Origin of the sequence: Serratia odorifera, assembly GCF_041448735.1 — a bacterium.
Classification (GTDB): domain Bacteria; phylum Pseudomonadota; class Gammaproteobacteria; order Enterobacterales; family Enterobacteriaceae; genus Serratia_F; species Serratia_F odorifera.
The window spans coordinates 173,015-218,737 of sequence record NZ_JBGMUT010000007.1 but is presented as its reverse complement, the minus strand read 5'-3'; the positions used below and the strand labels follow the sequence as shown (position 1 = coordinate 218,737).

Below are 45,723 nucleotides of genomic sequence, written 5' to 3'. Positions count from 1 at the left end.
GGCATTGCCGATTACTGGTACAAATACGTCGGGCTGAACGGCGCGGTGGTGGGCATGACCAGCTTCGGCGAATCGGCACCGGCCGAGCAGCTGTTCAAGACGTTCGGTTTCACCGTCGACAACGTGGTGGCGAAGGCCAGGGCGTTGTTGAAGTAACCGCCAGGCGGGCGAGCAGACTCGCCCCGCGTGATGGAAAACCCGGCTACGTGCCGGGTTTTTTTATGCCAATAGGCGATTGATCTGCAGATACTGCAACAGCATGATGGTCTTGCCGTCCTTGATGCGCCCATCGGTAATCATCGCCACCGCCTGGTCAAACGGCAACTCCACCACTTCAATATCTTCGTCTTCCACCCCACCGCCACCGGTATGGCGTTGGCTATCGTCATATTCGGCAATAAAGAAATGGATCAGCTCGGTGACGCCGCCCGGCGACATATAGGCTTCAAATATCTTCTTCACCTCGCCAACCTGAAAGCCGGTTTCTTCTATCGCTTCCCGACGTGCGCACTGTTCCGGCGCATCGCCGTCCAGCAGCCCGGCACAGGCCTCCAGCAGCATACCGCTTTGGTTGCCGTTGACGTAGGTTGGCATCCTGAATTGGTTGGTCAGTACCACCGTGCCCTTGTCCCGGTTGTACAGCAGGATGGTAGCGCCGTTGCCGCGGTCATAGACTTCGCGCATCTGACGGACAAAACCACCATTTTTACGTTCTAAATCAAAAGTATATTTATTGAGCACGTACCAGTTGTCGGACAGTAGCTCTTTGTTCACATTCTCGATTTTCGCAGACATTGACCCTTTTCCGTTTCGTGATGCATCTGACCTGTTGCTCAATAGCAAAACGCAGCCGCAGTCAATTTGCAATAAAAAACCCGCCGGCCTGGCGGCACGGCGGGATCATCAGACGCCGATGGGATTCAGAAACCGTTGGCTACGTCGCGCATATCCGGCAGCTTGTGGGCAATGCCTTTATGGCAGTCAATGCAGGTCTTGCCTTCGGTAATCGCCTTGTCATGCATTTTTGCCGCCACGGTTTTCTGTGCGGTGAAATCCATATAGTCGAAGTTATGACAGTTACGACATTCCTGCGAATCGTTGGCCTTCATGCGCGCCCATTCGTTGGTGGCCATCGCCAGACGGTGGTTTTCAAACTTCTGCGGCGTGTCGATCAAACCAAACGCCTTGGCGTACAACTCCTTGCTGGCCTTGAGCTTACGCAGCATTTTAGGCCCCCACTCGTGCGGTACATGGCAATCAGGACAGGTGGCACGCACCCCGCTACGATTGTTGTAGTGCACCGTCTCCATATATTCCTCGTAGACGTTTTCACGCATTTCATGGCAGCTGATGCAAAACTGTTCGGTATTTGCCGCTTCCATGCCGGTGTTGAAACCGCCCCAGAAGATAATCCCGGCGACAAAGCCCAGCAGCAGTAAGGTACCGAGCGCCAAGCGGCTCGGACGACGCCACCAGCGCCACAAACGGCGAATCGGCCCCGGTTTTTTCTCTGTGTGTTGTTCAGCCATCGTTTCCCCGCTTACTTGCCGAAGCCCGGCATAGGCTCAAAGGTGTTACCGACAATCGGTGCCGCATCGGTTTGCGGAACATGGCATTGCAGGCAGAAATAACGACGTGGCGCGACGTTGCCGCGCACCTTGCCGTCGCTGTCCATAAAGTGCGTCGGGCTGATGCGCGGCGCGCCGGTGGTACGATAATGCTCAACGCCGTGGCATTGCAGACAACGGTTGGTATTCTTGCTGACCTGGTAACCGTCGATGCTGTGCGGGATCATTGGCGGCTGATTGACGTAGTTCAGCGCCATCCGTTCCTGCTGCTTCGGCATGTTGATTTGGCCTTCGGCGGTAGCGGCAACCTCCGGCGACTGGCTGAGATCGACATTATCGGCGGCAAACGCAACGCCGGCGATAACCAGTGACGTCAGCGCAGCCCACAAGGACAACCGCTTTCTCAGGACATTGCTTTTCATTTTTTGGCTCCCGAAGAATGGAATTGGGTGTTGATTTCAAATACGTTTTCTGCGCAGACGTCGATGCAACGCCCGCAGGCAATACAGGCGTCGCTGGCCACCTGTGGCGTGCCCTTTTGTATCAATAGCGGCTCGCGCAGGATTTGTGGCTCTGGGCAAACGTGGAAGCAGTCCATACAGCGAGTACAGTTTTCACGCCCGCTGGCGCTGACGCGCAGCACACCCTGGCTGCCGATGACGCCGTACAGCGCGCCCATCGGACAGAGGTGGCCGCACCAGCCGTGCTCAACCACCAGCAGGTCAAACAGGAACAGCGCCAACAGCAGCCAAATGCCGGCGCCGAACGCCGCCGACAGCCCGGCGAGCCAACCGGCTGCCTGGGGTGATGCGCCCTGGATCAGTCCGCGCCCCATCAGCGCTACCGGGTTGATCCATTCCCACAGCAGCGTGCCGCTGACTGCGCTGCCCGCCAACACCGCCAGCAAAATGCCGTAGCGCAGATTACGCGGCAGGTTGGCCGATTGACGCAGCCCCAGACGCCGTCGCAACCAGGCGGCCAGATCGGTTAGCGGATTGACTGGACAGACCCAGCCGCAAAACACCCGGTTACCGATCAGGCCATAGACCAGCACCACCGCCGCCCCCACCCAGGCCAGCCAGGCGGGCCAGTTGCCGGCCAACAGGCTTTGCAGCAGCATCAGCGGATCGGTCAACGGCACGGTGTCCAGCAGCAGACTGGCGCTGTAATTGCCGCGCAGGATCCAGACGCCCCACAGCGGGCCGGATAGAAACATCAGCAGAATCAGCAGTTGGCTGCTGCGGCGCAGTAGCAAAAACCGCTGACTGCGCCACCAGCCATGGCGTCGACGCGCTTCGCGCCCGGCCTCTGCCACAGGGTTGGCCATTATTGCGCCTCCTTGATGCCACGCGCCGGCAACTGCCCGTCGGTCGGCACCAACGCCTGACCGGCACGCTGTTTTTCACGCCAGCCCCAGCGATAGTGCTCACCCAACTGACCGCGCGCCAACGACAGGGGCAGTACCTTGATAGCCGCCTGCTCCAACACGCATGCCTGTTCGCACTTGCCGCAGCCGGTACAGGCGTCGCTGTGCACCGTGGGTAAAAACAGCGCGTGCTTGCCGGTGCGCGGGTTGCGCTGCATCTCCAGCGTTATCGCCTGGTCGATTTGCGGACAAACCCGATAGCACACTTCACAGCGCAAACCCTGCCAGTTCAGGCAGTTTTCGTGGTCGAGCAACACCGCCAGCCCCATACGGGCGTGGTCGATATCCGTCAGCGCCGGATCGAGCGCGCCGCTCGGGCATGCCAACACGCAGGGAATGTCCTCGCACATTTCGCACGGCACGTCGCGCGCGACAAAATACGGCGTACCGGCCGCCCGTGGCGACAACAGCGTCGCCAGTTTCAGCGTGTGATACGGACAGGCCTGCACGCATTGGCCGCAGCGAATGCAGGCGCTGTCGAATGCCCCATCGGCCAGCGCCCCCGGCGGACGCAAGGCCAAACCGTCCCGTGCCTGCGACTGTTTCTGCTGCAACCCCAGCACCAGCGCAATCCCGGCCAAGCCGGCTGCGCTGCGGGCGGCATCGCGCAGAAAGCGCCGCCGCGCCGGGGTTTTGTCTCGTTGCTGGCTCATCGCCGGCTCCTACACCTTCACCAGCTTGACCGCGCATTTTTTAAAGTCGGTCTCCTTCGACAGCGGATCGGTAGCGTCGAGAGTCAGATTGTTCACTAACTGGGCGGCGTCAAAGAACGGCATGTACACCAGCCCCTTTGGCGGACGGTTACGGCCACGCGTTTCGACGATGCTCACCACTTCGCCACGGCGCGACAGCACCTTTACCTTATCCCCACGGCGCAAATTGCGACTCTTGGCGTCCAGCGGATGAATGAACAGCACCGCTTCCGGGAATGCGCGATGCAGTTCAGGCACTCGACGCGTCATCGATCCGGTGTGCCAATGCTCCAGCACCCGGCCGGTAGACAGCCACAGATCGTATTCCCGATCCGGGCTCTCCGCCGCTGGCTCATACGGCAAGGCAAAAATCACCGCCTTACCGTCCGGCTTGCCGTAAAAACGCACCGACTCGCCGGTCTTGACGTACGGATCGGTGCCTTCACGGTAACGCCACAGGGTTTCTTTGCCGTCGACCACCGGCCAACGCAGGCCGCGCGCCTGATGGTACATATCGAAGGCCGCCAGATCGTGGCCGTGTCCGCGGCCAAAGTCGGCGTACTCTTCAAACAGGCCTTTCTGGATGTAGAAGCCGACCGCACGCGCTTCGTCGTTCAGCTGATCCTGCGAGATCTCCGCCAGTTTGAACCGGTTGACCACCCCATTGGCAAACAGCACGTCATACAAGGTTTTGCCGCGATATTGCGGTTTCTGCGCCAGTAACGCTTCCGGCCAGACTTCTTCCAGTTGGAAGCGTTTGGCAAACTCCACCATCTGCCACAGATCGGATTTTGCTTCTCCCGGCGCGGTTACCTGCTGACGCCAGAATTGCGTGCGGCGTTCGGCATTGCCGTAAGCGCCCTCTTTTTCGACCCACATGGCGGTGGGCAGGATCAAATCCGCCGCCAGTGCGCTGACCGTCGGATACGGATCGGACACCACCACAAAATTGCGCGCATCGCGCCAGCCCGGCATACGATCCTGATTGATGTTCGGCCCGGCCTGCATATTGTTGTTGCACATCACCCAGTAGGCGTTGAGCGTGCCATCTTTCAGCGCGCGATCCTGCGCTACCGCATGCAGTCCAACCTTGGCCGGGATGGTGCCGGCGGGCAATTGCCATTTTTGTTCGGCGATCTGGCGATGCTTTTCATTGGTGACCACCATATCGGCCGGCAGGCGGTGGGCAAAAGTGCCAACCTCACGCGCGGTACCGCACGCGGACGGCTGGCCGGTCAGCGAGAACGGCCCGCAACCCGGTCGGGAAATCTTGCCGGTCAGCAAGTGCAGGTTGTAACACAGGTTATTGGCCCACACGCCGCGGGTATGCTGGTTGAACCCCATGGTCCAGTAGGAAACCACCTTGATGTCAGGATCGGCGTACAGTCTGGCCAGCGCTTCCAACTGGTCTGGTGCCACGCCGCTCAGTTCCGCGGTTTTTTCCAGCGTGTACTCGGCGACAAACGCCTTGTAGTCCTCGAAGCTCATCGGCTCAGAGGCATCGCTGCCAGGGTTTTTGGCAGCTTTTTCCAGTGGATGGGTCGGGCGCAGGCCATAGCCGATGTCGGTGGCGCCCTTGCGAATGTTGACGTGCTGCTTGAGGAATGTCTGATCGACCGCATCGTGCTGGATAATATAGTTGGCGATATAGTTCATGATCGCCAGATCGGTCTGCGGCGTGAACACCATGGCGTTGTCCGCCAGTTCGAAACTGCGGTGCTCAAAGGTCGACAACACCGACACGTTGACCTTGTCATTGCTCAAACGGCGATTAGTGATGCGCGACCACAGGATCGGGTGCATCTCCGCCATATTGGATCCCCACAGCACGAAGGCGTCGGCCTGCTCGATATCGTCGTAGCAGCCCATCGGTTCATCCATGCCAAAGGTGCGCATAAAGCCCACCACCGCCGACGCCATGCAGTGACGCGCATTCGGATCGAGGTTGTTGGAGCGCAAGCCCGCCTTGAACAACTTGGCGGCGGCGTAGCCCTCCCAGATGGTCCATTGGCCGGAACCGAACATGCCGACCGCCTCCGGGCCTTTTTCCTGCAAGGCGGCCTTGAACTTTTCGGCCATGATATCGAAGGCACGATCCCAACCGATCGGCGTGAACTCGCCTTCTTTATGGTACTGACCATTTTTCATGCGCAGCATCGGTTGCGTCAGGCGATCCTTGCCGTACATGATTTTTGGCAGGAAATACCCCTTGATGCAGTTCAAACCACGGTTGACCGGCGCATCCGGATCGCCCTGCGAGGCAACGATACGGCCATTCTGCGTACCGACCAGCACGCCGCAGCCGGTACCGCAGAAGCGGCATGGTGCCTTGTCCCATTTGATCTCTTCCGTGCTGCCAACCACGGCTTGCGCTACCGTCGGTATGGTCAGCCCGGCCGCCGCTGCGGCTGCCGCTGCCGCGTTGGCCTTCATAAAGTCTCGACGACTGAGTTTCATGGCGTTACCTCACCTTGCTCATCTTGCTGGTGATACACCAGCGACACCGCCAGCACGCCGTCCAGATTGCGCACCGACTCGATTTTTTCCAGCAGCGCATTGGAGTGCGCGGCCTGCAATACCACCACCAGCTTGCCCTGTGCCCGGTCCTGCGCCGGAATTTCGCTATCCGGGATCGCCAGCAGCCTGGGCAACAGCTGTGGGAATTTTTCCGGCCGGGCCTGTACGACCAGCCCGCTGACGTGCCATTGGTTATTCATGGTGTTCACTCCGGGTTAAGCTGATTGCGGCCGTTGGGCAGCCTGCAACGCAGGCGCCACAGCCGTTGCAGGCGATAGCGTTTAGCGTGGGATGGGCCACGCCGCCCAGGCGCGGCCGAAAGCGAATCGCCCGCGGTTCACAGCTGTCCTGACAGCTGCGGCACTCCACTCCACGCAAGGCCAGACAGCCGGCATCAACCACGGCGTGCAGCCGCCACGGGGGGGTATTGAGCGGATGAAACAGCGCGGCGTCGCACGCGCTGGCGCAATCGCCGCAGAAGGTGCATTCCGCCAGGGTGAAGTCAATTTCCGGGTACCCGCCGCTGCCGACACGCAGCACGCCGGTCTCACAGGCGTTGATGCACGCCTGGCAACGGCTGCAACCGGCGATAAAACGAGATTCAGCCAGCGACCACGGAGGACGGATCGCCGTTGAGGGGTGACGCCATTGTCCACTGAGCAGTTTGCGCCGCGACAATTCGGCCATGCTATTTATCCTTGACATTGCTGTGTGCAAATCCAATGGCGATTTAATCGCCTTTTTGTTGTTTTAATCGGTCTTTCACCGCTGTGGGCACAGCTAAAATAGGTCGTAACCTTAGGAGTAGATAATCACCCTAAAGGGGTAAATAGGTAGGTTCTTTGCGCTAGGTCAAGCAAGGACTAAATAAAAATTATCAATTACTTAGCGACCAGAAAGCAGTTAATAAACGCTTCAGGCCGCTTTGCTGTGGTCAATACGTGAACATTATTCCACTGCCGTAAGGCGCTCCCTTCCTTCGCCATCTCCCACAGTAGCGGTGATCGACATTCGTTCCGCATTGCAGGCCGTGACGCCTATACGGGTGTGTGTACCTGCTGGTTGGATCTGGAGTTTGGAAAGAAGAAAAAGGTCACCCGATCTGCGGTGTCACGGCCCGTACCCGCACCAGTCGCCGCCTCAGGGAAATGACGATACGCCAATATCATCAGTGTCAGAATTTCGAATGCAGCATCACATTTACGACGCTGAACAGCGTTGAAAAACTGGTAACGAAGCGCGGCTCGCGCGAAGAAGAGTTACCGCCCGACTTTATCCTGCAAGACGCCTTCCCAACCTCCCACTATGGACGTGACCAGCCCAACCTGCCATTGTAAAAAAGAAGCCCCATTTACTATCACGGGGCTACGAATTTCCATCAATTGCTAAGGATGTCATTTAAGCCAGCAATAAGTCCCGGGAAGTAGCTCTGATCGATGAGCATTCCCCCTTGCATAGTCCACAGAGTTAGCATGCTGGGGCAAACTTTGAAGTTGAAACCTATGGCATCAACATCTGCAGCCTGGGTAATTTCACAACTAAAATTCGGGACACGTGGAGAGTATATAATTTGCTTTGGGGTTTTCCCTTGGGATATAGATTGATAGAAATGCTCTAACCGATCGCGCAGCGTCATGATATCGAATAGTGTCAATTCGCATTCGCATTGCAAACTCATGCCAGAGCCTTGCACTTCCAGCCAGCAGATGATCAAGTCCTGATCTCTGTCTTCAATATCTTCCAATCTTTCAACGAACGTGAACCTGAATAGGGACTCGCCTGCTTTTATCTCAAACATAATCACTTTTCTCAGAGAAAGTTGTCATAATGAAAATGCGTGATGGTCCAATCCTTTTCTCTGACCAAAACATGCAGTTTATAACGCGTGCGTACATATTGAATCTGATTACCCACTGTGCGTTTTACTAATCTGCTCATTTCGGCGCGGTAAACAAACTGACCTGCAACACCTTGGGGATCGGCACTCCTCACGCCATATCGGATGGCTTTTTCCTGAATTTGCAAAGGCACATAACGTCCCGGATCCCGCATTCGTTGAGCGACCCTTTCCGTAACCTTAAGGTTACGAGCCGAAAGCCCTATTTTTAGACGCCCGCGCAGAAAACTCATCGTTGCATTGCTGAGCTTTACAGAGACCGCGGCACGTGTACCCACCTCAAACAGTGTCCGCCCCGTGCGAAGTATGCGGAACACGCCAAACGCTAGCAGTGCAAAATCGGTAGGGTCGATGAGCGGACTTTCTAAAGGAGCTTCTTCCAGGCGAACAAACGTGCCATCAGCGTCATAAATTCGCCACAAGCCGGGCGCCTGGGTAACAGAGTAGCCAATACACATACCCGTTTGGTCATCTAGAATCGGTTGGGAATTTAGCGGACGATTACGCGGTGCAAACTCAAAATAATCACCTTCGGGAAGCCGTGACTGGAAGGTGTAAAATTTGCCGATCTCGTCCGGGCTTGGAAGATAAATTCCTGCCACCGTGTTACTCCATTAGACTCCTGGGAAAGGGGTATTTATAAGTCATTCCATCCCTACTGACCAGCGTAGCAAAAAGCCCTGCATAACAGGGCATCGTGGTCGATGTGGCCAACGAGCGAACATTGACTGGATCAATTATTTTTATTTCAATGACCTATATAAATAACGTTTACCCTAAAGGGGTAAATCGGGGGGTAGCTTGCGCCAGATCAAACTCTTATCGTCTGTAGGGTCATTCGATGCCAATTTTTCCGCCGCAGCGCTATTACGTAATGTATATAACGATAGACAATCAGCGCCTGAAATCAGCCCGTCGCCACGCCGGCGTATTTGTGTTGCAAAAGCGCCGGTTTTGTCTTCGAATGGCATCGCCACATCTGCCGCTACCCTAGAAGGACGCCGTTTTGCTCGTTAAACGTTCAGTAACCAGTAGCCTGGCCAAGGCGCTGATCTGCATTGTGGTGCTGTCGGTACTCTCTACCGGCCTGGCGCTGACCACCGTTGCCGATAGCCTGCGCGACGCCGAAGCGGTCAATATCGCCGGTTCGCTACGCATGCAAAGTTACCGCCTGGCTTACGATCTGGCGCAACATAACGCCGCGCTGGAACAGCATCTGGCGGCATATCAGCACACCCTGCAGGCGCCGGCATTACAGAAACTGGACCGGTTCTACGTGCCGCAGGAGGTACGCGAGAAATACCTCACTCTGCTGCAGGCGTGGCAGCGGCTGGAACAGCAAATTCACAACGGACAAACGCAACACTATCAGGACAATGTCGCCAGCTACGTCAGCCAGATCGACCGGTTTGTGCTGGCGTTGCAGCGTTACTCGGAACTCAAGCTGGCGATCGTCGCCACCATCAGCGTGGTGGGCTATATCGCCATTATCGGCCTGGTGCTGTTCTGCATCCGCTTTATGCGCCGCCAGGTGGTGGCGCCGTTGAAACAGCTGGTCGCCGCCAGCCAGCGCGTGCAGCAGCGGGACTTCAACCATCCGCCACTTGACGTGGCATTGCCGAACGAACTGGGGGTTCTGTCGACCACCTTTACCGCCATGTCCAGCGACCTGTCCCGGCTCTACCAGTCGCTGGAGCAGAAGGTGCAGGAAAAAACCGAGCGCCTGCAACAGGCCAATAAAACGCTGGAAGTGATGTACAGCTGTTCACAGGCGCTGAGCGTCGGGCAAATCGATCAACAGGCGTTTGAAGAGGTATTGCACATCGTGCGTCACAGCGAACAGTTGCCCTGCATTGAACTCAATGTGCAAGACAACCTCAGCCAGTGGCGGCTCGGCAGCGGCGAGGCGCTGGCCGACCAGCCGTGGCAGCGGCTGACCATCATGCAGGAAGAGCGTCCGCTGGGGCAGTTGAGCTGGCAGACCCACAGGCTGACGCCAAACCCGCATCTGATGCAAAGCGTGGCCAACATGCTCGGCCGCGGCCTATACTTCAACCGTGCGCAAAAGCAGCACGTGCAATTGCTGCTGATGGAAGAGCGGGCCACCATTGCCCGAGAACTGCATGATTCACTGGCACAGGCGCTGACCTTTTTACGCATCCAGATGACGCTGCTCAAACGCACACTGGCGGACGGTTCGCCACAGGCGCAGGCGATCATCGCCGACTTCGAGCGTGCGCTGGCGGACGCCTATCGCCAGTTGCGCGAGCTGTTGGCCACTTTCCGGCTAAGCATTCAGGAAGCGGATTTAAACACCGCCTTGCAACAATTGCTGGCGCCATTAAAAATTCTGACCGGCGCCCGGATTCGGTTACACTGTCGACTTTCCTCGCAGGCGTTGAATGCCCAGCAGCAGGTTCATGCGCTGCAGATCGTGCGCGAAGCGGTGCTCAACGCCATCAAGCACGCCGACGCGCAGGAGATCGTCATTCGCTGCGGCGTGGCCGACAACGGCGACAACCATATCTGCATCAGTGATGACGGTTGCGGCATCGACAGTCTGGACGAGCCGGAAGGACACTATGGCCTGTCGATCATGAGCGAGCGCGCCACGCGCCTGGGGGGGGAGTTACACATAACACGTAGAGAACAGGGCGGTACCGACGTCTGTCTGACGTTTCCACCATAAAATAAACAACGGGTGTACCCCTTCGTTACGGCAGTTCGCGCCATCGCGCCAATTGCCACTATTTTAAAAGAGTCAGTTCCACTCGTTTAACCCGTGTTCGAGTGGCTTTACTCGCTACAGGGAGCACTTTTCATGATGAAGCACTACCAAGTGATGATCGTCGACGACCACCCGCTGATGCGGCGCGGCATCAAACAGTTGCTGGGGCTGGATCCGCTATTTACCGTGATAGCCGAAGCCAGCAATGGCAACGACGCCATCGCATTGGCCGCGCAGCACACCCCCGACGTCATTTTGCTGGATCTGAACATGAAGGGTCTTTCCGGCCTCGATACCCTGAAAGCCATGCGTCACGACGGCGTGGATGCGCGCATCATCGTGCTGACCGTGTCAGACGCACGCAACGATGTCTATGCCCTGATCGACGCCGGCGCCGACGGGTATCTGTTGAAGGACAGCGAGCCGGAACAGTTACTGACCTCGATTCGACTGGCCGCCGAGGGCGAGAACGTGATCAGTGATGCGGTGGCGGATTACCTTTCTTCCCGCAGCGAGCAGCACGATCCGTTTGCCGATCTTACCGAACGGGAACTGGATGTGTTGCAGGAAGTGGCTCGCGGCATGTCAAACAAACAGGTCGCAGTGCAATTGCACATTTCGGAAGAAACGGTAAAGGTGCATATTCGCAATATGCTGCGCAAACTGGACGTGCGCTCGCGCGTGGCCGCCACGGTGATGTATCTGGAACACAAGAGCCAATAAACCGCTCCCCGGCGCGTCGGGGAGCTTTATGCTATCGCGCCCAGCAGCGCCTGATGATGCTGATAAACCCAGCTTTTGCTGAGTGGCCCCCAACTGTCCAATTGATAATAACCGTCGTTATTGCGTACCCCCTGCTGTATGAACTGCAATTCCACCCCCAGGCCAGGCAACGCCTTCAGCACGTCCTGCAAGGTGCGACGCGGCCAGCCGGTCAGCTCCATCAGCCGTGGCACATTCGGCCGCTCGCTGTGGCTGATCAGCCAGCATAAATACAGGCGGCGGGCAAATACCGGGTTTATTTCCATTCCTTACTCCAACGTCAGATTAATGCCGGTTTAGTTAACAAACGCTGATTAGAGGTTGTCATGGCGTTTGTTTGGCAAAACTCGCCGCCGGCGCGGGCATAGGCTACCGTTATTTACATTATCTCCTTTTTTTCTCCACGCTTTATCTGCGCTTCACGAGTAAAGTGCATTAGCGTCGGAATCCTTCCCAACCGCCAATAACGCAACGTTAATGCGTAATTAAAGATAGAACAAGACACCACGAGGTTCGCGCTACATGGCCAATTTTTTTATTGATCGCCCGATTTTTGCCTGGGTGCTGGCAATTATTCTTTGCCTCACCGGCGCATTGGCGATTTTTTCGCTACCGGTTGAACAATATCCCAATCTGGCGCCGCCAAACGTGCGTATCAGCGCGAACTATCCGGGTGCTTCAGCGCAAACGCTCGAAAATACCGTTACGCAAATCATCGAACAAAACATGACCGGCCTCGACAACATGATGTATATGTCGTCGCAAAGTACCAATACCGGCCGTGCCACGGTCACGCTAACCTTTGACGCCGGCACCGATCCGAACGAAGCAATGCAACAGGTGCAGAACCAGCTGCAGGCGGCGATAAAACGCTTGCCGCAGGCGGTGCAGCAGCAAGGGGTGACGGTATCAAAATCTGGCGACACCACCCTGATGATGGTGGCATTCGTCTCCACCGACGGCAGCATGGACAAACAGGATATCGCCGATTACATCGTCTCCAACCTGCAAGATCCGCTCAGCCGTATCAACGGCGTCGGCAGCATGGACGTTTACGGTTCGCAATACGCCATGCGTATCTGGCTCGATCCCAACAAACTCAACAGTTACCAGCTGACCACCGGGGACGTGGTCAGCGCCATCCAGTCGCAAAATGCGCAGGTGGCGGTCGGCCAGCTTGGCGGAACGCCGTCGATCGACAAGCAGGCGCTGAACGCCACCATCAATGCCCAGTCGCAATTGCAAACGCCGGAACAGTTTCGCCAGATCGCCTTAAGGGTCAATCAGGACGGTTCGCTGGTGACGCTCGGCGACGTCGCCAGCGTTGAGCTGGGCGGAGAAAACTACGATTACCTCAGCCGCTATAACGGCATGCCAGCCGCGGGGATGAATATCAAACTGGCCTCCGGCGCCAATGAACTGCAGACCGATGAACTGGTTAAGGCCAAAATCAACGAGCTGTCGCAGTATTTTCCGCGTGGGCTGGAAGCCAAGGTAGCCTATGAAACCACGCCGTTTGTCAAAGCCTCGATCCAGGACGTAGTGAAAACCCTGCTGGAAGCGATTGTGCTGGTGTTCCTGGTGATGTACCTGTTCTTGCAGAACTTCCGCGCGACGCTGATCCCGACCATTGCCGTACCTGTGGTGCTGCTCGGCACCTTCGCCATTCTCTCGGCCTGCGGATTCAGCATCAACACCCTCACCATGTTCGCCATGGTACTGGCCATCGGCCTGTTGGTGGATGATGCCATCGTGGTGGTGGAAAACGTCGAACGCGTGATGAGCGAAGAAGGTCTGCCGCCGCGTGAAGCCACCCGAAAATCCATGGGCCAGATCCAGGGGGCGCTGGTGGGCATAGCCATGGTGCTGTCGGCGGTGTTTATTCCAATGGCGTTCTTTGGCGGCACCACCGGCGCCATCTACCGCCAGTTTTCCATCACCATCGTCTCTTCCATGGTGCTGTCGGTACTGGTGGCGATGATCCTCACCCCTGCCCTGTGCGCCACGCTGCTCAAGCCGGTTGCCAAAGGGCATCATCACGGCAAGCGCGGCTTCTTCGGCTGGTTCAACCGCATGTTCAACCGCAGCGCCATGCGCTATGAGCGCGGCGTGGCGCGGGTGTTGCACCACAGCGTACGCTATATGCTCATTTACCTGCTGCTGCTCGGCGGGCTGGCGTTGCTGTTCCTGAAATTGCCGACCTCGTTCCTGCCGCTGGAAGATCGCGGTGTGTTCACCGTGCAGGTGCAACTGCCTGCGGGTTCGACTTTGCAGCAGACCGCCAAGGTGGTGGAAAAAGTGGAACACTATCTGCTGACCAAAGAGCAACGGGACGTGCTGTCGGTGTTCGCTACCATCGGCGCGGGTCCGGGCGGGAATGGCCAGAATGTAGCGCGCATGTACGTACGCTTGAAGGATTGGGACGAGCGCGGTTCCGGCGAATCGTCGTTTGATATTATTGCTCGTGCCACCAAAGCGTTCGCCAACATCAACGAAGCACGGGTGATCGCCAGCAGTCCACCGGCGATCAGCGGCATGGGCAGTTCGTCCGGCTTCGATATGGAGTTGGAAGATCATGGCGGGCTGGGCCACAGCAAGCTGATGGCGGCGCGCGATCAACTGTTGCAACTGGCGGCAGCAAGTCCACTGCTGTCGCGGGTGCGCCACAACGGCCTGGATGACAGCCCGCAGTTGCAAATCGATATCGATCAGCGCAAGGCGCAGGCGCTGGGCGTCAGCATCGACGATATCAACAACACCCTGTCGACCGCCTGGGGCTCGACCTACGTCAATGACTTTGTCGATCGCGGCCGGGTAAAAAAGGTTTACGTGCAGGCGGCAGCGCCGTTCCGCATGCTGCCGGGGGATATCGACAAATGGTACGTGCGCAATGGCAACGGCGGCATGGTGCCGTTTTCCGCCTTCGCCACCAGCCGCTGGGAATACGGCTCGCCGCGTCTGGAACGCTATAACGGCAGCTCGGCGGTAGAAATTGTCGGCGAAGCGGCCGACGGCGTCAGCAGCGGTACCGCAATGAACGAAATGGAACGCCTGGTCAGCCAGTTGCCGAACGGCTTTGGGCTGGAGTGGACCGCCATGTCATACCAGGAACGCCTGTCCGGTTCACAGGCGCCGGCGCTGTATGCCATTTCGCTACTGGTGGTGTTCCTGTGTCTGGCGGCGTTATATGAAAGCTGGTCAATCCCGTTCTCGGTGATGCTGGTGGTGCCGTTGGGGGTGATTGGCGCCGTGGCCGCCACCTGGCTGCGCGGGCTGGAAAACGACGTTTACTTCCAGGTTGGCCTGCTGACCATTATCGGGTTGTCAGCCAAGAATGCCATTTTGATCGTCGAGTTTGCCAACGAACTGAATCAAAAAGGCCAGGATCTGACGGCGGCGACGCTGGAGGCCGCACGTATGCGCCTGCGGCCGATTCTGATGACCTCGCTGGCATTCATCTTTGGCGTACTGCCGATGACCATCAGCCAGGGTGCCGGCTCCGGCAGCCAGCATGCCGTCGGTACCGGCGTCATGGGGGGTATGATCTCTGCCACGCTGTTGGCGATCTTCTTTGTGCCACTGTTCTTTGTGCTGGTGCGGCGGCGCTTCCCCGGTCGGCAAACGGTGCCGCCGCTGGTGGAAAAAACCGGAGAGTAGACATAAAAAAAGCAGCGTCGGCATACCGATGCTGCTTTTTATCGAGAACCATCCGCAGGATGCTCCCAGAGGGTTTCAAGACTAAACAATTCAACCAGCCTTGTTGTTAATTGTCAGTTGCCCAACATTTCGTCGATGAAATCTTTCCAGTTTCCCAACTCACGATCTACCATAAACTTTACAACCTCACTTATTTGACGCTGCGAATTCTACGCCTGTTTTTTGACCAAGTGAAGCTTTTCGGGAACGATGCCAGCCAATGAAACCGGGGTTAGCGCACATTTTCGGATTATTCACCCACTCAAGCCTGCACGTGTTTGTCTTGTGCGGTCAATTTTTCCGTAGTAGCGTGCCCAAAGCGCCCTATTGACACTAAGGTACCGTCGTTATGCCTGCAACGTTAAACATCGAGCAGTTGAAAGCGCTTGGCCGCTATCAGGAAGCGACCGAGCTGGCCATACAGCAGTTGCAACGGCAGCCGGAAGATGCGGCGCTGCATTATCAACTGGCCTGTCTGTATGATAGCCAAGGCCTGGAGCAACAGGCGATCCCTTGCTATCTGGCGGCGCTGGCCCGTGACTTGCCGGCACAACAGCGCCAGGAGGCCTGGCTCGGGCTGGGCAGCACCTACCGCGCACTGGGGCAGTATCAGCAGTCATTGGCCAGCTTTGACCACGGGCTGGCAGAATTCCCGCAGGCCAAAGAGATCACCCTGTTCCGCGCGATGACGCTGTACAACCTGGGCGAAACCAAACAGGCGGTGGCCGACCTGTTGCTACTGCTGGCAGAGACCTCTACACATCGCGATATCAGCAGCTATCAACGGGCGATCCGCCAATACGCTGCCGATCTCGATCGCATCGGCTAAGGAGAAAGCATGGAGATTGTCACCGATCAACGCCGCTACGCGGTTGACTGGCAACGGCTGGCCGAGCTGCTGGAGGCCGCCGGGCTGGGCAAGCGCGATCCGCTGCTCACTGAACAGATCTACGGCAACAACCAGTTCTGCTATTGGGGCTACCTGAACGGCGAGCTGATCGCGACCGCCCATGCCATCAGCGATCGCATTTCCGTCGCCTATCTGGCCGACGTCGCCATTCACCCCGACTTTCAAGGGCGCGGCTACGGCCGACAGTTGATGGATCGCATCATGGAAGATCTGGCTCCGCTGGGCAAAATATTCATCTATTCGGTACCGGACAAGCTGGCGTTCTACAAAAGATACGGTTTCCACGACCTGACCACCGGCATGGTATTCGCTGAAGGCGCCACCCTGACCCGTCTGCAAAACAGCGGCTATGTGCGCTGAACCGTCACGCGAGATTAGCGTAAAGAGAGGTTAACCCATGCCGCACACGCCGTGGCTCAATGAAACCACCCTGGTGGGTAACACCGTCAGCCTGCTGCCGCTGCGTAATGAACACACCGCAGACCTGTTGACCGCCGCCGCCGACGGCAAGCTGTGGGAGCTTTGGTTTACCTCGGTTCCCAATGAAGACACGGTAGCAGAATACGTCGCGACGGCGCTGAATGAGCAAGCCATAGGGCAGGGACTTCCGTTTGTCGTGGTACATAACGACAGCCAGCAGATCATCGGTACGACGCGCCTTTGCCACGCCGATACGCAAAATCGCCGCGTCGAAATCGGCTACACCTGGTATGCCAGGCGCTACCAGAAAACCGTCGTCAATACCGAATGCAAATGGCTGCTGCTGCGTCATGCATTCGAACAACTGGCAGTGATTGCCGTCGAGTTCCGTACCCACTGGCACAATCATGTTTCACGGGCGGCCATTGCCCGTCTCGGTGCCAAGCAAGACGGCGTGCTGCGCAATCATCAACGCAACGCGGATGGCAGCTACCGTGATACGGTGGTGTTCTCAATCGTCGATCATGAGTGGTTAATGGTCAAAAGGAACCTGGCATATAAACTGCGTCAATGGGGTCAATGATTGCCGTGCGATGAACGATCACGCCTTCCCCGGCGGCCCATCCGGCGGCTGCTGAAACAGCGAGCTTGTGTGGCGAACGCCTGACCCGGTGATCCATTGGGCGGGATGCGCGTTTTTTTCGCCCATCCCGCGCTTTAGGACCATTGTACGGTGGAACTCATCGCCGTTTTTCGGCATGCTGAACGCTGGCTCTCATTACGCCGCCGCAGGCGGTTTACCACCGGTTAACCCTCGGTGTTTCGTGGCAGAAAAGGTTTTAACTCCATGACGTTGACCATGTACGGCATCAAAAATTGTGACACCATCAAAAAAGCGCGTCGCTGGCTGGAAGAACAGGGCGTGGCCTATCAATTTCATGACTACCGGGCAGACGGGCTGAACGAAGGGCAACTGCGCGGTTTTGTCGAACAACTGGGCTGGCAGCCGCTGCTGAATACTCGCGGCACCACCTGGCGCAAGCTGGACGAGGCCGAACGCAACGCCTGCGACAACGCCGACGCGGCGATTGCGCTGATGCTGGCCCAACCGGCGATCATCAAGCGTCCGCTGCTCGACGACGGTCGTGGCCACGCCCTGCTCGGCTTTAGCGCCGACGGCTATCAGCAATTCATTTCCGAGGTAAGCGCATGATTTGCCCCGTAATCGAACTGGCGCAACAGCTGATCAAGCGCCCTTCTCTGAGCCCGCACGACGAAGGTTGCCAGGCCATCATGATTGAACGCCTCAAGGCCATCGGCTTCACCATCGAACCGATGGACATTGAAGACACGCAAAACTTCTGGGCCTGGCGCGGCGAAGGCCAAACGCTGGCGTTCGCCGGCCATACCGATGTGGTGCCAAGCGGCGATGAAAAACGCTGGGACAACCCGCCATTTGAACCGACCATCCGCGACGGCATGCTGTATGGCCGCGGCGCGGCAGACATGAAAGGTTCGCTGGCGGCAATGGTAGTGGCAGCGGAACGCTTTGTCGCCGCTCACCCTAATCACCAGGGCCGGTTGGCGTTTCTGATTACCTCCGATGAGGAAGCCAGCGCCACGCACGGTACCGTCAAAGTGGTGGAAGCGCTGATGGCGCGCAACGAACGCCTGGATTATTGCCTGGTGGGCGAGCCTTCCAGCACCGATCGCGTCGGCGATGTGGTGAAGAACGGCCGTCGCGGTTCGATCACCGCCAATTTGCATATCCATGGCATTCAGGGCCACGTCGCCTACCCGCATCTGGCCGACAACCCGGTGCACCGCGCCATGCCGGCACTGAACGAACTGGTGGCGACCGAGTGGGATCGCGGCAACGAATTCTTCCCGCCGACCAGCATGCAGATTGCCAACGTGCAGGCCGGTACCGGCAGCAACAACGTGATTCCCGGCGAACTGTTCGTGCAGTTTAACTTCCGCTTCAGCACCGAACTGACCGATACGCTGATCAAACAGCGAGTGGAAGAGTTGCTGGAACGGCATCAGTTGAACTACAGCATCGACTGGCGGCTGTCTGGCCAACCATTCTTGACGCCACGCGGTGCGTTGGTAGATGCGGTCGTCAACGCGGTTGAACACTACGCGGAGCTCACGCCGCAGTTGCTGACCACCGGTGGCACGTCCGACGGGCGCTTTATCGCCCAGATGGGCGCACAGGTGGTAGAACTGGGGCCAGTCAACGCCACTATTCATAAAGTCAATGAATGCGTCAACGCTGCCGATCTGCAACTGCTGAGCCGGATGTATCAACGCATTATGGAGCAACTGGTCGCATGATCACCGCCGAGATGCTTACCGGCCGTTCAACCGCGCACCTGGCGCCGCTGGTCGGCAATCACCGTCTGCAACCGCAGGCGGTCACGGCGTTTGTGGCCATGCAGCAGGCCGCGCAACGGGCCGGTTTTGACTTGCAGCCGGCCAGCACCTTTCGTGACTTCGATCGGCAACTGGCGATCTGGAATGGCAAATATTGCGGCGAGCGCCCAGTATTAGATAGGAATAGCCAACCGATCAGCGTCGCTCCCCTGTCGCCCGCCGAGCGCTGTGAAGCGATTTTACGCTGGTCGGCATTGCCGGGTGCCAGCCGCCACCACTGGGGCAGCGATCTGGACGTATACGATCCGACGCTGTTGCCGCCGGGAAAAAAACTCCAGCTGGAACCGTGGGAATATGAACAAGGCGGCTATTTTCATCGGCTTAATCAATGGCTGAGCGCGCATATGGCCGAGTTCGGTTTTTATCGCCCGTTCACCGAAGACGGTGACGGCGTTGCGGTGGAACCCTGGCATTTAAGCTATCGACCGCTGGCACAGGAAGCCGAACATCTGCTGACGCCGGCGCTGCTGTTGGCGGCCTGGCAAGATAGGGAGGTTGCCGGTGCTGAATGGCTTGAACGCCATTTACCGGCGATTTTTTCGCGTTTTATCTCCCCTGAAGGAAAGGTGTAAGTATGGAATGGTTAGCGGATTACTGGTGGATTATCTTGCTGATTCTGGTTGGCATGATTGTCAGCGGGATTAAGGAATTGCGTCGCGTTGACGTAAAGAAATACCTGGCCGACAAGCCGGAATTGCCGCCGCACCGCGATAATAATGCGCAGTGGGATGACGAAGACGACTGGCCAAAGAAAAAGAAATAGTCTCAGGGCGCATTATGCGCCCTGAGGTTTATTTAAAGGCAATCAGATCGCCGCGCCGACCCAACAGCGCTTCATCCCAATAGCGCTGCGGCACGTAGAAGTGCAAACGCTCCAACGCGTTGTCCATCATACCCTGATTGATACCGTGGCCGACGCCCGGCTCTACGTCCAGCGTGAAATCCACGCCGTTAGCCTGCATACGTTCAGCCGCGGCCTGTGCATGCCCGACGGCGATGGTCGCGTCATCCTGGCCGTGAATCAAATGCACCACGCTGTCGCCAAAATCCCCTTCAGGCAGACGCGCAAAACGCCCGCTGAACGCCACCACGCGTCCTGCCAGCTGCGCCTCGACTTTCAACGCCTCCAGCGCCATGATAGCCCCCTGCGAAAACCCGACCAGCGCGGTGCCCGCATGACCGATGCCGCTCTGTTGCTGCCAATAGCGCACCGTTTGAACAAAATTCGGCATCACCTGCGCAATGCGTGCGACGCGGTTTTCTTCCGTGATGTCCTGCACGGAAAACCACTGGCGACCGGAACCGTTGCCAAACGGCAGTGGTCCACCGATGCTCACTACCAGCGCGTTGGGAAACGATTTGGCAAAATAGCTGCCGATCTCGCCCATCGCGACCGGATTATCGCCCACGCCATGAAACAGCAAAAATAATTGCTCAGCCGGCGTTGCAGGGCTTTGGACAACGAAATGTGCGTGTTTCATTACAGACTCCCTGGTTGCGCGAATACGCCGGGCTGACCCGGCACCTGTCATTACTATACGCCGTACAGAGAACGGGAAAATCGGGTTTTATTGAACAACTCTTTCCATTTATTGCAATGACTCGGCGGGAGAGGTCTGCGCCCAATCGCGCCATTGGCGGCAATGCTGCGGCTGCAGATGCTCAAGCCCTTGCCCGGCTTCCTGCCGCCATTGGCGCAGCAACGCCTTCTGACCGCTGACGCCGGCCTGTGCCACGCATTGTGCCACCGTCAGTTGCCGTTGCAGATGCATACGCAGCGCCGGCAATGGCAGACAACTGGCCAGCAATAAACGCTGCAAGGCGCCCAGGCTGGCCTCTAACGGACGGTGGGCGAAGGCAAAACCCGCCAGTTCGCGCCAGTCGGCTTCGTCAAGCAACGGGTCGCCGTCGTCACCGGGTATGTCCAGAGCCAGATCGATGCGCTGCCGCAGCCAGCGCCAGTCACGAGTTAAATGCTTGTGAGCCGCATGGCACAGCGCTTCGCCCTGCTCGCTGAGTGGCAGTAGCGCCATCGCGCTGTAGCAGCCGCTGCTGGCCTCGCGCTGGCTGCCGATGCGTACCAGCTCGAAGCCGCAGGCGCGCCAGAAACGCCACAGTGGCTCGGTATAGCCAAAACTGACGGAGAGATAATCCAGTCCCTGCGCCTGCTGGCGCTGCTGTTCAATCAGCTGGCGCGCGATGCCCTGCCGCCGCAGTTCGGGCAGTACCGCAATGCGGCTGATGCGGCGGGCGCGCAGCGTCGGCGCCCACCACTGGCCGCTGTGCGCCGCCAGTGATTGCGCCACCAGATTACCGCGCGGCCGTCGTCGTCCGGCCCACACATCGTGTGCCAGCGCACTGCTCGAACCGCCTTCGTCCACTAGCCACAGCGCCCCCACCACCTCGTCTGCCAACAATGCCGCGCTGAAATGCATCCCTGGCGCGTCCATCAATCGACGCAGATCGAGCGGCGAGGTTCGATAATGCGCACTGCTGAGCAGCGCGTAAAAACGGCGTAGCAATCGCGCATCGGCACACAGCTGCGGCTGATCCAACATGCGTAAAACCGGCGTATGCTCCGGCGCTGACCAGGCCGGCAGTTCGTGAAACAGCAAGGCGTTATCAATCAGTCGCTCCAGCGGATCGCCTGCCGCCCAACGCATCGGCTGGCTGAGCGTCAGCGCTTGCCATTGCGGCAGAGACGCGCAGAACTTCAGCAAAAAGCCACGCCCGGTGCCCTCGTAGCCCTGAACGGTAGTGGTTAACAACACACGTGGGAAATAACTGACCAACTGTTGCAACAGCGGGCCGGGGATCGCCGCCGCTTCATCTACCAGCAACCAATCGACGTGCGGCGCCCCCTGTTCGCGACAGTGCGCCAACAGGGCATCCGGCGCCCAGAACTGCGCCTGCCCCTGCGCCCAGTGGCTGGCGACCTCGGTGGCGGCTCGGCTGGGGCCGGTGATCCAGCAATTGAGCGGTGAATGCGCGACCAGCATACCGGCCAGCGTGGATTTGCCGCGGCCGCGTGGCGCAGTCAGCACCCAGATGCCGGCCTCGGCGGCGAGTAATTGCGCCAGCAGCGTCTGCTGTTCGGCGGTTGGTGCGCCGTCCGGCGCCTGCCAGACCGCTCGCGGCGGTAGCGCGGCAAACTGCGGTGAGTGCCCCTGTCGCCAGTGGCTGACTTCGGCGTCGGCCGCCAGTTGCTGTTGCAGATGATGAATAAAGTTCGGCGTGGCAATAGGTTGTGGGCAATCGCTCCAGCGCAGGCTGTCGGCATCCGTCCGCTGCGGCCACAGGCTCGATGGCGGCGTCAGCAAAATTAACCAGCTGCCAGCCTGCAATACGCCGGCGAGCTGCGCCAGCGCCTCGACGTCCAGTCCATTGGCGGCATCAAACACCGCATGCAGCCGCTCTTGCCCGAGCAGAGCGCGTACCGCACCGCCAGAGAGTGCCGCCATGCCGTGCGGCGCGTCATCACCCACCCACGGCCAATCTCCTGGCAGGCTGGCCACCAGCTGTTGCGCCTGCTGTCGGCACCACGGCGCGTCGCCGCTCACTACCAGCAGTCGACGGATACCCTGTTGCTGCATCAACCGTTGCGTTGTCTGTAACATCATTTTTCCAGCCCCGCATTCAGCAAGCTCGGCGAACGCGTCGCCGTCAGCGCATCCGGCAAAGGGATATTGCATCACGGTGACGGCAGTTACGCCCCCGCCGACGGGTTCGTCAGACGACGGGGATCATTGCCCGTACCGCCACCGGCATGCCGGCAGTTTTAACGCGAGGCGAAGGTATTGCAGGTGTTTGGATCGCCGCTGTCAAAACCCTGTTTGAACCAGGTGTAGCGCTGTTCGGAGGTGCCGTGGGTAAAGCTGTCCGGCACCACGCGGCCCTGGCCTTGCTGTTGCAACCGATCGTCGCCGATCGCCTGCGCGGCGTTCAGCGCCTCTTTCAGGTCGCCTTCTTCCAACATTTGCTGCTTCTCGGCATATTTACCCCATACGCCGGCAAAACAGTCTGCCTGCAGCTCCATTTTCACCGACAGACGGTTAACTTCCACCTGGCTGGCACCCTGCTGCATCTGACGTACTTTCGGTTCGATGCCCAACAGGTTCTGTACGTGATGCCCCACTTCGTGCGCCACCACGTAAGCCTGTGCAAAGTCACCGCCGGCACCCAGCTTGTCTTTCATGTCCTGATAGAACGACAGATCGATATACACCGTTTTGTCGCCCGGGCAGTAGAACGGTCCCATCGCCGACTGGCCGGTGCCGCAGCTGGTACGCGTCACACCGCGATACATCACCAGCTTCGGCGCTTGATAGGTTTTCCCCATCCGCTGGAAGACTTCATTCCAATTGTCTTCGGTGGAAGCCAGCACCACCGAGGTAAACTTCGCCAGTTCGTCATCCTTGGGGCTGATGCTGGCGCTCTGCTGCTGGGTGGTAGAGACGTCGCCACCGGTCAGCAGCGGCGACAGGTCGATGCCGTAATAGCCTGCGACCAGCACCACCACCAGCAGCACAATACCGCCCTTGCCGCGAATCGGCGGCCGGAAACCACCGCCACCCAAACCTGAAGACTGCCCGCGACGATCCTCAACATTGTCACTTTCTCGACGCCCTTGCCAACGCATAAATAAACTCCAGTGTAGGTTTTTAATAATCGTAGGAAACTCGCCCACTGATTGCCATTATAAATGCTTGTTGGCGGAGGAAAGGCAGAAATTTGCTGGAAATGAAAAAATGACGGGGCGAGCAGCCAGGCCGCCCCGGAAATGCGCGGGGTTTAGTCCAGTTTCACGCCGATGCGGCGCGCCACTTCTTCGTAGGCTTCAATCAGCCCGCCCAGGCTCTGGCGGAAACGGTCTTTGTCCATTTTATCGAGGGTATTCTTGTCCCACAGGCGGCTGCCGTCCGGCGAGAACTCATCGCCCAGCACCACTTCACCGTTGAACAGACCGAACTCCAGTTTAAAGTCCACCAGGATCAGCCCTGCGTCGTCAAACAGCTTACTCAGCACTGCGTTGGCCTGATAGCTCAGCTCGCGCATACGCGCCAGGTGCTCTTTGCCAACCCAGCCGAAGGTTTCGCAATAGGATTCGTTTACCATCGGATCGTGCATCGCGTCGTTCTTCAAGAACAGATCGAACAGCGGCGGATTCAGCTCCAGGCCTTCTTCAATGCCCAGGCGCTTCACCAGCGAACCGGCAGCGCGGTTGCGGATCACGCATTCGACCGGCACCATGTCCAGCTTCTTGACCAGCACTTCGTTGTCAGACAGCAGGCGTTCCATTTGCGTCGGGATGCCGGCCTCTTCCAGCTTGCTCATGATGAAGTGGTTGAATTTGTTGTTCACCATCCCCTTGCGATCGAACTGTTCAATGCGCTGACCATCCAGTGCTGACGTATCGTTGCGGAACTCCAACACCAGCAGATCGGGGTTTTCGGTGGTGTAGACGGTTTTCGCCTTTCCGCGATACAGCTCAGCTATTTTTTGCATCTTCTGACTCCAATAAAAGAATCCCCTTCATCTTTCAAACCATGGCGCCGTTGGCCGTTGCTTGAAATCTCTTGAGGATAAAATTGATACCACTGATTCTTTAACCACACGCATGGATATATTGTGCCAAACCTGCCACGCAAACGATACCGTATTCGTAAAACAAAAAGGGGCCGAAGCCCCTTTTGCGTTATTTTGCGCTGGTCTGACTGAACGCTGCCTGGAAGGCCGCGACCAGAGCGTCGTTCTGCGACTGGGTCAGCGGCTTGCCTTTCGAGTCGATGAATTGCAGGCTGGTACGGTTGTTCAAATCACCGACCTGCAATTTGTAGTCCCCGGCGGACAGCTCCGGATCCTTCACGCCCAGGGCATCCCAATCACCGCTGCTCAGCGGTTTATAGGTCACTGCGACGGTGCCCTGCGGACGGCTGCGGTCACCCACGTTCATCCCCAGTTTTTCCATCGCCGGCGGCAAGCGATCCCACACCACGGTGTAAGGCGCACGCACGATCAGCACCGGCAGGCCGGTATCGTCTGCACCGCTCTGCACGTCAAGCGCGCCAAAACGGTTGGCGTTCTGGTTGCTCGCCAGGTTGTCCTGCTTGTCCAGGCCTTCGGTGATGGTATTCATCATCATGCCGTTGTAGCGCTGGATTTCCGAGGCGTCGGTCACCGGTTCGGTTTTGCCCTGCTGCTGCAGGCCGACCGATTTGACGATCAGCGCCTGCTGATAGCCCTGCTGCTGTACGCTGATCTGATAGCGACCTTCATACTGGTTGTCTTCATCCAGACGGTTCCACTTCACCCAGTCGGTGGTCAGGCTCTGACCGGCGTCCTGGCGTGAAGCGATTGGAATGTTCTTGGCCTGCAGCATGCTGACCACCCGCGACCACAGGTTCTGGTTCTGCGGGCTGTTTTCCAGCAGCAGCGTGCCGCTGTCGCCGGCGTATTGCGCGCGTGAACCGCTCAGCAACGCCAGTGGCTGCACCGGCGGACGAATGTCCAACTGCTTGCCGTAGGCGCCTTTGGCGGCAACCGGAGGAACGTCGTAGTTACCATTCTGAATCGGCAAAATCATGCCGGCCGGCGCGTTCAGCGACTTCAGCGGCGCTGCGTCAAGATAAGCCTCGTCGCCGCTCACCTGGCGTTTGTAACGCTGATCGCTGGAACAAGCCGCCAGCATCATTACCAGCGAGATCCCAACGACTTTTGCTACCGTCGACTTTTGCAATGAATAAGCCATCAAATTTCCCTTAGAGTTACAGCAAACCGGCGCTTTTCAACGCGCGCTCCACCACCGGGCGGGCGGCGTCGGTCAGCGGCGTCATTGGCAGACGCAGCGTATCGGTTGCCATCAATCCCAATGCCTTGCAGGCCCATTTCACCGGAATTGGGTTTGCTTCTACAAACAAATCCTGATGCAACGGCATCAAGCGCTGATTTAGTCGGCGTGCTTCGGCGAAATTGCCCTGCGCCGCCAGTTGGCAAAGCTGCGCCATTTCGCGCGCCGCCACGTTGGCGGTAACGGAAATGACCCCTTTGCCACCCAGTTGCATAAAGTCCAGACCGCTGGCGTCGTCGCCGCTCAGCAGGATGAAGTCTTCATCATCAACCAGCACTTGGATCTGGCTAACACGACTTAAGTTCCCCGTTGCTTCTTTAACGGCGACAATATTTTTGATTTTGGCCAGGCGCGCAATCACCGGCGGCAGCATGTCACAGCCGGTGCGCGAAGGCACGTTGTACAGAATCTGCGGCAGGTCGGTGCTGTCGGCGATAGCCTTGAAGTGCTGATACAGCCCTTCCTGGGTCGGTTTATTGTAGTAAGGCGTGACCGTCAGGCAACCCGCGACGCCGCTATGGTTAAAACGTTCGGTCAATGAAATCGCTTCGGCGGTGGCGTTGGCGCCGGTGCCGGCAATCACCGGAATACGGCCATCGGCCAGTTCCAGCGTCTGCAATACCACCTCCACATGCTCATCATGGGCAAGCGTTGCGGATTCGCCAGTGGTGCCTACGGATACGATTGCCGAGGTTCCGCTGGCAACATGATAATCAATCAGTTTTTTTAGGCTCGCACGATCGACTGCGCCTTTGGCGTCCATCGGCGTAACCAGTGCAACTATACTTCCCGTAAACATTGGCCGTCCCCTCCACAAACAAGTCACTCATGGTACTTTTGCTGCCTATCCAAAAGCAAGCAAACAACGGTGTTGTAAGCGCTTGGCAGGCGGTTTTTTTTATGTTTACCTTGATATACCCTTTTAGTATGCAGGAACCTCCATGTCAGATGAACACTATCTGGTGATTACCGCGCTCGGCGCAGACCGCCCCGGTATCGTCAACACCATCACTCGCCACGTCAGCAGCTGCGGGTGCAATATTGAAGATAGCCGTCTGGCCATGTTGGGCGAAGAGTTCACCTTTATCATGCTGCTGTCCGGCAGTTGGAACGCCATCACGCTGATCGAATCCACGCTGCCGCAAAAAGGCGCCGAGCTCGATCTGCTGATTGTGATGAAACGCACAAATTCACACGAACGGCCGCCAATGCCGGCCACCGTGTGGGTGCAGGTCGAAGTCAAGGACTCCCCGCATATCATCGAGCGTTTTACCGATCTGTTCGACACCAGCCAGATGAACATCGCCGAATTGGTGTCACGCACCCAGCCGGTCGATGACGACCTGTCGCCACAGCTTTATATTCAGATCACCGCACACAGCTCCGGCAACCAGGCGGCATCAAATATTGAGCAAGCCTTTCATCGCCTATGTACAGAATTGAATGCGCAAGGCAGTATTAGCGTTGTGAACTATCCACAGCATGACGAGAAAGATGGAGAGTAGTGATGAGCCCATTGAAAGCCGGTGATACAGCGCCGAAATTTAGTTTGCTCGACCAGGACGGCGAGGAAATTAGTTTGGCCGACTTCCAGGGACAGCGAGTGTTGGTTTATTTTTATCCCAAGGCAATGACGCCGGGCTGCACCGTGCAAGCCTGCGGCCTGCGGGACAATATGGACGAATTGAAAAAGGCCGGTGTCGAAGTGCTTGGCATCAGCACCGACAAACCGGAAAAACTGTCCCGTTTTGTCGAGAAAGAGTTGCTTAACTTCACGTTGCTGTCCGATGAGGATCATCAGGTAGCACAGCAGTTCGGCGTCTGGGGCGAGAAAACCTTCATGGGCAAGACCTATGACGGCATCCATCGCATCAGTTTCCTGATTGACGCCAACGGCCAGGTTGAAAAGGTGTTTGATGATTTCAAAACCACCAATCACCACGACATCGTGCTGAGCTACCTGCAAGCACACTGAGTCGTCGCCGGTCGAATATCCGCAACCACCTCGCTTGAGGTGGTTTTTTTATTGCTTCAACTCACTCTTTTTCCATATCAACCAGCATATCGTCCGGCCAGGCGTGCACCACCGCCTTCACCAGCGTTGCCAGCGGAATGGCAAAGAACACGCCCCAGAACCCCCACAGTCCGCCAAAAACGATCACCGACAGGATAATCACCAGCGGGTGCAGGTTAACGGCTTCCGAGAACAGAATCGGCACCAGCAGATTGCCGTCCAGCCCCTGCACCACCAGATAGGCGACGATCAGCGTCCAGAAATCCGCACCGACGCCCCATTGGAACATCGCTACCACCACCACCGGAATGGTTACCAGCACCGCACCGATATAGGGGATAAGTACCGAGAACCCGACCAACACCGCCAACAGCAGCGAATAGCGCATATCCAGAATGATAAACACCAGATAGGTGGCAACGCCGACAATCACCATTTCCAGCACTTTGCCACGGATATAATTGGTGATCTGCTGATTCATCTCGATCCACACCTGACCGGCCAGCCCACGGTTACGTGGCAGCACCCGGCGCACCGCGTTCAGCATCTGTTCCTTGTCCTTGAGCAGGAAGAACGCCATCAGCGGCACCAGGATCAGGTAGATGGCCAGCGTCAAAAGCCCCACCAGCGACGCCAGCGAAAACTTCACCACCGACTCGCCCAGTCCGGAAAGCCGCGCGCGGAGGTTTTCTGCCATCATGTCGATAATGCCGGCATCCACCAGCGCCGGATAACGCTTCGGCAAGGTGGCGGCATAGTTGTAGAACTGGTTAACCATCCCCGGCAGATCGGTCATCAGGTTGATGCCCTGCTGCCAGGCGGTCGGCGCCACCACCAACACCAGCAGCATGGCGATACCGCCAAACACCACCAGTACCATGCTGGCAGCCCAGGTGCGTGAGCACCCTATGCGCTGCAGACGCGCGGTCGGCCATTCCAGCAGGTAGGCCAGTACGATCGCCACCAGCAGTGGCGTCAGGATGCCGTGAAAAAAGTAGAGAATGCAGAACCCGGCCAGCAGAATCACCAACAGCGCGATGGCCTGCGGGTCGGTAAAACGACGACGGTACCACTGTAATAACATCTCCAACATCAGAGAGTGCTCCTTGATTCCATGAATGAGGATCGTTGTCCACCTTTCCCTGGCGGCCCAGCGGGATAACATTGTTATTTGTTTTAACACAATTTTAGCCCGAAAATCCCTGGGCAAAAGTTTCATTGTGGCTCACGGCTGACTATGATGTGATGGGTCTGTCCCACGGTGCGTAAACGGCATTTTTGTGAACCAGCGCACCTTCGGGCTGATTGTACTGGAGAGTCCGGCACGGAAGAAGAACTCTTATCGGCGATAGGCGTCCTAGTTACTACCACATCACGAGGGATACCCCTGACTATGACCACCCGGTTGACCAAAACAGCGATTGCGTTTCTGTTACTCGGCACGCTCAGTTCCACTGCGGTGGCGCCTGTCAGTGCGGAAACGCAGGATCAACTGCCGGATATGGGCACCACCGCCGGCGGGACCTTAAGCATCGGTCAGGAATTGGCGATGGGCGATTTTTACGTGCGCCAGTTGCGCGCCAGCACGCCGCTGATCAACGACCCGCTGCTGAACACCTACATCAATCAGTTGGGCAACCGGCTGGTGGCAAGCGCCTACTCGGTGCGCACGCCGTTCCATTTCTTCCTGGTGCGTAACGACGAAATCAACGCCTTTGCCTTCTTCGGCGGCAACGTGGTGCTGCATTCGGCCCTGTTCCGGGAAACCGACAACGAGAGCCAGCTGGCGTCGGTGCTGGCGCACGAAATTTCACACGTCACCCAACGCCACCTGGCACGCGCGATGGAAGACCAGCAACGCAATGCCCCGTTGACCTGGGTCGGCGCGCTTGGCTCGATCCTGTTGGCGATGGCCAACCCGACGATGGGCATGGCCGCGCTGAGTGGCACCATGGCCGGCACCCAGCAAGGCATGATCAGCTTCACCCAGTCCAACGAGCAGGAGGCCGATCGCATCGGTATTCAGGTGCTGCAACGCGCCGGCTTCGATCCGGAGGCGATGCCGAGTTTCCTGCAAAAACTGGCCGACCAGGCGCGCTATGCCTCCAAGCCGCCGGAGATGCTGCTGACCCACCCCTTGCCTGACAGCCGCCTGTCCGATGCCCGCAACCGCGCCAACCAGATGCCACGCCATATCACGCAATCCACCGAGGATTACTATATGGCCAAGGTTCGTGCGTTAGGCATGTACAGCAGCGTCGGCTACGGGCTGAGGGAAGATCTGCTGGACAGCTATGCCAAGGGTAACGTGCGCCAGCAAATCGCCGCCAAATACGGCCGTGCAATCCTGTTTTACGAAGCGAAGAAGTACGACAACGCACGCAATATCATTGCGCCGCTGCTGGCCAAGGACAGCAATAACGTCTGGTTCCTCGATCTGATGACTGACATCGATCTCGGCCAGAAACGGGCATCGCAGGCCATTGCACGCCTGCAGGCCGCCAACGCGGCGCAAAGCAATAATCCGGTGTTGCAGCTCAACCTGGCCAACGCCTACGTCGAAGGCAACCAGCCGGCGCAGGCGTCAAAAATTCTCAACCGTTATACTTTTGCCCACCCGGACGATCCGAACGGCTGGGATCTGTTGGCGCAGGCCAGCGCGGCACAAGGGCTGCGTGACGAAGAACTGTCGGCACGCGCCGAAAGCCTGGCGCTGGCCGGGCGGCTGGATCAATCCATCAGCCTGCTCAGCAACGCCAGTTCACTGCAAAAACTCGGTAGCCTGAAACAGGCGCGTTATGACGCGCGCATCGATCAGTTGCGCCAGTTGCAGCAGCGCTTCCGCCAATATCAGCGCAGTTGATTTAACAAGGAAACTCGATGAAAGACGTCACGATTTACCATAACCCTCGCTGCTCCAAAAGCCGCGAAACCCTGGCATTGCTGGAACAGCAAGGCCTCCAGCCCAAGGTGGTACTGTATCTGGATAGCCCACCGTCGGTGGCACAGTTGCAACAGTTGCTGCACCAGCTGGGCTTCAGCTCGGCACGCGAGCTGATGCGTAAAAAAGAAGATTTATATAAGCAATTGCAGCTGGCGGATGCGGGGCTGAGCGAACAGCAGCTGCTGCAAGCGATGGTGGACAATCCAAAACTGATCGAGCGGCCGATCGTGGTGAACGGCCATCAGGCGCGTATCGGGCGCCCGCCGGAGCAAGTGCTGGAGATTCTTTAACCCCCGGGATCCGCGCAGCTGGATCCTTATAAGCCGAGAATTTCCTTCACAAACGGAATAGTCAGCTTGCGCTGTGCGGTGATCGACGCGCGGTCAAGCTGATCCAGCGTCATGAACAATGTGCGCATTTCACGATCCAGCCGCTTGAGCAAAAAACGCCCCACGTCTTCCGGCAGTTCAAAACCACGCAGTTTGGCACGCAATTGCAGCGCCAGCAGTTTTTCCGTATCGGACAGCGGTTGCAGCTTGTAGATCTGCCCCCAGTCAAGGCGAGACGCCAGGTCCGGCAATTGCAGATTCAGCTGGCGCGGCGGGCGATCGCCGGTAATGAACAGCCGCGTGCGACCGGTTTCCAGAATGCGGTTGTACAGGTTGAAAATGGCCATTTCCCAGGCTTCATCGCCGGCGATGCATTCAATGTTATCAATGCACACCAGCGCCAACTGCTCCATGCCATCCAGCACTTCCGGCACAAAATAGGCGCGTTTATCCAAGGGCACATAGCCGACCGCTTCGCCGCGTTGCGACAGCTCGGCGCAGGCGGCGTGCAGCAAATGGCTGCGCCCACCACCTTCGCGCGACCAGAAATAGATATAACTGCCATGTTCCTGAACAACGGCAGACTGGATCGCAGCTAATAGGGATGGGTTCTCCCCCGGATAAAAACTGGCGAACGTTTCATCGTCGGGAAGATAAAGTGGCAGTGAAAGCTGTGCCGGCGTATTCAGAAGCACCTCAACCAAAACTGGCAGGAAAACGGCATCAGTCTAACACAGAAAACGGCGACTGTTGAACCGGCAGGATTTTATGCCGCAATAGTGAGCGGCATCAGCGCACGATCGCCGTTTGGCGGCGGCTGGGCGCCGACAATGTTCCATCGGGCGGGTTTGTATTTTTGCTACAACCTGTCCTAGTATGGATAGGCAAACTGCAATTTCCACTATTTGGGTTACCGAAAGGACGTAAACAATGAAATCATGGAATAAAGTATTGTTGGCCTCGGTCATCGGCTTACTGGTCGCCGGCTGCGATGATGCCTCCAAAGTAGACGCTAACCTGGACAAGGCAAAAAACAGCGCCGAACAGCTGAAAGACGCCGCAGACAAGAAGGCCGAGCAGTTGACCGACAGCGCGAAAGCCAAAGCGGAAGAGATCAAGCAACAGGCATCCGCACAGGCCGATCGCTTAAAAGACCAGGCTTCCTCGCTGAAGGACGACGCCACCAAACAGGCGGATGTGCTGACCGGCGATGCCAAAGCCAAGGCCGAAGCCATCAAGCAGGAAGCGGACCAGCAAAGCCAGCAACTGGTTGAGCAGGCTAAAAATATTAAAAACGACGCCATCAGCGGCGCAAACGATCTGACCGAGCAGGCCAAGGCCAAAACGGCTGAAATCAAGCAAAGCATGGATAATAAAGTGCAAGACGCCCAAAACCAGGCGGATGCCGCCACTACTCCGGCTGAACCACAGCCAGCCCCGGCAACCAACCCGTAATCGGCCTACGGCAAATAGCGAAAAGGGCGGCAAAGCCGCCCTTTTTACTGGCCAATAACCCGCACGTTATTTTTGATCGACGCGCTCTTCCACGACGTCAATCACCTCTTCTTCCTTGCGCCACAGGCTAATGAGCTTGAACAGCAGGCTTAGACCGATGCCGACCACGGTCGCCAGCGCCATGCCTTTCAGTTCGGCTGCGCCAATATGCACCTTCGCCCCGCTGACGCCGATGATCAGGATCACCGAGGTCAAAATCAGGTTCTGCGCCTTGTTATAATCCACTTTGGATTCAATCAGCACGCGAATACCGGATGCGCCAATTACGCCGTACAGCAACAGCGAGACGCCGCCCATCACCGGCACCGGCACCGCCTGAATCGCAGCCGCCAGTTTACCAACGCAGGACAACAGAATAGCCAGCACCGCCGCGCCGCCGATCACCCAGGTACTGTAAACCTTGGTAATCGCCATCACGCCAATGTTTTCACCGTAGGTGGTGTTCGGCGTCGAACCGAAAAAACCGGAGAACATGGTCGACACACCGTTGGCGAACATCGAACGATGCAGGCCGGGATCGCGCAGCAAATCTTTTTTGACAATATTTGCCGTCACCACCAGGTGGCCAACGTGTTCGGCAATCACCACCAGCGCCGCGGGCAGGATGGTGAAGATGGCAAACCACTCAAAGCGCGGGGTGTAAAAGGTTGGTAGCGCAAACCAGTGCGCTTCACGAATCGGCGTCAGATCGACCACGCCCATAAAGAATGACAGCGCGTAGCCCACCAGCACCCCAATCAGGATCGGGATAATCGCCAGAAAACCGCGGAACAGCACCGAGCCAAGAACGGTTACCGCCAGCGTGACCAGTGAAATGGTCACGGCGGTGCCGTCAACCGCAGCACCATCGGCCGGCAGCAGGCCGGCCATATTGGCCGCCACGCCCGCCAGTTCCAGACCGATTACCGCCACAATCGCCCCCATCGCCGCCGGCGGGAACATCACGTCGAGCCAGCCGGTACCGGCTTGTTTGACGATCAGCGCGACCAGGCAGAACAACGCGCCGCAGATGATAAAACCGCCGAGCGCCACCTCATAGCCCAACGGCAACAGTAACAACACCGGTGAGATAAACGCGAAGCTCGACCCCAGATAGGCCGGGATTTTACCCTTGCAGATAAACAGGTACAGCAGCGTGCCAATGCCGTTGAACAACAGCACCGTGGCCGGGTTGATCTTGAACAGGATCGGTACCAGCACGGTGGCACCGAACATCGCGAACAGATGCTGGAAACTGAGTGGAATGGTCTGAAGCAGCGGCGGGCGTTCACTGACGCCAATGGCGCGACGGGTCATACGGTTTTTCCTCTGCTATCCCGGTCATACCTGCCGCTGTCTTGCCGTTGGCTGCGCGCACGCGTGCATCACTGACAGGCGTCAGTTGATCGGCAGTGCCTCGCTTGCCGCCGTGATGCAACAGCAGTTATTGGGGGATAAATATTTTATGCAAAAAAAACCGACTCATTACAGTCGGCTTGTCAGCTAAATTTTACTTGGTACCAAATATCTTGTCGCCGGCGTCGCCGAGACCAGGCACGATGTAGCCCTTCTCGTTCAGGCATTGATCGATCGAGGCGGTGTACAGCTCAACGTCCGGGTGCGCCTTTTCCAGCGCCTTGATGCCTTCCGGCGCGGCAACCAGCACCAGCACCTTGATGCTGTTGCAGCCGGCCTTCTTCAGCAGGTCGATGGTGGCGATCATCGAACCACCGGTTGCCAGCATCGGGTCAACCACCAGCGCCATGCGCTCTTCAATGTTGGAGACCAGCTTCTGGAAATACGGTACCGGCTCCAGCGTTTCTTCATCGCGATAGACGCCGACCACGCTGATGCGTGCGCTTGGCACGTGTTCCAGCACGCCTTCCATCATGCCGAGACCGGCGCGCAGGATAGGCACGACGGTGATCTTTTTCCCTTTAATCTGCTCGATTTCAACCGGCCCACACCAGCCTTCAATAGTGACTTTTTCAGTCTCCAGATCGGCGGTCGCTTCATAGGTCAGCAAACTACCCACTTCAGAAGCCAGCTCACGAAAGCGTTTGGTGCTGATATCGTGTTCGCGCATCAGACCAAGCTTGTGTTTTACCAGCGGGTGTTTCACCTCAACGATCTTCATCATTTTTCTCCTATTAAGGTGGTTGACGGCCAAAAAAATCGCGGGATTATACCTCCTTTTTGCGGGCACGCCACTAACAATAGCCCGATCCAGATCAACTAAAGATTGATAATGATTATAGAAGACGAAAAATCAGAGCAAGCTCACAAGCCACTCGCAAACGTTTGCCTGCGCTGTTAGAATTGCCGCGCCTTATTCCGGAATCAATGCCGGAAGCACCGTTTTCAAACCGCAAACCGTCGTGGGGATCGCGCAGTGACCGACAAAACCTCTCTCAGCTATAAAGACGCAGGTGTCGATATCGATGCTGGCAACGCATTGGTAGACCGCATCAAAGGTGTAGTAAAACAGACCCGCCGCCCGGAAGTGATGGGTGGTCTGGGCGGTTTTGGCGCCCTGTGTGCATTACCACAAAAATACCGCGAACCGATCCTGGTCTCCGGTACTGACGGCGTGGGCACCAAGCTGCGTCTGGCGATGGATCTGAAACGCCACGACACCATCGGTATCGATCTGGTCGCCATGTGCGTGAACGATTTGGTGGTGCAAGGCGCAGAGCCGCTGTTCTTCCTCGATTATTACGCCACCGGCAAGCTGGATGTGGATACCGCCGCCAGCGTGATCACCGGCATCGCCGAAGGCTGCAAACAGTCAGGTTGTGCGCTGGTGGGCGGTGAAACCGCTGAAATGCCCGGCATGTACCACGGCGAAGACTATGACGTCGCCGGATTCTGCGTCGGTGTGGTAGAAAAGTCGGAAATCATCGACGGCAGTAAAGTTCAGGCCGGCGATGCGTTGATTGCCCTGGGCGCTTCCGGCCCGCACTCCAATGGTTATTCGCTGGTGCGCAAGATCCTGGAAGTTAGCAACACCGATCCGACGACCACCGACCTCGACGGCCAACCGCTGGCCGACCATCTGTTGGCACCGACCAAGATTTATGTGAAATCAGTACTGCAACTGATTGAACAGCACGATATTCATGCCATCGCTCACCTGACCGGCGGCGGCTTCTGGGAAAACATTCCACGCGTGCTGCCAGAAGGCATGCAGGCGGTGATCGACGAAGCCAGCTGGCAGTGGCCGGCGGTATTCAACTGGCTGCAACAGGCCGGTAACGTCAGCCGTCATGAAATGTACCGCACCTTCAACTGCGGCGTGGGCATGCTTATCGCCCTGCCGGAAGCCGAAGTGGAAGCGGCTATCGCCTTGCTGACCGCCGCTGGCGAAAAAGCCTGGAAGATTGGCAAACTGACCGCCAGCGCCGACCAACAGCAAGTGGTTATTCAGTGATGAAAAAGATTGTGGTGTTGATCTCCGGTCAGGGGAGCAATCTCCAGGCGTTGATTGACGCCTGCCAGCAGGGCCGCGTTGCCGCCGAGATCGTGGCGGTATTCAGCAACAAGGCTCAGGCCTATGGCTTGCAGCGCGCCGAAGCGGCAGGCATTGCCGCCCATGCGCTGGATGCCAAATCCTTTGCCGATCGCGATGCGTTCGACGCCGCGCTGGCGCAGGCCATCGACCAATACCAGCCGGATCTGGTGGTGCTGGCCGGCTACATGCGTATTCTCAGCGCCGCGTTCGTGCAGCACTACGCTGGCCGGATGTTGAACATTCACCCTTCCCTGCTGCCGAAGTACCCTGGCCTGCATACCCATCGTCAGGCGATCGACAACGGTGATAGCGAACATGGCACCTCGGTACATTTCGTTACCGAGCAGCTCGACGGCGGGCCGGTAATTCTGCAGGCCAAGGTGCCTATCTTCCCTGGCGACGAGGAAGATGAGGTGGTGGAACGCGTGCAGGCGCAGGAACACACCCTGTATCCGCTGGTGGTCAACTGGTTTGTCGAAGGGCGCCTGGCGATGCGTGACGGCGCAGCCTGGCTCGATGGCCACCCCCTGCCAGAGCAGGGACACGCGGCGGACTGAGCACGCAAACTTAACCTCATCTCAACGGCGCCACGCAGGCGCCGTTTTTTTTCGCCGCAATACATCCCATCAAGTTATAATTTGCAGGATTTCACTTTTTATTCCCGATCCTTCGCGTTGCGTAAAAGCCACAATCGTGCGGTTCGCGCTATCGCGGGGATAACCGACATAGAGGAACCAACATGTCCAGCACTGCCAGCGTCCGATTGCGCCCATTGGAACGGGATGATTTGACGTTCGTCCACCAGATGGACAACAACGCCAGCGTAATGCGCTACTGGTTCGAGGAGCCTTACGAGGCCTTCGTCGAACTGTCCGATCTGTATGACAAGCATATCCACGACCAAAGCGAGCGCCGTTTTATCATTGAACACCAGGGGGCCAAAGTCGGCCTGGTAGAACTGGTGGAGATCGATCATATCCATCGCCGCGCGGAATTTCAGATCATCATCGATCCGGCGCACCAGGGCAAAGGCTACGCCAGCACCGCCGCCAAACTGGCGATGGATTATGGCTTTTCGGTGCTGAACCTGTACAAGCTGTACCTGATCGTCGACAAGGAAAACCCGAAGGCGATCCACATCTACAGCAAACTGGGCTTTGAGGTCGAGGGTGAGCTGATCGACGAGTTCTTCGTCAATGGCGAATATCGCACCGTACTGCGCATGTGCATCTTCCAGCCGCAGTATCTGGCGAAGTTTAAAACGCCGGTTGAGAAGCCGCGGGTGAAGTGAGGGCGCTAAAAAAACCGTAATAGCGGTTTTTTAATTTACTGTGATGACTGCCAAGAGACGCTTCAATTCCAAACCTCAAATAAGCGTTAGCATTATCTTGGCAGAAAACTCTTGCTCGCTCTTTCTCTGCCACTTACCTCTATATCTCCATCACTGATAAGAAATATTCAGCGTAGCGGTGGTATTCGCCGAGCCGGCGGTGATATTTGCGGCGGTCTGATAATAATGGGCGGTAAACGGGAAGGTTTCCTGACCACCGGCCGAGGTTTTCAACGGCATCACCTGGTTGAGTTTTAGCGGCGTATTATTGTACAACAGCTGTACGCCAACCCCTTTGGCCACCCCGGCGCTGCCGGCGTTAGTGAGCTGCAAGATACTGCTATCGCTGCTCTCGACACTTTGCGCCCCCCCCAGCGAGACGTTGATTTTTGCGCTGGCATCACAGGCTAAGCCGACGTTAAACGCCTTGGGCTTTAGCGTCGTCCCCACACCGGTAAATTCGGTTGCCAACACATCTCCCAGCGGCACCTGAATATTGGTAGCATTCAGCGAGCAGGCCAGTTGGGTTACGGTGTTGCCAGCGCCCATAGTGAGGGTTGTAATATCCGCAGAAGAGTTGTCTACGTCGGATACTGCGTAATACCTTGTCAGAGAGCCGGGGAGAAGCGAGCCAGAAGCAATGGGGCCAGTTTTGACAAACTGTACGGTAAGATCACCTGAATTCACACTATAGATACTTTCCCCACTAAAGCTCCATATTTTAGCCGGAGGGGCCGTATAAAAGTACGATCTCGGTTTATAAGTAACTCTAACACCCACACCAGACAAATTGGTACGGTAAACATTATTTCCTTCAGTTATACCATCACCATAGGTCATGGCAGCATATGTTTTTGAAGGTCCTACACAATTGACTGGATAACCTTCTAGCGCTCCCACCACTTGCTCACCAATAATCGAGCCAACCGGCACGTCTCGCTGTACCTTTATGCTCAATCCGCTCACGGTGCCCATTTTTGTAATGCTATTTACAAAGCACTTTGCATACACCGACCCGCTCACTAGCATTACAGCAGCCCCAAGCGCTGGCGCCCCCCCATATAAGAATCGTTTTTTCATTTTATTCGCATCCATTCGATTAATAATATAATTACCCGCATGATAGCGAGACATACCACGTCATCAACCCTCAATCGCCACCAAGGGATTATAAGACACTCTCCGATACTCTTTTAAATATGGGTTATCAACATCTCCATCACTGATAAGAAATATTCAGCGTGGCGGTGGCATTGGCCGAGCCGGCGGTGATATTTTCGGCGGTCTGATAATAATGGGCGGTAAATGGGAAGGTTTCCTGACCACCGGCCGAGGTTTTCAACGCCAGTAGCTGGTTGAGTTTTAACGGCGTGTTGTTGTACAACAGCTGTACGCCAACCCCTTTGGCCACCCCGGCGCTGCCGGCATTGGTGAGCTGCAAGATACTGCTATCGCTGCTCTCTGAATTTTGCGTACCACCCAGCGAGACGTTGATTTTTGCATTGGCATCACAGGCTAAGCCAACGTTAAACACCTTGGGTTTTAGCGTCTTCCCCACGCCGGTAAATTCGGTTGCCAACACATCTCCCAGCGGCACCTGAATATTGGAGGCGTTCAACGAGCAGGCCAGTTGGGTTACGGTGTTACCGCTACCCATATTGATAAGTGTAATATCTACCGATGAGTTATCCGTAGTTGATACGACATAATATTTGGCCAGTGGCCCGGGGGTAATAGTGCCGGCAGTTATTGGCCCGGTTTTAACAAACTGTACGGTCGCATCTGGTGAAGTGTAAAGACCAGGACCGGTTATAAAGACCTTATGAGGAGGATTGCTGAAAGAGATTGATCCACTTAGTACTCTAACACCAACGCCAGCCAGATTGGTCCGATAGACATTATTGCCCTCAGGAACCCCGCCAGCATAAGTGATTAATCTATAAATATTGGCAGGTTCGGCGCAATAAGCCACTTTATAAGCAAGGGTATTGAGTGCCTGCTCACCCAGCACGCTACCCACCGGCGCATCGCGTTGTACCGTCATCGCCAGAGCACTCACCGTGCCTGTTACCGTTTCCCCTCGGAGGATACAGTCGGCATACAGTTGGCTGCTAGCCAGCATGGCGATAATGCCCAGCGCTGGCGAAACCCCATATAAGAATCGTTTTTTCATTTTATTCGCATCCATTCGATTAATAATATAATTACCCGCATGATAGCGAGACATACCACGTTATCAACTCTCAATCGCCACCAAGGGTATATAAGACACTCGCTGATACTCTTTTAAATATGGGTTATCAACATATCCATCACTGATAAGAAATATTCAGCGTAGCGGTGGCATTGGCCGAGCCGGCGGTGATATTTGCTGCGGTCTGATAATAATGGGCGGTAAACGGGAAGGTTTCCTGACCACCGGCCGAGGTTTTCAACGCCAGTAGCTGGTTGAGTTTTAGCGGCGTGTTGTTGTACAACAGCTGTACGCCAACTCCTTTGGCCACCCCGGCGCTGCCGGCGTTGGTGAGCTGCAAGATACTGCTATCGCTGCTCTCTGAATTTTGCGTACCACCCAGCGAGACGTTGATTTTTGCATTGGCATCACAGTTCAGCCCGACGTTAAACGCCTTGGGTTTTAGCGTCGTCCCCACGCCGGTAAATTCGGTTGCCAACACATCTCCCAGCGGCACCTGAATATTGGAGGCGTTCAACGAGCAGGCCAGTTGGGTTACGGTGTTACCGCTACCCATATTGATAACCGTAACATCCGCGGAAGAATTATCTAGTTTTGATACTACATAATATCTTCCAATCATCCCCGGGTTAAGCGTTCCAGAAGTAACAGGTCCTGTTTTTATAATCTGAAGAGTGTGTATATTAGAGGTAAGATATCCTCCTGAAATTCCCTCCCCTAGATTAGCAGGATTAGTAAAAGGGACTTTACCCCAAGATAATCTGACGCCCACACCAGGGAGGTTAGTGCGATAGATATTATTACCTTCAGTTATTCCTCCGGCATAGCTCATAGCAAGGTATATTTGTGCAGCTCCATTGCAATAAGCCCCCCCCCATGTCCAAGGCCCCACATTCTGCTCACTGAGGATAGTGCCGACCGGCGCATCTCGCTGTACCTTTATGGCTAATGAACTCACGCTGTCGGTCACTGTAGACTGAAGTAAATAACAATTCGCTGCATACACTTGCCCACTTAATAACATTGTGGCTGCCCCTAGCGCTAGTGCAATACCGTAAAATCCTATTCTTTTCATTTCCTTCGCATCCATTCCATTTGTTACGTGAATACATTAATTAGTAATTATTCAGTTAATTAATTTCTTGTGGAGAGCGAACACATTATTCCTTTGATGCTGATAGCGCCAGTTGCCATCAGCCGTATCTGCCCTCTGCTGATTACCGCCATTTAATCCTCAAAAAAAACAGCAACGTATTCACTTTCGCCCTAATCATTAAATAGCACACTAATTCACCGTAGACAGCATCATCGATAAGCGCAACTTAGGTGTTCACACATAAGAAGATAACGCCAATTTTATAGCAATTGATTAATACCACGACCAACAACCAGGCTGGTTTTAACAGATGACGTGACGATACCGCGCTGCGGGATAATACAGGGCGCTTTATTTCAGTTCATCATTCGATTACCCTAAAAAGTTCGCAATAAAACTAATCCACGCATGTTTTATCGGCAGATTAGAGAATAGAGTCCAAAAGAAATTATGTCAATAAATTAATTCCATCTTGGACTCAATGGTTCAGGAAATTAAACCAAACCATAAAAACCCAAATATTAAAGGAATGGTAAATAATGAATAGCCTGGTGGATGACCCTTGTTTTCACCCTGACGGCGGGCAAACCCTGCAGCAGCGACTGTTACAGCTGATCGGGACCCGCTCAAGAAGGCAGGCCGCAGAGGATTGGGGAATCAAATACGCCACGCTTAATAACTATTTGACCGCCAGAAAATCGCACCCGCGTCCCAGGATTGTCAAACAGATTGCCGACGCCGAACGGGTAGACGCAAAATGGATTCTTTTTGGGGCGATCGAGCGTAATAACGTGTGTAATAAAGAAACCAATAACGCAACGCCTGCGCAGCCATATAGCGACAATATCCGTTTTATCTGCGACATGATGGCCGTGCTCAGCAGCAAAGAGATCGAGTTACTGAGGAATACACTGATCCGCGAAGGCATCAAGACGTTATTGGCACTGACCGACGAGGATAATCTGCGCTTGCTCAACCTTGCTCGGCGGCACAAGCAGGCCGCGTTGCTGCTCGAACGGCTGAGCGATGAACAGCTCAGCGAGTTTCTGCAGCAGAATACGCCGGGCATTGCGCCCCCTGCGCTAGCGATAAGCACGCCAAAAGATTAACCCCTGCAACGGCTGCGGCGATCACCCGACGCTCTCCCCACCGGCCACAGCGATGAAAATAGCCTGCCCCTGACCACTCGCCGATCCGTGCGAGGCGCAGCACAATGCCGTACGCCCTCTTCCTGGCTTAAGCCGGTTGCCATCGCCGAACGCCTCGCATCTGGCCAATGGTGGTGGCCGATACGCTTATCGCGGGGAGTATGACGGATTAACCATAGCGCCCAGTAATATAATCTTCGGTGCGACGCTGGCGCGGCGCGGTGAATATGGCGTCGGTATCGTTATATTCCACCAGCCTGCCCTGATGAATAAAGGCGGTGTAATCGGAAACCCGCGCCGCCTGCTGCATATTATGCGTCACCAGCACTACCGTATAACGCTGCTTCAGGGTAGAAATCAGCTCTTCGATGGTCAGCGTTGAAATCGGATCCAATGCCGAAGTCGGCTCATCCAGCAGCAATACCTCCGGTTCGATGGCTATCGCGCGCGCAATCACCAAACGCTGCTGCTGCCCGCTAGACAGTCGAAACGCATTCTCACGCAGCCGGTCTTTGACCTCATGCCACAGCGCGGCGGCGCGCAGCGAGCGTTCCACCGCCTCATCCAGAATGCGTCGTTCGCCAATGCCCTGCAAACGCAGGCCATACACCACGTTTTCATAAATTGATTTGGGGAACGGATTGGGCCGCTGGAACACCATGCCCACCCGCCGCCGCAGCGCCGCGACGTCGATATGCGGCCCGGACAGCGTTTCGCCGTTCAACTGCAATTCTCCGTCGATACGGCAGTTATCCACCAGATCGTTCATACGATTAAAACAGCGCAACAGCGTGGATTTGCCGCAGCCGGACGGGCCGATCAGCGCGGTTACCCGGTGGCGTGGAATACGCAGCGAAATATCATGCAGCACCTGCTTGTCGCCATAGAACAGGTTGAGATCGCTGACCGACAGCGCGGTCTGCTGTGGTTCGAGATGCTGGACATCCAGCCGGGGCAAACTGCCTGGCGTCTTTAAACCCATTGCACACTTCCCAAATAGTTCATTGCAGTTACTGACTCCATGCCCGATAACGCTCTCGCAGCGAATGACGAATGCCCATTGCCGCCAGATTCAGCCCTATAACAATCACCACCAACAGGAATGCGGTGGCGAAGACCAGCGGTCGTGCGGCCTCAACGCTGGGGCTCTGGAATGCCATATCGTAAATCTGAAAGCCCAGATGCATGAATTTACGCTCCAGATGCAGATAGGGGAAAATATCGTCTACCGGCAGCACCGGCACCGACTTCACCACCCCGACCAGCATCAGCGGCGCAGTTTCACCCGCCGCGCGCGCCACCGCCAGAATCAGGCCAGTCATCATCGCCGGCGCCGCCATCGGCAATACAATGTGCCATAAGGTTTCCGCTCGGCTGGCACCCAGCGCCAACGATCCCTGGCGCAAGGTCGCAGGAATGCGCGACAGCCCTTCCTCGGTCGCCACGATCACCACCGGCAGCGTCAGCAGCGCCAGCGTCAATGCGGCCCACAGCACGCCCGGCGTACCGAAGGTCGGGTTGGGCAGCGACTCGGGGTAAAACAGCTGGTCGAGGGTTCCGCCGATCAGATAGACAAAGAAGCCCAGTCCGAACACGCCATACACGATCGACGGCACGCCGGCCAGATTGACCACCGCGATGCGTATCAGCCGTGTCAGCAGGTTATTACCGGCGTACTCATGCAAATAGACCGCAGCAATCACCCCGAACGGCATCACCACCATCGACATCAAAATCACCATCAGCACGGTACCGACAATCGCCGGGAACACGCCCCCTTCGGTGTTAGCCTCGCGCGGACTGTCCATCAGGAATTTTCTGACCTGATCGCCCCAGTGCGTCACTTTTTGGCCGACGCTCATCGCGTTGGGATACCAGGCATCGCGTACCTGACTCAGCGCGATGGTATGCAGTTGCCCATGCATGTCACGCAACAGCAACGCGTCACGCTGCCGATCGCGATTCAGCCCCGACAGTTTTTCTGCCAACAGGCGGTATTGCCGCTGCAATTCCAACCGTTCGGCTTTGATCGACGCCTGAGCGCGCGCATCGAGCCGATCGTCACGCAGCAGGCGTTTTTCGCGCAGGCTCAGCGCGGCGAACTGCTCATTGATGCGCGCCATCGCGCGGAACTGGATATCGTGCGCCTGGCGCGACAGCGCCGCTATCTGCGGCAAACGCTGCTGCAACGCCTGAGCGAGATCGCGGCCGGTGAGCGGCTGCCCGTCTTCCAGCAGCCCGGCCAGATAACCGTACGCCGTACCGCTGCTGTTGCGTTCGAGCACCAGCAGATCACGCGGCGCGGTTTGACGGCGCACGTCGCTGGCCAGCAGGGTGCGGAAATCCTGCCCTTCGCTTTCCCGATTACCGACCTTGATCAGATAACGGGTGTAGCGTTGTGCATCGCCCGGCGGCGTCACGCCGGACTCCAGCAGTTGACGACGAGAAATGGTTTGCTGCTGATACAGTTCGCCAATCACCGTCACCGGCCCGGCCGCCGGCTGCTCAAGCTCGAACTGGTACACCGGACTGGGCCAGAAATAGCGCATCCCCTGCCCGGCCAGCAATAACAAAATGCCGATCAGCGCCAGCAGGCTGACGGTGACCGAGGCGGCAGTGAGCCAGACCCACGGCGAGCCGGATTTCAGCCAGTTTTTCATGGCGCCTCCTGATTCAGGGTATAGCGCTCACGCAGTCGCAGGCGAATGGCTTCAGCCAGCGTGTTGAAAATAAAAGTGAAAATAAACAATACCAACGCGGTGAGGAACAGCACCCGGTAATGGCTGCTGCCGGACACCGCCTCCGGCATTTCTATCGCGATATTGGCCGCCAGCGCGCGCAATCCCTGGAACAGGCTGCCGTCAACGATCGGCGTATTGCCGGTGGCCATCAGCACGATCATGGTTTCCCCCACCGCGCGGCCAAAGCCGATCATCAACGCCGAAAAGATGCCGGCGCTGGCGGACGGCAGCACCACGCGCGCCACCGTCTGCCACTGGGTAGCGCCCAGCGCCAGCGATCCCTGGCTGAGGGTGGCCGGCACGCTGAACAGTGCATCTTCCGCCAGCGAGAAGATAATCGGCACCAGCGCGAACCCCATCGCCACCCCCACCACCAGCGCGTTACGCTGATCGAAGTCATCCCCCAGCCAGACGTGCAGCGGCGCGTCAAACAGGCTGAGTTCCAGCCATGGCCCCACGGCAAAGGCGACCCACACCGTCAGCGCCACCACCGGCAGCAACAGCAGCAAATCGATGCCCGGCGCCAGTCGGCGTGCCCCCCAGCGGTGCCACGCCGCGCCGCACAGCAATACCGCCGCCGCCAACAGCAACGGCAATGCCAGCACCGCCAGCAAATGCTGTTCTATTACCGGCGCCAGCCAGATACCGGCCACCAGCCCAATCACCACCGTTGGCAATGCCCCCATTACCTCAATTGCCGGTTTTATCACCCTGCGCAGCGCTGCCGACATAAAATAGGCGGTATAAACAGCGCCAGCCAACGCCAGCGGCACCGCAAACAGCATGGCGTAAGCCGCGGCCTTGAAGGTGCCGAAAATCACCGGTATCAGGCTGAATTTGGCCTGATAGCTGTCTTCACCGGAGGTGGATTGCCAGACAAACGCCGGCTGCGGATAGTTTTCATACCACATGCGTTGCCACAGCGAGCGCCAGGTCACGTCGGGATAGGCATTGTCCAGTGCGTAGCGCTGCCAGCCCTGCGCGGTTTCCAGCAGCAGCCCGTCGCCGCGCGGTGCAAACGCG

Annotated in this window: 49 protein-coding genes (1 of these 49 running past the window's edge); 21 read left to right on the top strand and 28 right to left on the bottom strand. The window is 57.0% G+C overall.

The window, feature by feature from the left end:
* The coding region (locus ACCC84_RS17695; RefSeq protein ID WP_443096497.1) for a transketolase-like TK C-terminal-containing protein at positions 1-156 on the top strand (156 nt) is incomplete at its 5' end.
* Between the two features lie 63 nt (positions 157-219).
* Here the strand turns inward: ACCC84_RS17695 and nudK are convergent.
* From nudK to napF, 8 genes are all read right to left on the bottom strand, one after another.
* On the bottom strand, positions 220-795 hold the full coding sequence (nudK, locus tag ACCC84_RS17690) for a GDP-mannose pyrophosphatase NudK (RefSeq protein WP_004960046.1): 576 nt from the start codon (positions 793-795) through the stop codon (positions 220-222).
* Between the two features lie 125 nt (positions 796-920).
* Complete coding sequence (gene napC, locus ACCC84_RS17685) at positions 921-1,529, bottom strand: cytochrome c-type protein NapC (RefSeq protein WP_198773650.1); 609 nt, start codon at positions 1,527-1,529, stop codon at positions 921-923.
* An 11-nt stretch (positions 1,530-1,540) separates the two neighbouring features.
* Positions 1,541-1,990 (bottom strand): nitrate reductase cytochrome c-type subunit, encoded by a 450-nt coding sequence (gene napB, locus ACCC84_RS17680; RefSeq protein WP_004960041.1) that lies wholly within the window; start codon positions 1,988-1,990, stop codon positions 1,541-1,543.
* Positions 1,987-2,895, bottom strand: coding sequence for a quinol dehydrogenase ferredoxin subunit NapH (gene napH / locus ACCC84_RS17675; protein ID WP_004960038.1), 909 nt, complete (start codon positions 2,893-2,895; stop codon positions 1,987-1,989). The genes napB and napH overlap by 4 nt, the downstream gene beginning before the upstream one ends.
* A complete protein-coding gene (gene napG, locus ACCC84_RS17670; RefSeq protein WP_004960036.1) occupies positions 2,895-3,647 on the bottom strand; it encodes a ferredoxin-type protein NapG in 753 nt (250 codons plus the stop codon). The genes napH and napG overlap by 1 nt, the downstream gene beginning before the upstream one ends.
* A gap of 9 nt (positions 3,648-3,656) precedes the next feature.
* Positions 3,657-6,143, bottom strand: coding sequence for a nitrate reductase catalytic subunit NapA (napA, locus tag ACCC84_RS17665; protein ID WP_371902135.1), 2,487 nt, complete (start codon positions 6,141-6,143; stop codon positions 3,657-3,659).
* Positions 6,140-6,403, bottom strand: coding sequence for a chaperone NapD (napD, locus tag ACCC84_RS17660; protein ID WP_039991853.1), 264 nt, complete (start codon positions 6,401-6,403; stop codon positions 6,140-6,142). Before napD ends, napA begins: the two co-directional genes overlap by 4 nt.
* Positions 6,396-6,890, bottom strand: a complete 495-nt coding sequence (gene napF / locus ACCC84_RS17655) for a ferredoxin-type protein NapF (RefSeq protein WP_273870362.1) — start codon at positions 6,888-6,890, stop codon at positions 6,396-6,398. Before napF ends, napD begins: the two co-directional genes overlap by 8 nt.
* 371 nt (positions 6,891-7,261) lie before the next feature.
* Between napF and ACCC84_RS17650 the strand changes: the two genes are divergently transcribed.
* Positions 7,262-7,540, top strand: coding sequence for an Ogr/Delta-like zinc finger protein (locus ACCC84_RS17650; protein WP_503827462.1), 279 nt, complete (start codon positions 7,262-7,264; stop codon positions 7,538-7,540).
* A gap of 41 nt (positions 7,541-7,581) precedes the next feature.
* Here ACCC84_RS17650 and ACCC84_RS17645 read toward each other — a convergent pair whose 3' ends face one another.
* Both ACCC84_RS17645 and ACCC84_RS17640 read right to left on the bottom strand, forming a co-directional pair.
* The gene (locus tag ACCC84_RS17645) at positions 7,582-8,001 is read right to left on the bottom strand and encodes a WapI family immunity protein (RefSeq protein WP_371902133.1); all 420 of its coding nucleotides are present in this window, start codon (positions 7,999-8,001) and stop codon (positions 7,582-7,584) included.
* Between the two features lie 11 nt (positions 8,002-8,012).
* Entirely contained in the window at positions 8,013-8,702 is a 690-nt protein-coding gene (locus ACCC84_RS17640; RefSeq protein WP_371902132.1) for a hypothetical protein, read from the bottom strand.
* Between the two features lie 404 nt (positions 8,703-9,106).
* On the opposite strand from ACCC84_RS17640, the gene narQ reads away from it, so the two are divergent.
* Together narQ and ACCC84_RS17630 are read left to right on the top strand one after the other, a co-directional pair.
* Positions 9,107-10,789 (top strand): nitrate/nitrite two-component system sensor histidine kinase NarQ, encoded by a 1,683-nt coding sequence (narQ, locus tag ACCC84_RS17635; protein ID WP_371902131.1) that lies wholly within the window; start codon positions 9,107-9,109, stop codon positions 10,787-10,789.
* Between the two features lie 132 nt (positions 10,790-10,921).
* The gene (locus ACCC84_RS17630; protein WP_039991852.1) at positions 10,922-11,551 is read left to right on the top strand and encodes a response regulator; all 630 of its coding nucleotides are present in this window, start codon (positions 10,922-10,924) and stop codon (positions 11,549-11,551) included.
* A gap of 26 nt (positions 11,552-11,577) precedes the next feature.
* Here the strand turns inward: ACCC84_RS17630 and ACCC84_RS17625 are convergent, their stop codons facing one another.
* On the bottom strand, positions 11,578-11,856 hold the full coding sequence (locus tag ACCC84_RS17625) for a winged helix-turn-helix domain-containing protein (protein WP_004960017.1): 279 nt from the start codon (positions 11,854-11,856) through the stop codon (positions 11,578-11,580).
* Between the two features lie 256 nt (positions 11,857-12,112).
* Here ACCC84_RS17625 and acrD point away from each other — a divergent pair, with 256 nt between their 5' ends.
* The gene (gene acrD / locus ACCC84_RS17620) at positions 12,113-15,247 is read left to right on the top strand and encodes a multidrug efflux RND transporter permease AcrD (protein WP_004960015.1); all 3,135 of its coding nucleotides are present in this window, start codon (positions 12,113-12,115) and stop codon (positions 15,245-15,247) included.
* 113 nt (positions 15,248-15,360) lie between these two features.
* Here the strand turns inward: acrD and ypfM are convergent, their stop codons facing one another.
* Entirely contained in the window at positions 15,361-15,420 is a 60-nt protein-coding gene (gene ypfM / locus ACCC84_RS17615) for a protein YpfM (protein WP_100396732.1), read from the bottom strand.
* Between the two features lie 215 nt (positions 15,421-15,635).
* On the opposite strand from ypfM, the gene ACCC84_RS17610 reads away from it, so the two are divergent.
* From ACCC84_RS17610 to ACCC84_RS17580, 7 genes are all read left to right on the top strand, one after another.
* On the top strand, positions 15,636-16,115 hold the full coding sequence (locus ACCC84_RS17610; RefSeq protein WP_004960012.1) for a tetratricopeptide repeat protein: 480 nt from the start codon (positions 15,636-15,638) through the stop codon (positions 16,113-16,115).
* Between the two features lie 9 nt (positions 16,116-16,124).
* A complete protein-coding gene (locus tag ACCC84_RS17605) occupies positions 16,125-16,556 on the top strand; it encodes a GNAT family N-acetyltransferase (RefSeq protein WP_371902130.1) in 432 nt (143 codons plus the stop codon).
* A 37-nt stretch (positions 16,557-16,593) separates the two neighbouring features.
* On the top strand, positions 16,594-17,199 hold the full coding sequence (locus ACCC84_RS17600; protein ID WP_004960008.1) for a GNAT family N-acetyltransferase: 606 nt from the start codon (positions 16,594-16,596) through the stop codon (positions 17,197-17,199).
* 264 nt (positions 17,200-17,463) lie between these two features.
* Entirely contained in the window at positions 17,464-17,829 is a 366-nt protein-coding gene (locus ACCC84_RS17595; protein ID WP_004960002.1) for an ArsC family reductase, read from the top strand.
* Positions 17,826-18,953, top strand: coding sequence for a succinyl-diaminopimelate desuccinylase (gene dapE, locus ACCC84_RS17590; RefSeq protein WP_371902129.1), 1,128 nt, complete (start codon positions 17,826-17,828; stop codon positions 18,951-18,953). Before ACCC84_RS17595 ends, dapE begins: the two co-directional genes overlap by 4 nt.
* On the top strand, positions 18,950-19,624 hold the full coding sequence (locus ACCC84_RS17585) for a M15 family metallopeptidase (protein ID WP_198773644.1): 675 nt from the start codon (positions 18,950-18,952) through the stop codon (positions 19,622-19,624). The genes dapE and ACCC84_RS17585 overlap by 4 nt, the downstream gene beginning before the upstream one ends.
* A 2-nt stretch (positions 19,625-19,626) precedes the next feature.
* Positions 19,627-19,815 carry a YpfN family protein gene (locus ACCC84_RS17580; protein ID WP_004959994.1) on the top strand — a complete coding sequence of 63 codons (189 nt, stop codon included), beginning with the start codon at positions 19,627-19,629 and terminating at the stop codon, positions 19,813-19,815.
* Positions 19,816-19,843: 28 nt separating this feature from the next.
* On the opposite strand, the gene ypfH is transcribed toward ACCC84_RS17580, so the two are convergent.
* From ypfH to dapA, 6 genes are all read right to left on the bottom strand, one after another.
* Positions 19,844-20,533, bottom strand: coding sequence for an esterase (gene ypfH / locus ACCC84_RS17575; RefSeq protein WP_198773643.1), 690 nt, complete (start codon positions 20,531-20,533; stop codon positions 19,844-19,846).
* Between the two features lie 108 nt (positions 20,534-20,641).
* Positions 20,642-22,669, bottom strand: coding sequence for a tRNA(Met) cytidine acetyltransferase TmcA (locus ACCC84_RS17570; RefSeq protein WP_198773683.1), 2,028 nt, complete (start codon positions 22,667-22,669; stop codon positions 20,642-20,644).
* A gap of 161 nt (positions 22,670-22,830) precedes the next feature.
* Entirely contained in the window at positions 22,831-23,691 is an 861-nt protein-coding gene (ypfJ, locus tag ACCC84_RS17565) for a KPN_02809 family neutral zinc metallopeptidase (protein ID WP_004959984.1), read from the bottom strand.
* A gap of 152 nt (positions 23,692-23,843) precedes the next feature.
* Complete coding sequence (gene purC / locus ACCC84_RS17560; RefSeq protein WP_004959981.1) at positions 23,844-24,557, bottom strand: phosphoribosylaminoimidazolesuccinocarboxamide synthase; 714 nt, start codon at positions 24,555-24,557, stop codon at positions 23,844-23,846.
* Between the two features lie 190 nt (positions 24,558-24,747).
* Entirely contained in the window at positions 24,748-25,800 is a 1,053-nt protein-coding gene (gene bamC / locus ACCC84_RS17555; protein ID WP_004959979.1) for an outer membrane protein assembly factor BamC, read from the bottom strand.
* Between the two features lie 16 nt (positions 25,801-25,816).
* Positions 25,817-26,698 (bottom strand): 4-hydroxy-tetrahydrodipicolinate synthase, encoded by an 882-nt coding sequence (gene dapA, locus ACCC84_RS17550; RefSeq protein WP_004959976.1) that lies wholly within the window; start codon positions 26,696-26,698, stop codon positions 25,817-25,819.
* 142 nt (positions 26,699-26,840) lie between these two features.
* Here dapA and ACCC84_RS17545 point away from each other — a divergent pair, with 142 nt between their 5' ends.
* Positions 26,841-27,404 carry a glycine cleavage system transcriptional repressor gene (locus tag ACCC84_RS17545; RefSeq protein WP_004959973.1) on the top strand — a complete coding sequence of 188 codons (564 nt, stop codon included), beginning with the start codon at positions 26,841-26,843 and terminating at the stop codon, positions 27,402-27,404.
* 2 nt (positions 27,405-27,406) lie between these two features.
* Positions 27,407-27,874 carry a thioredoxin-dependent thiol peroxidase gene (bcp, locus tag ACCC84_RS17540; RefSeq protein WP_004959970.1) on the top strand — a complete coding sequence of 156 codons (468 nt, stop codon included), beginning with the start codon at positions 27,407-27,409 and terminating at the stop codon, positions 27,872-27,874.
* 61 nt (positions 27,875-27,935) lie between these two features.
* Here the strand turns inward: bcp and ACCC84_RS17535 are convergent, their stop codons facing one another.
* Entirely contained in the window at positions 27,936-29,006 is a 1,071-nt protein-coding gene (locus ACCC84_RS17535) for an AI-2E family transporter (protein WP_039991850.1), read from the bottom strand.
* Between the two features lie 300 nt (positions 29,007-29,306).
* Between ACCC84_RS17535 and bepA the strand changes: the two genes are divergently transcribed.
* The gene (bepA, locus tag ACCC84_RS17530) at positions 29,307-30,776 is read left to right on the top strand and encodes a beta-barrel assembly-enhancing protease (RefSeq protein WP_004959964.1); all 1,470 of its coding nucleotides are present in this window, start codon (positions 29,307-29,309) and stop codon (positions 30,774-30,776) included.
* Positions 30,777-30,793: 17 nt separating this feature from the next.
* On the top strand, positions 30,794-31,147 hold the full coding sequence (arsC, locus tag ACCC84_RS17525; RefSeq protein WP_371902128.1) for an arsenate reductase (glutaredoxin): 354 nt from the start codon (positions 30,794-30,796) through the stop codon (positions 31,145-31,147).
* A gap of 26 nt (positions 31,148-31,173) precedes the next feature.
* On the opposite strand, the gene hda is transcribed toward arsC, so the two are convergent.
* Entirely contained in the window at positions 31,174-31,881 is a 708-nt protein-coding gene (gene hda / locus ACCC84_RS17520; protein ID WP_039992615.1) for a DnaA inactivator Hda, read from the bottom strand.
* A 235-nt stretch (positions 31,882-32,116) separates the two neighbouring features.
* Between hda and ACCC84_RS17515 the strand changes: the two genes are divergently transcribed.
* A complete protein-coding gene (locus ACCC84_RS17515) occupies positions 32,117-32,641 on the top strand; it encodes an E3 ubiquitin--protein ligase (RefSeq protein ID WP_273870325.1) in 525 nt (174 codons plus the stop codon).
* A gap of 66 nt (positions 32,642-32,707) precedes the next feature.
* Here ACCC84_RS17515 and uraA read toward each other — a convergent pair whose 3' ends face one another.
* Both uraA and upp read right to left on the bottom strand, forming a co-directional pair.
* Positions 32,708-33,997, bottom strand: a complete 1,290-nt coding sequence (uraA, locus tag ACCC84_RS17510; RefSeq protein ID WP_004959950.1) for a uracil permease — start codon at positions 33,995-33,997, stop codon at positions 32,708-32,710.
* 193 nt (positions 33,998-34,190) lie between these two features.
* Complete coding sequence (gene upp, locus ACCC84_RS17505) at positions 34,191-34,817, bottom strand: uracil phosphoribosyltransferase (protein ID WP_039991849.1); 627 nt, start codon at positions 34,815-34,817, stop codon at positions 34,191-34,193.
* A gap of 255 nt (positions 34,818-35,072) precedes the next feature.
* Here upp and purM point away from each other — a divergent pair, with 255 nt between their 5' ends.
* The 3 genes from purM to speG all read left to right on the top strand — a co-directional run bounded on the left by purM (position 35,073) and on the right by speG (position 37,482).
* Positions 35,073-36,110: a phosphoribosylformylglycinamidine cyclo-ligase gene (gene purM, locus ACCC84_RS17500; RefSeq protein ID WP_004959945.1), complete on the top strand. Its 1,038-nt coding sequence runs from the start codon at positions 35,073-35,075 to the stop codon at positions 36,108-36,110.
* Positions 36,110-36,748, top strand: coding sequence for a phosphoribosylglycinamide formyltransferase (gene purN, locus ACCC84_RS17495; protein ID WP_198773640.1), 639 nt, complete (start codon positions 36,110-36,112; stop codon positions 36,746-36,748). Before purM ends, purN begins: the two co-directional genes overlap by 1 nt.
* A gap of 182 nt (positions 36,749-36,930) precedes the next feature.
* Positions 36,931-37,482, top strand: a complete 552-nt coding sequence (gene speG / locus ACCC84_RS17490) for a spermidine N1-acetyltransferase (protein WP_198773639.1) — start codon at positions 36,931-36,933, stop codon at positions 37,480-37,482.
* Between the two features lie 150 nt (positions 37,483-37,632).
* Here speG and ACCC84_RS23790 read toward each other — a convergent pair whose 3' ends face one another.
* The 3 genes from ACCC84_RS23790 to ACCC84_RS23785 all read right to left on the bottom strand — a co-directional run bounded on the left by ACCC84_RS23790 (position 37,633) and on the right by ACCC84_RS23785 (position 40,739).
* Positions 37,633-38,496 (bottom strand): fimbrial protein, encoded by an 864-nt coding sequence (locus ACCC84_RS23790; protein WP_503827461.1) that lies wholly within the window; start codon positions 38,494-38,496, stop codon positions 37,633-37,635.
* A gap of 244 nt (positions 38,497-38,740) precedes the next feature.
* Positions 38,741-39,748, bottom strand: coding sequence for a fimbrial protein (locus ACCC84_RS17475; protein ID WP_371902126.1), 1,008 nt, complete (start codon positions 39,746-39,748; stop codon positions 38,741-38,743).
* An 85-nt stretch (positions 39,749-39,833) separates the two neighbouring features.
* Entirely contained in the window at positions 39,834-40,739 is a 906-nt protein-coding gene (locus ACCC84_RS23785; protein ID WP_503827460.1) for a fimbrial protein, read from the bottom strand.
* 611 nt (positions 40,740-41,350) lie between these two features.
* Here ACCC84_RS23785 and ACCC84_RS17460 point away from each other — a divergent pair.
* On the top strand, positions 41,351-41,920 hold the full coding sequence (locus ACCC84_RS17460; protein ID WP_371902125.1) for a hypothetical protein: 570 nt from the start codon (positions 41,351-41,353) through the stop codon (positions 41,918-41,920).
* A 208-nt stretch (positions 41,921-42,128) separates the two neighbouring features.
* Here the strand turns inward: ACCC84_RS17460 and pstB are convergent, their stop codons facing one another.
* The 3 genes in view from pstB to ACCC84_RS17445 are tightly spaced (at most 28 nt apart) and all read right to left on the bottom strand, a layout consistent with a single transcriptional unit that may run on beyond the window.
* Entirely contained in the window at positions 42,129-42,941 is an 813-nt protein-coding gene (gene pstB, locus ACCC84_RS17455; RefSeq protein WP_004959931.1) for a phosphate ABC transporter ATP-binding protein PstB, read from the bottom strand.
* A gap of 28 nt (positions 42,942-42,969) precedes the next feature.
* The gene (gene pstA, locus ACCC84_RS17450) at positions 42,970-44,619 is read right to left on the bottom strand and encodes a phosphate ABC transporter permease PstA (RefSeq protein ID WP_004959927.1); all 1,650 of its coding nucleotides are present in this window, start codon (positions 44,617-44,619) and stop codon (positions 42,970-42,972) included.
* Positions 44,616-45,723, bottom strand: partial view of an ABC transporter permease subunit gene (locus ACCC84_RS17445; protein WP_004959924.1) — the 3' portion only. 1,070 nt of this gene lie beyond the right edge of the window; only the last 1,108 of its 2,178 coding nucleotides appear in the window; its start codon lies beyond the right edge, outside the window — the gene reads right to left on this strand; its stop codon occupies positions 44,616-44,618. Before ACCC84_RS17445 ends, pstA begins: the two co-directional genes overlap by 4 nt.

Excerpts from the sequence above, each read along its gene's own strand:
- nudK (WP_004960046.1), bottom strand. The coding sequence starts at position 795 with ATGTCTGCGAAAATCGAGAATGTGAACAAAGAGCTACTGTCCGACAAC.
- napC (WP_198773650.1), bottom strand. The coding sequence starts at position 1,529 with ATGGCTGAACAACACACAGAGAAAAAACCGGGGCCGATTCGCCGTTTG.
- napB (WP_004960041.1), bottom strand. The coding sequence starts at position 1,990 with ATGAAAAGCAATGTCCTGAGAAAGCGGTTGTCCTTGTGGGCTGCGCTG.
- napH (WP_004960038.1), bottom strand. The coding sequence starts at position 2,895 with ATGGCCAACCCTGTGGCAGAGGCCGGGCGCGAAGCGCGTCGACGCCAT.
- napG (WP_004960036.1), bottom strand. The coding sequence starts at position 3,647 with ATGAGCCAGCAACGAGACAAAACCCCGGCGCGGCGGCGCTTTCTGCGC.
- napA (WP_371902135.1), bottom strand. The coding sequence starts at position 6,143 with ATGAAACTCAGTCGTCGAGACTTTATGAAGGCCAACGCGGCAGCGGCA.
- napD (WP_039991853.1), bottom strand. The coding sequence starts at position 6,403 with ATGAATAACCAATGGCACGTCAGCGGGCTGGTCGTACAGGCCCGGCCG.
- napF (WP_273870362.1), bottom strand. The coding sequence starts at position 6,890 with ATGGCCGAATTGTCGCGGCGCAAACTGCTCAGTGGACAATGGCGTCAC.
- ACCC84_RS17645 (WP_371902133.1), bottom strand. The coding sequence starts at position 8,001 with ATGTTTGAGATAAAAGCAGGCGAGTCCCTATTCAGGTTCACGTTCGTT.
- ACCC84_RS17630 (WP_039991852.1), top strand. The coding sequence starts at position 10,922 with ATGATGAAGCACTACCAAGTGATGATCGTCGACGACCACCCGCTGATG.
- ACCC84_RS17625 (WP_004960017.1), bottom strand. The coding sequence starts at position 11,856 with ATGGAAATAAACCCGGTATTTGCCCGCCGCCTGTATTTATGCTGGCTG.
- acrD (WP_004960015.1), top strand. The coding sequence starts at position 12,113 with ATGGCCAATTTTTTTATTGATCGCCCGATTTTTGCCTGGGTGCTGGCA.
- ACCC84_RS17610 (WP_004960012.1), top strand. The coding sequence starts at position 15,636 with ATGCCTGCAACGTTAAACATCGAGCAGTTGAAAGCGCTTGGCCGCTAT.
- ACCC84_RS17605 (WP_371902130.1), top strand. The coding sequence starts at position 16,125 with ATGGAGATTGTCACCGATCAACGCCGCTACGCGGTTGACTGGCAACGG.
- ACCC84_RS17600 (WP_004960008.1), top strand. The coding sequence starts at position 16,594 with ATGCCGCACACGCCGTGGCTCAATGAAACCACCCTGGTGGGTAACACC.
- ACCC84_RS17595 (WP_004960002.1), top strand. The coding sequence starts at position 17,464 with ATGACGTTGACCATGTACGGCATCAAAAATTGTGACACCATCAAAAAA.
- dapE (WP_371902129.1), top strand. The coding sequence starts at position 17,826 with ATGATTTGCCCCGTAATCGAACTGGCGCAACAGCTGATCAAGCGCCCT.
- ACCC84_RS17585 (WP_198773644.1), top strand. The coding sequence starts at position 18,950 with ATGATCACCGCCGAGATGCTTACCGGCCGTTCAACCGCGCACCTGGCG.
- ACCC84_RS17580 (WP_004959994.1), top strand. The coding sequence starts at position 19,627 with ATGGAATGGTTAGCGGATTACTGGTGGATTATCTTGCTGATTCTGGTT.
- ypfH (WP_198773643.1), bottom strand. The coding sequence starts at position 20,533 with ATGAAACACGCACATTTCGTTGTCCAAAGCCCTGCAACGCCGGCTGAG.
- ACCC84_RS17570 (WP_198773683.1), bottom strand. The coding sequence starts at position 22,669 with ATGTTACAGACAACGCAACGGTTGATGCAGCAACAGGGTATCCGTCGA.
- ypfJ (WP_004959984.1), bottom strand. The coding sequence starts at position 23,691 with ATGCGTTGGCAAGGGCGTCGAGAAAGTGACAATGTTGAGGATCGTCGC.
- purC (WP_004959981.1), bottom strand. The coding sequence starts at position 24,557 with ATGCAAAAAATAGCTGAGCTGTATCGCGGAAAGGCGAAAACCGTCTAC.
- bamC (WP_004959979.1), bottom strand. The coding sequence starts at position 25,800 with ATGGCTTATTCATTGCAAAAGTCGACGGTAGCAAAAGTCGTTGGGATC.
- dapA (WP_004959976.1), bottom strand. The coding sequence starts at position 26,698 with ATGTTTACGGGAAGTATAGTTGCACTGGTTACGCCGATGGACGCCAAA.
- ACCC84_RS17545 (WP_004959973.1), top strand. The coding sequence starts at position 26,841 with ATGTCAGATGAACACTATCTGGTGATTACCGCGCTCGGCGCAGACCGC.
- bcp (WP_004959970.1), top strand. The coding sequence starts at position 27,407 with ATGAGCCCATTGAAAGCCGGTGATACAGCGCCGAAATTTAGTTTGCTC.
- ACCC84_RS17535 (WP_039991850.1), bottom strand. The coding sequence starts at position 29,006 with ATGTTGGAGATGTTATTACAGTGGTACCGTCGTCGTTTTACCGACCCG.
- bepA (WP_004959964.1), top strand. The coding sequence starts at position 29,307 with ATGACCACCCGGTTGACCAAAACAGCGATTGCGTTTCTGTTACTCGGC.
- arsC (WP_371902128.1), top strand. The coding sequence starts at position 30,794 with ATGAAAGACGTCACGATTTACCATAACCCTCGCTGCTCCAAAAGCCGC.
- ACCC84_RS17515 (WP_273870325.1), top strand. The coding sequence starts at position 32,117 with ATGAAATCATGGAATAAAGTATTGTTGGCCTCGGTCATCGGCTTACTG.
- uraA (WP_004959950.1), bottom strand. The coding sequence starts at position 33,997 with ATGACCCGTCGCGCCATTGGCGTCAGTGAACGCCCGCCGCTGCTTCAG.
- upp (WP_039991849.1), bottom strand. The coding sequence starts at position 34,817 with ATGAAGATCGTTGAGGTGAAACACCCGCTGGTAAAACACAAGCTTGGT.
- purN (WP_198773640.1), top strand. The coding sequence starts at position 36,110 with ATGAAAAAGATTGTGGTGTTGATCTCCGGTCAGGGGAGCAATCTCCAG.
- speG (WP_198773639.1), top strand. The coding sequence starts at position 36,931 with ATGTCCAGCACTGCCAGCGTCCGATTGCGCCCATTGGAACGGGATGAT.
- ACCC84_RS23790 (WP_503827461.1), bottom strand. The coding sequence starts at position 38,496 with ATGGGCACCGTGAGCGGATTGAGCATAAAGGTACAGCGAGACGTGCCG.
- ACCC84_RS17475 (WP_371902126.1), bottom strand. The coding sequence starts at position 39,748 with ATGTCTCGCTATCATGCGGGTAATTATATTATTAATCGAATGGATGCG.
- ACCC84_RS23785 (WP_503827460.1), bottom strand. The coding sequence starts at position 40,739 with ATGTTATTAAGTGGGCAAGTGTATGCAGCGAATTGTTATTTACTTCAG.
- ACCC84_RS17460 (WP_371902125.1), top strand. The coding sequence starts at position 41,351 with ATGAATAGCCTGGTGGATGACCCTTGTTTTCACCCTGACGGCGGGCAA.
- pstB (WP_004959931.1), bottom strand. The coding sequence starts at position 42,941 with ATGGGTTTAAAGACGCCAGGCAGTTTGCCCCGGCTGGATGTCCAGCAT.
- pstA (WP_004959927.1), bottom strand. The coding sequence starts at position 44,619 with ATGAAAAACTGGCTGAAATCCGGCTCGCCGTGGGTCTGGCTCACTGCC.